This window comes from Methylobacterium sp. J-092, assembly GCF_022829325.1.
Taxonomy (GTDB): domain Bacteria; phylum Pseudomonadota; class Alphaproteobacteria; order Rhizobiales; family Beijerinckiaceae; genus Methylobacterium.
In genome coordinates this window covers 1-54,223 of record NZ_JAKSXU010000077.1, presented here as the reverse complement: position 1 = coordinate 54,223, position 54,223 = coordinate 1, and the positions used below count along the sequence as shown (strand labels likewise).

Sequence of the window (54,223 nt, the reverse complement as noted above, 5' to 3'; positions counted from 1 at the left end):
GAGGCCGAGTACGGCGAGCGCGGGTCGTAGCGGCTGCCTTCCGTGAAGAACCCGCCCGGCGGCAGCGAGCCGTAGACCTCGTCGGTCGAGACGTGGAGGAAGCGGAAGCGGCCCTGCGCGTCCGCCGCCAGCCCCTCGTGGTGGCCGCGCGCCGCGTGCAGCATCACCTGGGTGCCGATCCCGTTGGTCCGGATGAACGCGCCCGGATCGGTGATCGAGCGGTCGACGTGGCTTTCGGCCGCCAGGTGCATCACCGCGTCGGGCCGGAAGTCCGCGAACGCCGCGCGCACCGCGTCGGCGTCGCAGATATCGGCCTCGACCAGGCGGTGGCGGGGATCCTCGGCGAGGGGCGCCAGCGACACCGGGTTGGCCGCGTAGGTCAGCGCGTCCAGCGTCAGCACGTCGTGGCCGAGGTCGCGCACCAGGTGGAGCACGAGGGCGGAGCCGATGAAGCCGCAGCCGCCGGTCACCAGGATGCGCATGTCGGCCTCCGTCAGCTGCTCCGACGCTTCAGGTGAAATAGCCCGTCGGCAGCACCGATTTCATCTCAGGTAGCTTGCACTGAGATATGAGCTTGAAATGACGCCGCGCGATGCGCAAAGAACAACGATGCATCATGATCCGGCGTCTTTGATTCTTATGACAAAGATCATCTCAAGCGGTAGAATATGCTTGGGGGTCGATTTTCTAAGCAGGTATTTTCCCTTTTTCGCGATCGTTCGCACGACGTACTTTGACGGGTTGAGCGAAAGCGCTACGGCCAGGTTTTTCATGAACGGAAGCCAGTTTCCGCTGCTGTAGTGCAGGGTCGCTATTCTGTAGGCGACAGCGGATCTCTTCAATCTCCAATTGCGGCATTTTTTCCAGATCGATTGTGAGTGAAGCATTTCCCTATATTGTTCCAGGCTTATTTCCGTGTTGCCGTTCAGGCGCCTGATCATGTTGAAATCGATGAAATCTCCGTTTTCGAAGATCTCGTTGATCCGCGTCGTCATGATGCTGCTATGCCGGCGATGCATCAAGACAGGCTCGGGCGACACGGCGATCTTGAAGCCCGCGGTCGCCATTCGCCCCCACAAGTCTCGATCATCCAGAAGATAGTTCCGATAGCCGCCCAAGCCGAGAACGACATCGCGCCGATACATCGCAGTCGGATGGATGATATTGACGATGAGGCCCGGGTCTTTTCTTGCAAGCCCACGTTCCATATCAATGGTCGGGACGCTCTTTCCGATGATCTTGTTGTCGACATCGATCATGTATGCTGCCGAGCTCAGAACGCTGACGTCCGGGTTTTCTTCCATGAATCGGATTTGCGATTTCAGCCTGTCCGGAAGCATGATGTCGTCGTCGTCCATGCAGGCAATCAGATCGTATTTCGCAAGCGACAGCCCCAAATTCCTGGCGGCAGGACCGCCCCTGTTCGTCGGGTGACGCAACAAACGGATCCTCGCATCCTTCTTGGCGAGAGCCGCGAGGATCTCATGGGTCCCATCGGTCGACGCGTCATCGACGACGATCAGCTCGAAGTCCTCGTGGGATTGCGTCAACACGCTTCCGATGCACGCCTCTATGTACTTGGCGCGGTTATGGGTTGGCACTATGACTGTCACCGACATCGGTACCTCCGAGTCCGCATCTTCGAGCAGACGAAAGACAATCTAAAGAGAAATATAATCGCTCTATATTGCGTGACCATGAAATAAAGCAGATCAAGTTTTGCAATGGGTCGCGTCGATCTTCCGGCCTGACGGTAGGCTGAATCCTCGACGAGATGACAGATTTTCAGGAGAGGCCGCGTACGCCTTTCGATCTAGCCCGAAGGGAACGGTCGAGGAAACGGGTCGATCGAAGCGCTGCGATCCTGCGATCCGGCAAACCGCGTGCACCGATCCAGAGACCTCCCAAGGTCGTTTCCGGCCATGCTGGGTCGAAGTCTTTCAGGGTCTTTGGGAGGGCGGCGGTGGCGGTCTCGTCGTGCCCGTGCGGCACGCAGATGCGGCAGCGCACCACGCGGAGGCGTCGACCGGAGCCTCGGAGCCTGTCGGTGGCGGCCGCCGTCTGGTCGACGAGGACGAGGCCGTGCGGATCGAGATCGATACGGCCTCCGATCGGCCGCCCGGAAACGACCGGCAACCGTCGGTGGCACGGATGGTGCCTGGAATGCGAAATGCCAGCTTGGGGTTGCCTGATCCCGTGCATCGGCCCACGCTCCGCTCATCCGCCTCGAAACTCTGGTCCGTCCCGGGAAGTCCTGATGTCGCGTCTGTCGGCCGCCTGCCTGATCGCGGGCCTGCTCGTCTCCCTGCCGCTCTCGTCCACGGTCCTCTCGGCGCAGACCCTGCGCTACGGCATGATGGAGGACCCCGACGCCCTCGATCCGACGCTGGCGCGGACGTTCGCCAGCCGCATGGTCTTCGCCGCGCTCTGCGACAAGCTCGTCGACATCGGGCCCGACCTGAAGCCGGTGCCGCAGCTCGCCACGCAATGGGAGCTTTCGCCCGACGAGAAGACCCTGACCATGCACCTGCGGCCGGGGGTGAGGTTCCATGACGGCGAGCCGCTGAACGCGGCGGCGGCGAAGTTCTCGATCGAGCGGCACCTCAAGATGCCGGGCTCGCAGCGCCGCGGCGAGATCGCGCCGATCGACACCGTCGAGGTGGTCGACGACCTGACCTTCAAGATCAACCTGAATACGCCGTTCGCGCCGCTGATCGCCCAGTTCACGGATCGGGCCGGGATGATGGTCTCGCCCAAGGCCGCCGAGCGGCTCGGCGACAAGTTCTCGACGGCGCCGGTCTGCGCGGGCCCCTTCAGGTTCGTCGAGCGGGTGCCGCAGGACCGGATCGTGGTCGAGCGCTTTCCCGATTACTGGAACAAGGACCAGATCCAGATCCAGCGGATCGAGTTCCGCCCGATCCCCGATGCCACCGTGCGGCTGACCAACCTGCGCGCTGGCCAGCTCGACCTGCTGGAGCGCCTGGCGCCGACCGACGTCCCCCAGGTCAGCCGCGACGCCAAGCTCGCGCTCGGATCGGTCTACGAGCTCGGCTTCCAGGAGATCCTGCTGAACCCCGCCAAGGCCGGCTCGCCGCTTGCCGACCCGAAGGTGCGCCAGGCGCTCGACCTGTCGATCGACCGCAACGCCCTCAACCAGGTGGTGTTCAACGGCGAGTTCCTGCCCGGCAACCAGTGGGTCTCGCCCAAGCACCCGAGCTACGTGACCGAATACCCGGTGCCCAAGCGCGACGTCGCCAAGGCGAAGGCCCTGCTCGCCGAGGCCGGGCAGCCGAAACCCCAGATCACGCTCTCGGTCTACGCCAACAGCGAGGCGCCGCAGGTCGGGCAGGTGATCCAGGCGATGGCCAGGGAGGCCGGCTTCGACATCCGGATCCAGGCCGCCGACTTCACCACGCTGCTCGACATGGCCGACAAGGGCAACTTCGAGGCCTACCTGTATTCCTGGTCCGGGCGACCGGACCCCGACGGCAACACCTTCAGCTTCCTCGGCTGCAAGACGCCGCTGAACTACAGCCGCTACTGCAACGCCGAGGCCGACGCGGCGCTCCAGGCCGAGCGCGGCACCGTCGACCCACAGAAGCGGCAGGCCGCCTGGAAGCAGCTTGCCGACCGGGTCCTGAACGACCGCCCGGGCCTCTACCTGCTGCACCGCAAGCTGCTCTGGGCCTACACCAAGAAGCTCTCGGGCTTCGTCGCCTACCCGGACGGGCTGGCGCGCTTCACCGGGCTCAAGCTGAACTGATGCTGCGCTTCCTCGCCCGCCGCCTGGCGCTCGCGGTCCCGACGCTCGTCCTCGCCTCGATGATCATCTTCGCCCTGCAGCAATTGCTGCCGGGCGACACCGCGACCGCGCTCTCCGGCGAGGAGCGCGACCCGGAGGTGATCGCTTTCATCCGCGAGAAGTATCACCTCGATCGGGCGCTCCCCGTCCGCTACGGCTACTGGGCGGCGGGCGTCCTGACCGGCGACTTCGGCGAGTCGATCCGCCTGCAGAAGCCGGTCTCGGAACTCGTCCTCGAGAAGCTGCCGGTGACGCTCGAGCTCGCCTGCCTCGCCATGCTGGTGGCCCTGGCCATCGGCGTGCCGATGGGCATCGTCTCGGCCGCCCGCCGCGGCACCTGGGCCGACACCTTGGCCAACGGCGTCGCGCTCTGGGGCCTGTCGATCCCGAACTTCTGGCTCGGCATCCTGATGATCCTGCTGTTCTCGGTGCAGCTCGGATGGCTGCCGGCCTCCGGCTACGTCCCGCCCTCGGAGAGCCTGTGGGAGAACCTCAAGGCGATGGCGATGCCGGCCTTCGTGCTCGGCAACGCGATCAGCGCGGTGATGATGCGCCACACCCGGGCGGCGATGCTCGGCGTGCTCGGCTCCGACTACGTCCGCACGGCCCGCGCCAAGGGCGTCTCGCCGCTGCGCCTGGTGCTGCGCCACGCGCTGCCCAACGCCGCGATCCCGATCATCACGCTGGGCGCCCTCGAGTTCGGGCAGCTCCTGTCCGGCGCAGTGCTCACCGAGCAGATCTTCTCGGTGCCGGGCTTCGGCAAGCTGATGGTCGACGCGGTGTTCAACCGCGACTTCGCCACCGTGCAGGGCGTCGTGATCTGCACCGCCGCCACCTATGTCGGCCTCAACCTCGCGGCGGATGTGCTGGCGGCCGTGGTCAACCCGAAGCTGAGGCGGGCATGAGCGGGATGGATCGCGACGCCGCCGCGTTGTTGCCGCCCCCCTCCGTGGCGGGGGGACGAGCGGTGACCCTCCCGCGCGAGCCCGGCATGCTCGGCGCCTTCTGGCGCCGGCTGCGGGCGCGGCGGAGCGCCGTCGTCGGGCTCGCCATCGTCGTCGGGCTGGTGCTGATGGCGGCGTTCGCCGGATGGATCGCGCCCTACGACCCGACGGCGACCGATTGGGGCGCGGTGCGCGCCGCGCCGTCGCTGGCCCACCCGTTCGGCGGCGACGAGGTCGGGCGCGACGTGCTGGCCCGCATCGTCTACGGGGCGCGGGCCTCGCTCGGCGCCGGCCTCGTCTCGGTGGCGCTCGCGGTCTCGCTCGGCCTGCCGCTCGGGCTCGTCGCCGGCTATGCCGGCGGCTGGGTCGACGGCGCGATCATGCGGCTCACCGATGCGCTCCTGGCGATCCCGTTCCTGATCCTGGCGATCGCGCTCGCGGCCTTCCTCGGCCCGAGCCTGACCAACGCCATGGTGGCGATCGGCCTCTCGGCGACCTCGACCTTCGTCCGGCTCACCCGCGCGCAGGTCCAGGCGGTGGCGGCGGAGGAGTTCGTCGAGGCGGCGCGCTCGGTCGGCAACCCGCCCTGGCGGATCGCGCTGGTGCACATCCTGCCCAACATCGTGCCGGCGATCCTGGTCCAGGCGACGCTGACCATCGCCGCGGCGATCATCGCCGAGGCGAGCCTGTCCTTCCTCGGGCTCGGCCAGCAGCCGCCCGAGCCGTCCTGGGGCGCGATGCTCAACGTCGCCAAGAACTTCCTCGACCAGGCGCCGTGGATGGCGATCTGGCCCGGCCTGTCGATCTTCCTCGCCGTGCTCGGCTTCAACCTGCTCGGCGACGGGCTGCGCGACGCGCTGGATCCGCGGGCCCGCACATGAGCGACATGCCGCGTCTCGAAACGCCCCTGCTCGAGGTCCGCGACCTCGCCGTCGCCTTCGACACCGACGGCGGCGCGGTCCACGCCGTCAACGGCGTCTCGTACGCGCTCCGCGAGGGCGAGACGCTGGGCATCGTCGGCGAATCGGGCTCCGGCAAGAGCGTGCACGTGCTGGCCATGCTCGGCCTGATCCCGCGGCCGCCCGGCCGGATCACCGGCGGTCAGGTGCTGTTCCGGGGCCGCGACCTGCTCACCCTGCCCGAGAAGGCGCTCCGAAAAGTCCGCGGCGGCGAGATCGGGTTCGTGTTCCAGGACCCGATGAGCTCGCTCAACCCCGGCATGACCGTGGCGGCGCAGATCGTCGAGCCGCTGCGCATCCATCTCGGCCTCGACGCCCGCGCGGCGCGCCGGCGTGCGCGGGAGCTGCTCGACCTCGTCCGCATCCCGAACGCGGCCGGCCGCCTCGACCAGTACCCGCACGAGTTCTCCGGCGGCCAGCGCCAGCGCGTGATGATCGCCATCGGGATCGCCTGCCGCCCGAAGCTCCTCATCGCGGACGAGGCGACGACGGCGCTCGACGTCACGGTGCAGGCCGAGATCGTCGCCCTGGTGCAGGAGCTGAAGCGCGAGATCGGCATGGCGATCATCTGGATCACCCACGACCTCGGGGTGGTCGCCGGCATCAGCGACACGGTGCAGGTGATGTATGCCGGCCGCATCCTCGAGCGCGGGCCGGTGGACGACATCTTCGCCGACCCGCGCAGCGCCTACACCCTCGGCCTGCTGCGCTCGCTCCCCGACCTCACCCGCGGCCGGGCCGGGCGCGGGCGCCTGCGCCAGATCGAGGGCGCGCCGCCCGACATGCGCGCGCCCCCGCCCGGCGACCCGTTCGCGCCGCGCAACGCCTACGCCACCCCCCGCTGCCGCACCGAGGCGCCGCCGCTCGTCCAGGCCGCCGGCGCCGCGCCCGGCCACCTCGTCGCGGCCTGGTACGACCTTCCGGCGATCCTGGCGCGCGAAGCGGAGGAGGCACGGTGATGCGGGCCCCGGACTATCCGATCGTCTCGGTGCGCAACCTCTCGAAGCACTATCCCCTGCGCTCGTGGTGGGGCGGCAAGGCCTCGGTGTTCCGGGCGGTCGAGGACGTCAGCTTCGACATCCGCGCCGGCGAGACGCTGGGGCTCGTCGGCGAATCCGGCTCGGGCAAGTCGACCATCGGCCGTGCCGTGACGATGCTGAACCCGCCGACCGCGGGCACCGTCGCCTTCGAGGGCACGGACCTCGCCAAGCTCTCGCCGCGAGCGATGCGCGGCATGCGCGCCCGCATCCAGACCGTGTTCCAGGACCCCTACGCCGCGCTCAACCCGCGGATGAGCGTCGGCGACTACGTCTCCGAGGCGTTCAAGCTGCACCGGCCCGAGATGGGCCGGGCCGAGCGCCGCGCGGCGGTGGCCGGGCTGTTCGAGCGGGTCGGGCTGGAGCCGCGCTTCGCCGGGCGGTTCCCGCACCAGTTCTCCGGCGGCCAGCGCCAGCGCATCTGCATCGCCCGCGCCATCGCGCTCAAGCCGAGCTTCATCGTCGCCGACGAGCCGATCGCGGCGCTCGACGTCTCGATCCAGGCGCAGGTGGTCAACCTGCTGCAGGACCTGCAGGCCGAGCTGGGGCTGTCCTACCTGTTCATCTCCCACGACCTGCGCATGGTGCGCTATCTCTGCCACCGGGTCGCCGTGCTCTGGCGCGGCCGCATCGTCGAGCTGGCCGAGAGCGACGCGCTCTACGACGACCCGCGCCATCCCTACACGCGGCGCCTGCTCGGCGCCGTGCCGGTGCCCGACCCGGCCGCCGAGCGCGCCCGCCTCGCCGCGGAGCAGGCCCGGCCCGCCTCCCCCATCGCCGAGGGCGGCGACCTCGTCGAGGTCGCGCCCGGCCACTGGGTCGCCACGAGAAGCTGAGGATCGCCCATGAGGAACTTCGAGGGACCGGGCCGCTCGCCCGTCTACGCCGCCAACGCCGCGGTCGCGACCTCGCACCCGGCCTCGACGCTGGTGGCGATCGAGACCCTGCGCGCGGGCGGCAACGCCGTCGACGCGGCGATCGCCGCGGTGGCGGTGCAGTGCGTCGTCGACCCGCTGATGACCGGCATCGGCGGCGACTGCTTCGCCCTGTATGCGCCCAACGGCGCGTCGGTGCCGATCGCGATCGACGGCTCCGGCCGCAGCCCGGCGGCCGCCGACGACGCGTGGTACCGCGAGAACGGCGTCGCGATCGAGCCCGATTCCGCGCATGCGGTGACCGTGCCCGGCGCGGTGGCGGCGTGGCAGAGGCTCGTCGAGGACCACGGCACCCGCTCCCTCGGCGAGCTGCTGCAGCCGGCGATCCGGCTGGCCGAGGACGGCTTTCCCGTTCAGCCGCGGGTCGGGTGGGACTGGGCGCGCAGCATCGGCCGGGTCGCCGGCGATCCGCACGCGGCGGCGACCTACCTGATCGACGGCCGGGCGCCGGCGGTCGGCACCGTGGTGCGGCTCGAGAAGCTGGCCGCGACCCTCCGGCGGATCGCCGGCGAGGGCGCGCGCGGCTTCTACGAGGGGCCGGTGGCCGAGGATCTCGTGAGCCGCCTGCGCGAGCGCGGCGGCCTCCACACCCTGGAGGATTTCGCGAGCGCCGCGCCGGACGTCGTCACCCCGATCAGCACCCGCTACCGCGGCTACGACGTCTACGAATGCCCGCCCGCCGGGCAGGGTCTGGCGGCGCTGATGATGCTCAACGTGCTGAAGCCCTTCGACGTCGCCGGGCTCTCCGACCTCGACCGGGTCCACCTCTTCGCGGAGGCGTGCAAGCAGGGCTACCACCACCGCGACGCCCTGTTCGGCGATCCCGAGCTCCAGGCGATCCCGGTCGAGCACCTGCTCTCCGACGCCTGGCAGGCGGCCGCCCACGGGGCGATCGACATGGCCCGCGCGCAGGCGCCGGTGCTCTATCCCGAGATCCGCGCCGAGCTCGCGGCCCGCGCGCACAAGGACACGGTCTACCTCTGCGTGGTCGACCGGGACGGCAACGCGATCTCGCTGATCAACTCGATCTTCCAGGGCTTCGGCTCGGGCATCCTTGGGCCGTCGAGCGGCGTGCTGCTGCACAACCGCGGCCTGTCGTTCCGCACGGAGGCCGGCCACCCCAACACGATCGGCCCGTCCAAGCGCCCGATGCACACGATCATCCCCGGCATGCTGATGCGGGACGGCCGCGCGGTCGCGCCCTTCGGCGTGATGGGCGGGCACTACCAGGCGATGGGCCATGTCGAGCTGCTGACCGGCCTGATCGACCGCGGCCTCGACCCGCAGGAGGCGCTTGATGCGCCGCGCAGCTTCGCCTACGGCGGCACGCTCGAGGTCGAGGGCGGCCTTTCCGGCCTCGTCGGCGGCCTGAGGGACCGCGGCCACGACGCGGTCACCGCTCCCCTCCCCCTCGGCGGCGGGCAGGTGATCTGGATCGACCGCGAAGCCGGCATGCTGTCGGCCGGCTCGGACCCGCGCAAGGACGGCAGCGCGCTGGGATACTGAGTCCGGGCGCTTCAGGCGAAGTGCTTGGACAGCTTCAGCCCTTGCGCCTGATAGTTCGAGCCGGCGCCGGCGCCGTAGAGCATCAGCGGCACCGCCTCCATGCGCTCGTAGACGAGCCGGCCGACGATCTGGCCGTCCTCGAGCAGGAACGGCACGTCGCGGGAGCGGACCTCCAGCACCGCGCGCGCGCCGGTGCCGCCGGCGCCGGCATAGCCGAAGCCGGGATCGAAGAAGCCGGCGTAATGCACCCGGAACTCGCCGACGAGCGGGTCGAACGGCACCATCTCGGCGGCGTGGTCGGGCGGCACCTGCACCGATTCCTTCGAGGCCAGGATGTAGAACTGGCCGGGATCGAGGATCAGCGACCCGGACCCGTCGGCCGGCAGCGGCTCCCAGAACTCGGCCGCCGCGTGGCGCCCCGGCGCGTCGACGTCCACGAGGCCGGTATGGCGCTTGGCCCGGTAGCCGATCAGCCCGTCGAACCCGGCGAGATCGACCGAGACGGCGACGCCCCCCTGGAAGGACGGCGCCGCCGCGGTCACCAGCGGCGCGCGCGCGTGCAGCGCGACCAGCTCGTCGTCGCGCAGCCGCACGATGCCGCGTCGGAAGCGGATCTGCGACAGGCGCGAGCCGGTGCGGACCAGGACCGGGAAGGTGCGCGGCGAGATCTCGGCGTAGAGCGGCCCGCGATAGCCGGCCCCGACCTGGTCGAACGCTTCCGCCCGGTCGGTGATGACGCGGGTGAACACGTCGATCCGCCCGGTGGAGCTCTTGGGGTTGGCCGCCGCCGCGAGGTCCTCGGGCAGCGCCAGGGATTCCTGCAGCTCGGCGATGTAGACGCAGCCGGTCTCCAGGACCGCGCCGGGCCGCAGGTCGATCTCGTGGAACGCCAGCCGCTCGACGCAGGCCGAGACCGCCCGCGCCGCGCCCGGCAGGAAGCTGGTGCGCACGCGCCAAGCCCGCGCCCCGAGGCGCAGGTCGAGGCTCGCCGGCTGGATCTGGTCGGCGGCGAAGGCCGAGGCCGGCAGGATGCCGCCCGCCCGCGCCAGGGCGGCGATGCCCTCGCCCGACAGGATGCCGTCGCGCGGGGCGCCCTGCCCCGTGGCGGTGCCTGCCGCGACCGAAGGGCCGGTCTCGACCGAAGGGCTCGGCGTCGTGCTCATGTCTCTCGCGCGTCCCGTCCGGCCGTCACCATCGGCCGTTTTCGAGCAAAGCGCCTAACGTCGGCTTAAGGGGGGGCGGACCGAGGTCGCGCGCGCCTCCGCCGGGAGGGCGGCGGGCTCGTCGCCGGGCAGGGCGAGGACGATCCGGATCAGGGCGAGCCGGGCCAGGGCGCCGATCGCGACCAGGCCGGCGAGCGCGCTCGCCAGCACCGGGACCGCGCGCGGAAACACGAGCAGCGCGGCCGCGCCGGCGACGAGGCCGACCGTGCCGCCGACGCCGAGCACCAGCGAGGGCAGGCCGGCGAGCCGCGGATCGGGTCCCGCCCGGCCGGCGATGACGGCCGCCGCGATCCGCCCGGTCCCGTCGAGGATCAGCGCGGCCGCGAGCGCCGCCGCGGGCAGGAGGTTGGCGGCCGGATCGCGCCACGCGGAAAAACCCGCAAGGGCGAGCAGCGTCGCCCAGGCCGCCACGTGGGCGAGCGCCGCCGCCGAGAGCCGAACGTCCCCCCCGCGCCGAAGCGACCTCAGATGGCACACCCACGCTTCGACCATGCCGGCCCCGTTCCTGCCGCCCGCCGCGACGTACTCCGCCGCAATTGACGGGAATTCTTCCGGCAACTACCACGTTGAATGACGCATCGAAAAGCGGCTTCGAGCCGTCTAGACCCGAGCTAGACCGAACTCGAGCGCCGCTGAAGAGGGCAATTAGGGACGATGTACAAGGCCGAGACGCGCGGAATCAGCGTGACCGTCAATCCGCGCTTCGTCGAGGAGGAATCCTCGCCGGGAGAGAGCCGGTACTTCTTCGCCTACACCGTCGAGATCGTGAACAACGGCGCCGAGCAGGTGCAGCTCCGCTCCCGCCATTGGCGCATCATCGACGGGCGCGGCGAGTGCCAGGAGGTGCGCGGCGCCGGCGTCGTCGGCAAGCAGCCGGTGCTGGAGCCGGGCGAGTCGTTCTGCTACACCAGCGGCTGCCCGCTCACCACGCCGGACGGGCTGATGGCGGGGAGCTACACCATGGCCACGGTCGCGGGCGAGAGCTTCGAGGCCGAGATCCCGGCCTTCTCGCTCGACAGCCCGCATATCCGCCGCAGCCTGCACTGATTCGAGCCGGGCAGGCCGGCGGCCCGCCCAGGACACCAAGCGATGCCCGGTTCCGGCGAGCGGCTGACCCCGCTCGACATCCTCGCCCACCTCGTCGGCTTCGACACCGAAAGCTCGAAGCCGAATCTCGACCTGATCGACTGGGTCGCCGCCTATCTCGACGGCTGGGGCGTCCCCTACCTCCGCATCCCGAACGCGGCCGGCGACCGTGCCGCGCTCTTCGCCACGATCGGGCCGCAGGTCGACGGCGGCGTCGTGCTGTCGGGGCACACCGACGTCGTCCCGGTCGCGGGACAGGCCTGGACCGCCGACCCGTTCACCCTGCGCGTCGCCGACGGCCGGGCCTACGGCCGCGGCGCGGTCGACATGAAGGGGTTCTGCGCCACCGCCCTGGCGCTGGTGCCGGACTGCCTCGCGGCCGGCCTCAAGCGCCCGATCCACATCCTGCTCTCCTACGACGAGGAGACCACCTGCCTCGGCGTGATGGACGCGATCGCCCGCTTCGGCGTCGACCTGCCGCGGCCGGGCGCGGTGATCGTCGGCGAGCCGACCGACCTCGAGGTCGCCGATGCGCACAAGAGCATCGTCACCTTCCACACCACGGTGCACGGCCACGAGGCACATTCGGCCAAGCCGATGCTCGGGGCCAACGCCGTGATGGCGGCCTGCGACCTCGTCTCCGGGCTGAACGCCATCGCCGACCGGATGATCGCCCGGGGCGACGCGTCGGGCCGGTTCGATCCGCCCAGCACCACCGTGCATGTCGGCACGATCCACGGCGGCACCGCCCGCAACATCCTGCCCAAGGAATGCGCCTTCCACTGGGAGTTCCGCGGCCTGCCCGACCTCGACATGGCCGAGATCCCGCGCCTGTTCCAGGCCAAGGCCGAGGCGGTGACCCGCGAGCGCCTGAACCGCTACGGCGCGTTCGGCCGGATCGAGACCGTCGAGGAGATCGCGATCCCCGGCCTGCTGCCGGAGCCCGGCTCCGAGGCCGAGCGGCTGGCGCTGCGGCTGGCCAACCGCAACCGCACCGTGTCGATGCCCTACGCCACCGAGGCCGGGCGCTTCCAGCAGGCGGGCATCCCGACCGTGGTCTGCGGGCCGGGCTCGATCGACCAGGCCCACCAGCCGGACGAGTTCATCACGCTGGCCGCGCTCGGCCAGGGCGAGGCGTTCCTCCGCCGCTTGATCGAGGCCTGCGCCGCATGAACGAGACCGTCCCCGACAGGGTCAAGCTCCGCCCGCTGGAGCGCGAGGACCTGATGTTCGTGCATCAGCTCAACAACAACGACAGCATCATGCGCTACTGGTTCGAGGAGGCCTACGAGTCCTTCGCCGAGCTGGCGCAGCTCTACGAGCGCAACATCCACAACCAGACCGAGCGGCGCTTCATCATCGCGACGCTGAACGGGCATCCGGCCGGCCTCGTCGAGCTCGTGGAGATCAACCACCTGCACCGGCGCTGCGAGTTCCAGATCGCGATCCATCCGGGCTTCCAGGGCCGGGGCTTCGCCCGCCAGGCGACGCGGATCGCGATGGACTACGCCTTCAGCGTGCTCAACATCCACAAGCTCTACCTGCACGTGGACAAGGACAACGCCCGCGCCGTGCGGATCTACGAGAGCTGCGGCTTCCGCCCCGAGGGCATCCTGCGGGACGAGTTCTTCATGAACGGCCGCTACCGCGATGCCGTGCGGATGTGCCTGTTCCAGCCGGAATACCTCGCCGGCCGCCATGCCGTCGACATCGCCGAGCCGGTGCTCAAGAGCTGACCGGCGCGGCGGGTCGGGGAGGCGCCGTCGCCGGCCCCTCCCCGTTCGCACGACTGGACCGATCAATTGCGACCGGCGCCGCCCCCGTCGCGGCCGTTGCGGGTGGCGGCACCCGCGCCGCCGCGCTCGGGCGAGCCGCCGGTCATGCCGGCATCGCGCCCGCTCCTGACGCCACCGTTGGCGCCACCCCTGTCCTCGCTCTTGCCGCCGCCCATCGTCTCCGAAGCGTTGCGGATGCCGCCCCTGTCCGGGCCGCCGCGCGCATCCTGGCCCCGACGCAGGTCGGCGTTGCGCTCGGATCCCCGGTCGGCGCCCGTGTTGCGCTCGTCGGCGTTGCGCCGGTCGGCATTGCGGAAGCCGCGATCGTCGCGGGTCTCGGTCCGGGTGGAGCGGGTCCGCACGTCCGTGCGATCCTGCCCGCGGAAGCCGACGTCGACGCTGCCGCCGCGACGCTCGGTCGTGGTCACGCTGAGGCGACGGTACTCGGGCGATCCGTACAGCACCCGCTGCCCGCGGATGGTGACGTAGCGCTCGCGCGGACCGGTCTCGCGGACCGTGACGAGGCGACGGTATTCCGGCGATCCGTACAGCACGCGGTGGCCGCGGATGGTGACGTAGCGGACCCGCGGGCCGCCCCGGCGCTCGACCGTGACGAGGCGGCGATACTCCGGCGAGCCGTACACCACGCGCTGGCCGCCGACGACCACGAACCGGCCCTCGCGCCGGAAGCCGCCGCCGACCCGCTCAGACCGGAAGTCGGTGCGGGTCTCGCGCCGCTCGCTGCGCGCCTCGCGCCCCCTCCGCTCCGCCCGGTCGCGGCTCTCGTGCATCCCGTCACGGTTGCCGCCGCGGCCCTCGGCCCGATCCGCGCCGCGCCGGTCGTCGCGGCCGGCGGCCTGACGATCGGCTCCTCCACGATCGGCTCCTCCACGATCGGCGCCCTGGCGATCGGACCGCCCGGCCTGCAGGCCGCTCTCGCGGCCGCCGGTTCCGTTCCCCGCGGTCGTGTTCCGGGCCTCGCCCCGCGTGTCCGACATCCGGCCGCCGGACGACGCGCCCGATGCGCGGTCGCTGCCCGGCCGTCCGCCGGTCGCGTCCGTCGAACCTGTATTCGCGCGGCCCGGCCCGGCGCCGGCCGCGTTTCCGGCCGCGCCCTGGGCGTAGACCGACGTGCTGAGCAGCAGGGCTGCGAGCCCGATGGCGATCCTTTTCATGATGCTTCCTCCGACGTTCTTGGAAGCATCGAAACGCCGAAGGTTCGAAAACCGTTTCACACCTCGAAACTGATTTTTATGAACCGAAGTTCAGTCTATCGCTCGATCAAGCTTGGCCGTCGTCGCGTCGGCGCGGCGTTCTATTGCTTCGGCGTGCCGCCCACCTCCGCCTCGACCTCCGCCGGGTCGAGGTCGTAGCGGCGCGAGCAGAACTCGCAGGTGATGACGACGCGGCCGTCGTCGGCCACCATCTCGCGGCGCTCCTCGGGCGAGAACGAGCGGATCATGCCCATCACCCGCTCGCGCGAGCAGCGGCACTGCTCGTGCACCGCTTGCGCCTCGAACACCCGCACGCCGCGCTCGTGGAACAGCCGGTAGAGCAGCCGCTCGCTCGAGACCGCCGGGTCGACGAGCTCGTGGTCCTCGACCGTGCCGACCAGGGCGCGCGCCTCGACCCAGGCGTCGTCCTCTTGGGTGCCGTTCTCGTCGAGGTGGACGCGGCCCTCCGGGATGTCGCCCGGCGGCAGGTCGGCCAGGCGGGCCCGGTCGATCGACTGCGGCAGGAACTGGACCAGCAGCCCGCCGGCGCGCCAGCGGCTCTGCCCGTCCTCGAAGGCTTCGGCCACGGCGAGGCGCACCTGCGTCGGGATCTGCTCGGACTGGCGGAAATACTGGTGCGCCGCCTCCTCCAGGCTCTGTCCCTCCAGCGCGACGACGCCCTGGTAGCGGCTCGCCGCCGAGCCCTGGTCGATGGTCATGGCCAGGTGCCCCTGCCCGATCAACTCGGCGGCCTTGTGCGGACCGGTGCCCAGAGCCGCGATCGCCTCCGCCTCGAAGCGGGCGGTGGCGCGCAGGCGGTCGGGCGCCTCGAAGTCGACGACGATCATCCCGACCGGGCCGTCGGTCTTGGTCTGGAGCTGGAACCGGCCCTCGAACTTCAGGGACGAGCCGAGGAGCACGGTGAGCGCCGCCGCCTCGCCGAGCAGGCGCGCCACCGCATCCGGGTAGCCGTGCCGCCGCAGGATCGTGTCGACGGACGGCCCGAGCCGGACGACGCGCCCGCGCACGTCGAGCGCCTCGACGGAGAACGGCAGCACGCAGTCGTCGGCGCCGTCGTGACCGTTGCCTTCGTTGATCGGGGTGGTGTCGTGTCCGGCGGTCATGGTGCTCAATTCGATCCTGGAAGCAATTGGCCTGGAAACGTTCGGCTTGGAAGCGTTCGGGTCGTCATCGTCTGTCTGTCAGCGCGCCGATCGGCAGGAACAGGGTGCGCGAGTTGTCTGGGAACGCGAGGAATTCCGCCCGGCTGCGGTAGAATGTCAGCGCCTGGTCGTCGAGCGCGTGGATCAGGACGGCGCCGATGCCGATCACCTCGGCGGCATTGGCGATCCGGCGCAGTGCATCGGCCAGGAGGTCGGCACCGAGCCCACGCCCGGCCCAACGCCGATCCAAGGCCAGCCGACCCAGAATCGAGACCGGGATCGGCTCCGGCGCGTTGCGTCGAATCCGTCCCGGAGCATCCGCCCGGGCGACCGTTCCCGCGGAGATGCAGTAATAACCCACCACCGTGCCGTCCGCACAGATCACATAGGTCCGGGCGAACCGGCCCTCGCTGCGGCGTGCTTGCCGCTTCAGCCAATCGTCGAGCACCGGCTTGCCGCACGAGAACCCATCGAGGCCGTGCTCCGAACCCAGCGGAACCGGCGGGCCGATCATCGCTCCCAGGCCGGCTTCCTCTCCATGAGCGCGCTCAGCCTCGGTCTCGCAACCGGCGGCGCGTCGAGGGCCGCGACGAACGCGGCATGCCGCGCGTCGTCCAGGGCGAACAGGCGCTGATCGAGCAGCACGTCGATGGCGTGATGACGCGCGGTGTCGATCATGAACTCGGTCCGCGTCTTGCCGAGCACCGATGCGGCGTCATCGATCAGGTCCCGCGTCTCGGCCTCGACGCGCAGGTTGATCGTCGTCCCGCGCCGCACCGGGACGTTGCTCCGCCCATCGATGCTCACGGCGACAGCCTCTCACAACCGGGTCGGGATCGGTATCTCACGCCGTGAACGTATACACGATGTTCATACGGTCAAGGCCCGCGGACCTCACGGGTCCTGCGTCCGAACGGCCTCGGCGATCCGTCTGCTCAGAGCCCGTTCGCCCGCAGGCACCACGCCAAAATGCCCTTCTGGGCGTGGAGGCGGTTCTCCGCCTCGTCGAACACCACCGATTGCGGGCCGTCCATCACCTCGGCGGTGACCTCCTCGCCGCGATGGGCCGGCAGGCAGTGCATGAACACCGCGTCCTTGGCGGCGGCGCGCATCAGCTCGGCGTTCACCTGGTAGGGGTTGAGCAGGTTGTGGCGGTGGCTCTCGTCCTCGTCGCCCATCGAGACCCAGCAATCGGTCACGACCGCGTCGGCTCCCTCGACGGCGGCGAACGCGTCGGTGGTGACGTTGACGCGGGCGCCCTCGGCGCGCGCCCAGGCCATCAGCGCGGGCGGGGGCGCCAGCTCGGGCGGGCAGGCGACGTTGAGGGTGAAGTCGAAGCGCGCGGCCGCGTGCGCCCAGCTCGTCAGCACGTTGTTGGCGTCGCCCGACCACGCCACCGTGCGGCCCTTGATCGGCCCGCGATGCTCCTCGAAGGTCAGCACGTCGGCCATGATCTGGCACGGATGCGACAGCTTGGTCAGTGCGTTGATCACCGGCACCGTGGCGTTCTCGGCCAGCTCGAGCATCAGCGCGTGATCGAGGATGCGGATCATGATCGCGTCGACGAAGCGGGAGAGCACCTGCGCGGTGTCGCCGATGGTCTCGCCGCGGCCGAGCTGCATCTCGGAGCCGGTCAGCATCAGCGTCTCGCCGCCGAGCTCGCGCATCGCCACGTCGAACGAGACGCGGGTGCGGGTCGAGGGCCGGTCGAACACCATCGCGAGGTTCTTGCCGGCGAGCGGGCGCTCCACGGCGATCTCGCCCTTGCGGCGGCGCGCCTTGATCGCGGCGGCCGCGTCGAGCACCCGGCGCAGGTCGGCGCCGGAGAAGTCCGACAGGTCGAGGAAGTGGCGGGGCGCGCTCGCGCCGGCCGTCTGGCCGCTGCTCTGGCCGTTCGCTGGGGCAGTCATCTCAACACATCATGTCCGGGTTCGGTCGGCGGTTCCGCCTTCGGGAGCCGAGGAAGGATCACTCGGCGGCGCCGCGCATCGCGCCGTCGAACGCGGCGGCGGTGGCTTCGAGGCGCGCGACGGCCTCGGTCACGTCGGCCTCGGTGACGATCAGCGGCGGCAGCAGGCGCACCACGTTGTCGCCCGCCGGGATCACCAGCAGGTGCTCGGCCCGCGCGGCGGCCGCGAACGCGGTGTTGGGCACGCCGAGCTTGAGCCCGAGCATCAGGCCGTCGCCGCGGATCGCCGTGACGACGTGGGGATAGCGGTCGCGAAGGGCCCCGAGCTTCTGCGTCAGAACCCGCGCGACCTGCCGGACGTGATCGAGGAAACCGTCGGCCAGCACCACGTCGAGCACGGCGTTGCCGACCGCCATCGCGAGCGGGTTGCCACCGAAGGTGGTGCCGTGGCTGCCGGCGACCATGCCGCGGGCGGCCTCGTGCGTCGCCAGGCACACGCCCATCGGGAAGCCGCCGCCGATGCCCTTGGCCGCGCTCATGATGTCCGGGGCGATGCCCGACCACTCGTGGGCGAACAGCCGCCCGGTGCGGCCGACGCCGGTCTGGACCTCGTCCATGATCAGCATCAGGCCGTGCTCGTCGCAGAGCTCGCGCAGGCCCCGCAGGCATTGCGGCGGCACCGGCCGGACGCCGCCCTCCCCCTGGATCGGCTCGATCATCACGGCCGCCGTCTCGGGGCCGATCGCGGCGCGCAGCGCGGCATGGTCGCCGAAGGGCACCTGGTCGAACCCGTCGACCTTCGGGCCGAAGCCCTCGATGTACTTCTGCTGGCCGCCGGCGGCCAGCGTCGCCAGCGTGCGCCCGTGGAACGCGCCCTCGAAAGTGACGATGCGGTAGCGCTCGGGGTGGCCGCCCGCGGCATGGTACTTCCGCGCCATCTTGATCGCGGCCTCGTTGGCCTCGGCGCCCGAGTTGCAGAAGAAGGCGACGTCGGCGAAGCTCGCGTCGACGAGGCGCTGCCCGAAGCGCTCGCCGTCGGGAATCTCGAACAGGTTCGAGGTGTGCCAGAGCTTCTGCGCCTGGGTGGTCAGGGCCTCGACGAGGTGCGGGTGGGCGTGGCCCAGCGCGTTCACCGCGATGCCGGCGCCGAAATCGAGGTATCGCTCGCCCCCGCGCGCCACCAGCCATGCGCCCTCGCCACGCTCGAAGGCGATGGGGGCCCGGGCATAGGTCGGCAGAAGGGCGGATGTCACGATCCCGTCTCCGTGTCGGCGTGCCGGGCGACGACCCAGCGTTGAAGGCTGCGTGCAGGACGAGTGCCCTGCGTGCAAAAACGAAAGTGCCGCCTCGTCACCGGGGCGGCACGCGCGCGATTACTATGAAACGAGGCCGCGCTGTCAATGATGGGGCCGGCCTTCGTGCCGGACATGCCTGCAAAACAGGCGTCGTTTGCCGGCTTGCCTACGACATGCCTCGCACGGGCCGCTTGCGCGGCAGGTGCTGCCCGTGCTCCTGAACCCGCGCATCGCCAACGACGAACCAGAGGATTCGCCTCATGAGCACGGTCAAGGAACGCCTCGAGAGCCTCGGGCTCGCCCTGCCGAAGGCGGCGGCCCCGGTCGCGAACTACGTGCCGTTCGTGCGGACCGGCAACCTCGTGGTGATCTCGGGCCAGATCTGCTTCGGGGCGGACGGCAAGCTCGGGCCGGCGCATGTCGGCAAGCTCGGCGCCGAGGTCTCGGCGGAGGACGGCATCGCCGCGGCCAAGCTCTGCGCGCTCAACGTGCTGGCCCAGGTCGAGGCGGCGGTGGGCGACCTCGAGCGCGGGGTGGTGCAATGCGTCCGCCTCGGGGGCTTCATCAACTGCGTGCCGAGCTTCGCCGGTCTCGCCGGCATCATGAACGGCGCCTCCGACCTGATGGTCGCGGTGCTGGGCGACCGCGGCCGCCATGCCCGCTCCACGGTCGGCGTCGCCGAGCTGCCGCTGGACGCCGCCGTCGAGGTCGAGGCGATGTTCGAGGTGCGGTGATGGGCCGGCCCGCCGGGATCTCCTGGCTCGTCGCGCGGCCGATCGCCCATCGCGGCCTGCACGACCGCGCGGCGGGCCGCCCCGAGAATACGGTCGCCGCCGCCCGCGCGGCGATCGCCGGCGGCTACGCCATCGAGTGCGACGTGCAGATCAGCGCCGACGGCGAGGCGATGGTGTTCCACGATGCGGCGCTGGGGCGGCTGACGGGCGTCGCCGACCCCGTCGCCGCGATGCGGGGCGCCGACCTCGCTCGCCTGACGGTCGCGGGCACGGCGGAGACCATCCCGACGCTGCCGGCCTTCCTGTCGGAGATCGCCGGGCGGACGCCGCTCGTGGTCGAGATCAAGTCGTCCTATTCCGGCGACCTCACCCTGACCCGCCGGGTCGCGGACATCCTGTGCGAATACGCCGGGCCGGTGGCCGTGAAATCCTTCGACCCGCAGGTGGTCGCGGCGCTGCGCGGGCTGGTGCCCGAGACGATCCCGCGCGGCATCGTCGGCGAGACGAACCAGGACGACCCGGCCTATGCCGGCCTCACCGATTCGGCGCGGCGCCGGCTCTCGGACCTGCTGCACATCGCGGAGACGCGGCCCGGCTTCGTGTCCTGGCGGGTCGACGACCTGCCCTGCGCCGCGACGCATCTCGCCCGCGTGCTCGGCCATCTCCCGGTGATGGCCTGGACGGTGCGCAACCCGGACCAGCGCCGGCTCGCCGAGATGTATGCCGACCAGATGGTGTTCGAGGGGTTTTCGGCCTGATCCGTTCGGTCACGGCAGGGTTCGATCAGGGCAAGGCTCGATCAGGGCAAGGCTCGATCAGGGAAGGGGAAGCAGCCCATCGAGGAAGGCGGCGACCTCACGGCGGTTCCAGGATGCGCCGTTCGTCCAGAAGTCCAGCAGGGCGACGTGGTTGGGTCGCACCCACGCGATGACCTTCGGGGCCGCGGCCCGTGACACGATCGGCGGCAGGAAATCGTCACGGACGCTCGGATTCGGTCCGATCGAGACGATGAGGCACGGTAACGTCCGCCCTGCACGGTCGGGATACCACTTCACCTGGGGGCCGTGCGAGCCGAGGGCCGTCGACACGAAGATCGTGCCCGGCACATGCGGGTCCGCCTCGTCGAGGTTCGACATCTCGATCGGATGATCATCGATGAAATCATCCGGCGGCGTCCGCCTTCGGAAGGCGAGCGGGTGGCTGAGGCGCATTGGCTCGACTCTCAGGGGACCGTCGATTCCCATGCGGACCGTTGGAAGGTGGCGAGCGGCTTGGCAAGACCGGAAGACGGCGATGCCCCACGCTGCGACGGCAGGATGCACGCCTCCGCCTTGTCCCCCCTGTCCGGCGGGCTAGATTGTCGTGCATGGAAAAACCGGGTGCTCCGCACGAGCCTGCGACCTCCGAGACCGTGCTCAAGGTCCGCGCGCTCGCCGGCCTGAAGGAGATCGGGGCCGCGGCCTGGGACGCCTGCGCCACGTCGGCCGAGACGCTGGGCTCGGGCGACGAGACCCACAACCCCTTCGTCAGCCACGCCTTCCTCTCGGCGCTCGAGGATTCGGGCTGCGTCTCGCGCCGGACCGGGTGGCTGCCGTTGCACGTCTCGGTGGAGCGCGACGACACGCTGCTCGGGGTCGTGCCGTGCTACCTGAAATCCCACAGCCAGGGCGAATACATCTTCGACCACGGCTGGGCTGACGCCTTCGAGCGCGCCGGCGGGAGCTACTACCCGAAGCTGCAGGTGAGCGTGCCGTTCACCCCCGTCACCGGCCCGCGTTTCCTGATCGCGCCCGGCGCCGACCCGGAGACCGCGACGGCCGCCCTGGTCGCCGGCCTGCGGGCGCTGCGGTCCGAGACCAAGGCCTCCTCGATCCACGTCACCTTCATGCAGGAGCCGGAATGGGAGCGGGCGGGCGCCGCCGGCTTCCTCCAGCGCACCGACCAGCAGTTTCACTGGGAGAACGCCGGCTACGCGGGCTTCGACGACTTCCTCGCGGCGCTCGCCTCGCGCAAGCGCAAGAGCATCAAGCGCGAGCGGCGCGACGCGCTGTCGCCCGGCATCACGGTCGAGCACCTGACCGGGGCCGACCTCACCGAGGCGCATTGGGACGCGTTCTACGAATTCTACACCGACACCGGCGCGCGCAAATGGGGCCGGCCCTACCTCAACCGGCGCTTCTTCTCGCTCCTGTCCGAGCGGATGCCCGAGCGCGTGCTTCTCATCATGGCCAAGCGCGAGGGCCGCTACGTCGCCGGCGCGATCAACCTGATCGGCGACACGGCGCTCTACGGCCGGAACTGGGGCTGCATCGAGGAGCACCCGTTCCTGCATTTCGAGGTCTGCTACTATCAGGCGATCGACTTCGCGATCGCGCGCGGCCTGAAGCGGGTCGAGGCCGGGGCGCAGGGCGAGCACAAGCTCGCCCGCGGCTACCGGCCGGTGCTGATGCACTCCGCGCACGACATCGCCGACCCGTCGTTGCGCCGCGCGGTGGCCGACTACTTGCAGCGCGAGCGCGCCCATGTCGAAGCCATGGTCGACGAGCTCGACACCCTGACGCCGTTCCGACGGCCCAGCCCGGAAGAGTCCTGACGCCCATGAGCCCGATCGATCGCATCACGACCTACGCCGACGCGTTGACCGCGCTCCGCCGCGACCTGCACGCCCATCCCGAGATCGGGTTCGAGGAGGTGCGCACCTCGGGCATCGTCGCCGACCTGCTCGAGGGCTTCGGCATCGAGGTCCATCGCAACGTCGGCGGCACCGGCGTCGTCGGCATCCTGAAGGGCCGCAGCGACAACGGCCGCCGCATCGGCCTGCGCGCCGACATGGACGCGCTGCCGATCGCGGAGGAGACCAACCTCCCCTATCGCTCGACCATCCCCGGCAAGATGCACGCCTGCGGGCACGACGGCCACACCACCATGCTCGTCGGCGCCGCCCGGTACCTCGCCGAGACCCGCGACTTCGACGGCACGGCGGTGTTCGTGTTCCAGCCGGCGGAAGAGGGGCTGGGCGGCGCCCGCGCCATGCTCGCCGACGGGCTGTTCGAGCGCTTTCCCTGCGACGAGATCTACGGCCTGCACAACCAGCCGAGCGGCCCGCACGGCATGATCAAGCTGCGCCCCGGCCCGATCATGGCGGCGGCCGACTTCTTCGACATCCACGTGAAGGGTCGCGGCATCCACGCGGCGCAGCCGCACAGCGGCATCGACCCGATCGTCGTCGGCACGGCGCTGGCGCAGGCGCTGCAGTCGATCGTCTCGCGCAACGCCGACCCGCTCAAGTCGATCGTGCTGTCGATCACCCAGTTCAACGCCGGCTCGGCCTACAACGTCATCCCCGACACCGCGCACATGGCCGGCACGATCCGCACCTTCGACCGCGACCTGCGCAAGCTCAGCCACGACCGGATGCGGGAGCTCGCCAAGGGCTACGCTGCGGCCTACGGCGCCGAGATCACGGTCGACATCCAGGACAAGTTCTCGGTGCTGGAGAACGCACCCGACCAGACCCAGGCCGCGATCGACACCGCGACCGAGCTGTTCGGGCCCGAGCGGGTCGACCTCAATTCCAGCCCGAAGATGGGCAGCGAGGACTTCGCCGACATGGCGATGGCGGTGCCCGGCGCCTATGCCTGGATCGGCGCCTCGACCGGAGCCGGGCTGCACAACCCGGGCTACAATTTCGACGACACGATCATCCCGATCGGGTCCGCGTACCTGGCCCGCCTCGTCGAGCGGCGGACGGCGGCCCGATGACGCTGTTCGACTTCGCGCCGAAGGGCGCCGACGGCGCTCCGCATCCCCTCGCGCAGTACCGCGGCAAGGTCGTGCTCGTCGTCAACACCGCCTCGAAATGCGGGTTCACCCCGCAATACGAGGGGCTGGAGGCCTTGTGGAAGAAGCACCGCGCGGCCGGGCTCGTGGTGCTGGGGTTCCCCTGCAACCAGTTCGGCGCGCAGGAGCCGGGAAACGCCACCGAGATCGCCCAGTTCTGCAGCCTGACCTACGACGTGAGCTTCCCGCTGCTGGCGAAGGTCGAGGTCAACGGGGCGGGCGCCGACCCGGTCTACCGGCATCTCAAGAGCGAGAAGCCCGGCCTCCTCGGCACGGCCGGCATCAAGTGGAACTTCACGAAATTCCTCGTCGGCCGCGACGGCCGGGTGATCGGCCGCTATCTGCCGACCGCCAAGCCCGCGTCGCTCGAGCGCGACATCGCGGCCGCTCTCGCCGCCTGAGATGTCGGCGCGCCGCGAACGGTCTCGGCCGTTTGCGGCGGGCGTCAGCCGTCCCGGAAGGTTCTCTCGAAGGGTGGCGCGCGCTTTGCCGCCGTGTTCCCTTGATCGCCGGCATATGGCGCTCGATGGATCGTGAGGCGGCGGGGTCATGAGAGATTCGTCCACCGACGCGGGGCTCGACCGGATCGACCTGAAGATCCTGCGCCTGCTGCAGGCGGACGGGCGGATGGGCAACGCCGAGATCGCCAAGCGCGTGAGCACCAGCGCGGCGACCTGCCATCGTCGGACGCAGCGGCTGTTCGCGGAGGGCTACGTCAAGGCGGTCCGCGCCCAGGTGGCGCCGGACAAGGTCGGCCTCGGCGCGCTGGTGATCGTCGGCGTGGTGCTCGACCGCTCGACGCCGGAGAGCTTCGCGGCCTTCGAGGCGGCGGCCCGCGCCATGCCGACCGTGCTCGACTGCCACCTGGTGGCGGGCGATTTCGACTACTTCCTCAAGATCCGGGTGCGCGACATGGCGGATTTCAACCGCCTGCACAGCAGCACGCTGATCGCGCTGCCCGGCGTGCGCCAGACGCGGACGTTCTTCGTGATGAAGGAGGTCGTCGACAACGCGCCGCTGGCCCTGTGACGCGGAGCGCCGCATGCGGTCGGGCCGGGGCCTATGAGCGTGGGCCTCCCCTGCCCGCGACCGGGCCGGACCTCCGCTCGCCGGCGGGGTGCGGGGCGCCCGAGGTCAGGCGTCCGTTGCGGCGATGCGCCGTGCGGGGCGGCTGACGTACCGGGATCCGGCGAGCAGGAAACGCCAGGGCGTCTCGGCGCCGCGCGTGATGCCGATGCGTCGGTCGACGACGACGGGCACCGGCCGGCCCCGAGGCGCGAAGCGGAACGGCGGGCCCGCGAGGGAACGACCATCGAGCGCATCGGTGACGCCCAGCGCCTGGCACAGGCGGCCGGGCCCCGCGCACAACAGTCGCGGTTCCGCCGTGGCGCGGCGCGCCTGCATCGCCGCGATGCCCTGCGTGGGCTCGATGGCGCGCAGCAGCACCGCGCTGCCGGGCTCGCACACGAGGTTGAGGCACCAGTGCAGGCCGTAGGAGCGATAGACGTAGGCGTGGCCGGGCGGCCCGAACATGCTGGCATTGCGCTTCGTCGGCCCCCGGAAGCTGTGGGACGCCGGATCGGCGCGGTCGTAGGCCTCGGTCTCGACGACGAGGCCGCCGACCGCCTCGACGAAGAGTCGCGCGCCGATCAGATCCTGCGCGACGGCGGCCGCGGGGCGGTCGAAGAAAGCCTCGAGCATCGACGCGCAATCCTCTGGGGAGCCGCGACGCGCCCGCTGTCGCGGGACACCCCGGCGTCTCGCTCGTCGTCGCCGAGCCGCGATCCGGACCCGACCCCGCCGATCGAGGGGATCCGCGGAGGACCCGCACGCGGCCGTTCATGGTCTGCCGCCTCCGGCCGGTCCCGGCCGGGGGCGCGCGGTCAGGCCGCCGACATCGGCATCCCGGATTCCGGGTGGAACGAGGTGAAGCGATCCTGCGCGTCGAGCGGCACGTCCAGGGTGCAGCGAAGCCCCGAGCGGTCGAACTCGAGCTGCACCGTCCCGCCGAGCTCATGGCCGATGCCGCCGTTGATCAGCCGCGTGCCGTAGCCGCGCCGCTGCGGCGCGACGACCGGCGGGCCGCCGCTCTCGCGCCAGTCCAGCACGAGCCGGCGCGTGCCGCCCTCCGCGGTCGCGGTCCGCCACGCGATGTCGACGCGTCCGGTCCCGCCGGACAGGGCGCCGTACTTGGCGGCGTTCGTGGTCAGCTCGTGCAGCGCCATGCCGAGCGCCAGCACGTAGCGCGGCGGAAGGTCGACCTCGGGGCCGTCGAGCCGGAAGCGGTCGGCCTGGCCCTCGCTGAACGGCGCCAGCTCGTTCTCCAGCACCGTCCGGAGCGGGGCGCCCGCCCAGTCGTCGCGCGAGAGCAGGTCGTGGGTCTTCGACAGGGCGATGATGCGCCCCTCCAGCCGCTCGCCGGTCTCGTCGGTGCGGCGCGACTGGCGGGCGAGCGACTGCACCGTGGTGAGGGTGTTGCGGACCCGGTGGTTGAGCTCGTGCAGCATCATCGTCTGCCGTTCCTGCAGGAGATGGCTGCGCGCGATCTCCGAGCGCAGCTCACCCTCGTGCTTCTGCAGCGAGATCGCCATGGCGTCGAACGCCTCGCCGAGCTGCCCGAACTCGGACGGGCCGGACAGGCTCGACCGCGCGCCGAGGTCCCCGAGCCGCCAGGCGGACGCGGCCTGCAGCAGGCGGCGCACCGGACGGCGGATGAAGGCGCGCCCCGCCAGCAGCGCCGCGATGAGGGCGCCGAGGGCGCCGAGGACGATGAGGATGACGCCGCGCTGCGTCGCCGCGTCGATGTCGGCGAAGGCGGCCGCGGGCGAAAGGCCGACCGCGACGGTCACGCCTTCGAGGTCGTCCGGCGTGACGGCCGCGATTCCGGTGATCCGCATCGTCCCGCGCAGGCCCGCCAGGTCGATCACCTTGCCGCGGTTCTCCGAGAGCGCCGACCAGAACGGCTGCGGCAGCGGCTTGCCGACCCATGCGGCGTGGTCGGGCAGGCGGAGCAGGATGACGCCGTCCCGATCCGCGACGATCAGCGCGGCGTCGGGAGGCAGCCCGGCCCGGGCCTGGTGTCCGGCGAGGTGGTCCAGGTCGATGCTGGCCACCACGACGCCGGTCGGCCGGCCGCCGGCTCCCGGGATGGCCTGGGCGAACTGCCAGGTCGGCTTGCGGGTGATCCGCCCCGTCACGAAGCCGCCGACCGCGAAGCCGCCCGTGCGCATCGCGTCCCGGAAGTAGCCGCGGTCGGCCAGGGTGTAGGCGCCGCGCGGGGAGCCGAGGGTGTTGCAGACGATGGTGCCGTCGGCATCCGCCACCCCGAAGAAGAACGCGCCCGGGACCTTCCCGAGCAGGGTCCTGAGATAGGCCGTGCAGGTGTCGGGGTCCTTGCCCTGGATCTCCGGGACCTCGGCCAGGATGCCGAGAACCTGCCGGGTGCCGCGCCCGAACTGGCCGAGGTCGGCGGCGACGCTGCGGGCGGCGCGCATCGCCTCGTCGCGCACGGCCTCGCCCCGCGCGGCGCGCAACGCGAACTCGTTGTAGCCCTGGATCGCGAGGGCGGGCACGAGCGCGAGCGTGACGAGGCCGACGATGCGTTTGGTCAGCGACATGACGGGATCGGCCGAGCGCTCGGGCTGCGCGCGATGGGCATCGCGGCGCGGTGACCGCACAGATAGGCCGGCCGGCCGCCGCGCCAAGGCGCGATGCACGCGCGGGCCGCGCCCGCCCGCACCTCAGGCCGCGGCGGCATCGGGGATCTCCTGCATCGACGCGAGGGGGGCCTCCAGCCGGCAGACGAGGCCCGTCCGCGCGTAGGTGAGCGTGACCTCGCCGCCGACCTCGGCGGCGAAGCTGCGCTCGATCAGGCGCGATCCGAAGCCGCGGCGCGCCGGCTGGGCCAGGATCGGCGGGCCGCCCTGCTCGGACCAGACCAGGGAGAACCGCGGGGCGTCGCCGGCATGGGCCACGTGCCAGCGCAGGTCGACGACGCCCGCGTCGTTCGAGAGCGCGCCGTACTTGGCGGCGTTGGTGGCGAGCTCGTGCAGGGACAGGGCGAGCGACAGGGCGGGCTTGGCCGCCAGGAGCACGTTGGGCCCGCTGGTGCGCAGGCGCGCGGCCATCGCCCCGAGATGCACGTTCAGAGCCCCGTCCACGACGTCCCCGATCGGGGCGGCCGTCCAGCTCGCGGCGGTCAGGATGTCGTGCGCGCGGCCGAGCGAGATCAGCCGGGCGGCGAACGCCTCCCGCATCTCGTTGACGTCGGTCGAGCCGCGCAGGGTCTGGCTGGCGATGGCCTGCACCAGGGCGAGGGTGTTCTTGACCCGGTGCTGCAGCTCGCCGGTCAGCAGGCGCTGGTGCTCCTCGGCCTTCCGGCGCTCGGAGATGTCGAGCATGGCGCCGATCATCCGAACCGCCCGGCCGGTCGCGTCGCGGATGACGTAACCCCGGTCGAGGACGTAGGCGTAGGAGCCGTCCGCGCGCAGGAAGCGATACTCGTCGGTCCAGGCCGTGCCGGTGCCGTCGATGATCGCGTGGATGGCGGCGTCGACGCGCCCGCGGTCCTCGGGATGGATCTGCCCGATCCACCAATCCCCCGTCGGGTCGACGGCGTCCGGGGCGTGGCCGTAGGCGGCCTGGAGCGCCTCGTTCCACAGCACGTGATTGCTGGCGAGGTCCCAATCCCAGATCGCGTCGTTGGTGGCGCGCGATGCCAGCCGATAGCGCTCCTCGGTCTCGCGCAGGACCTGCTCGGCCCGCCGCGCGACGGTGATGTCGCGCGCCGTCCCGATGAGCCGCAGGGGCCGCCCGTCCTCGAACAGGGTCTGCCCCTTGGCGGACACCCAGCGCTCGATGCCGTCCTCCGGCGCCACGGTGCGGTAGGTGATGTCGTAGGTCCCGTCGCCCGCCGGATCGATCGCGGCGCCGACCGCCGCGTCCGCCGCGGCGCGGTCGTCCGGGTGCAGGCGGGCGAGGTAGACGTCGAGGTTCACCGCGGCATCGGGACCGAGGCCGAAGAAGGAGCGCGTGCGGGCATCCCACTTCAGGACGTCGGCGACGAGGTCGTAGTCGAAGATCCCGGTTCCCGTCGCCTCGACGGCGAGGCGCAGCTGCTCGCGCGCGCGGCGCAGGTCCTCCTCCACCTGGCGGCGGTCGTGGATGTCGCTGGTGCTGCCGAGCCAGCCCACGACCGATCCGGCGCCGTCCCGCATCGGCTCGGCCCGGATCAGGAACCAGCGATAGGCGCCGTCGGCCCGACGCAGCCGCGCCTCCGTGTCGTAGACGGTCTCGCGGGTGCGCGCCGCCTCCCACGTCTCCAACAGCCCCGGCCGGTCGTCGGGATGGATCGCTTCGGCCCACCCGAGCGGCAGCGCGTGCTCCGCCGTCTGCCCGGTATAGGCGTACCAGCGGTCGTTCAGGTAGCTGAGGCTGCCGTCGGGATTGCCGAACCAGATCACGGTCGGCGCGAGCTGGGTCAGGGTCTGGAAGCGCGCCTCGGCGACCTTGCGCTCGTGGATGTCGAGCGAGGTGCCGATCCAGCTGCGCACGGTCCCGTCCGCATCGCGGATCGGGCGTGCGCGGGACAGGAACCAGCGGTACATCCCGTCGGCCCGCCGCAGCAGGAACTCCACCTCGTAGTCCCGGCCGTCGCGGGAGGCGGCGAGCCAGGCGCGACGGGTCGCGTCGCGGTGGTCGGGGTGGATCACGCCCATCCAGCTCGTCTCCCCGGTCTCGTTGGCGGGCAGTCCGGTATAGGCGTACCAGTAGGCGTTGCAGTAGGTGACGTTGCCGTCGATGTCGCCGAACCAGACCACCTGAGGGCTGACCTCGACGAGGGAGCGGTAGCGCAGCTCGCTCGCCTCCAGCGCCGCACCGGCGTCGCGTTCCCGGGTCCGGTCGCGCAGGATCTTGAGGAAGCCGACGGTTCGCCCGTCGTCCGACCGGAGGGGCATCATCTTGCCCGAGGCCCAGAACCGGCTGCCGTCCTTGCGCACGTGCCAGCGCTCGTCGGGCGCGCTGCCGTTCTTTTCCGCGAGCCGCATCTCGATCTCCGGCCGCCCGCTCGCGCGATCGTCCGGCGTGAAGAACGCATCCACCGCCCGGCCCAGCATCTCGGCTTGGGTCCAGCCGAGGGTGCGCTCGGCGCCCGTGTTCCAGCGGGTCACGCGGCCCGCCGCGTCGGTCGCGACGATGGCGTAGTCCGTGGCGCCGTCGACGATGCGCTCGTGCAGGAGGCGCTGCTCCTCCTGCGCCCGCAGCGACCGGCGCAGCTCCATCTGCGCCATGGTCTGGCGCGCGAGGCGGGCGAGGCCCTTGCGCTGGCGCTCGGTCAGCTGGTGCGGCTTGGTATCGAGGACGCAGACCGTGCCGATGGGATGGCCGTCGGCGGTCTTGAGCAGGGCGCCGGCGTAGAAGCGCAGGCCCGGGTCCCCGACGACGAGCGGGTTGTCCTCGAAGCGCGGGTCGTGGCGCGCGTCGGGGACGTAGAGGAAGTCCTCCTGCAGGATCGCCTGCCGGCAGAACGAGCTCTCCAGCGGCGTTTCGCGGACGCCGAGCCCGACCTCGGCCTTGAAGAACTGGCGCCCGTCGCCGATCAGGTTGACGACCCCGATCGGCACCTCGCACAGCTCGGCGGCCGCTTCCGCGATCTCGTCGAAATCCTGCTCGCGCGGCGTATCGAGCATGCGATAGCGATCGAGGGCGCCGAGACGCGCGGCCTCCGTCTCGCGGGCGGGGGGACGATTCATGTCACCGATTTTATCTGGAACGGTCTGGTCGGTCTCTCAGAGTCGGTGCGCGGCGGCGGAAATATGACCGCTCGCCTGTCGTTCCGACCGGTGGGCGATCGCCGAGCGCCGCCGCTCGACGCTCCGAACTCGCACGCCCGCTCGGCCGCGTCGCACGGTCTTTTCGGTAAATCCGCCCCGAAAGCCGACGCGCCGGTCGGGGCGGCCGCCCACCCGGCCTGAGACGGCCCGGCATCTCGATACGGGACAGCCGGGCATGGTCCGATCCTACGCGCGCTTAAATCCGATCGCGGTATCCCGCATCCGGGCCGCGTCGCGTTTCGGCCCAGGCTGGTGAGATCCGGGGTTCCCCCGCCCCGTGAGCGGATCGGGGCGGGGCCGAACCGAGGGCGGCCGGCGTTCCAGGGCCGAGGCGGCCCGGTCGAGGACGCGGCATCTCGCCCGGTCGGGCAACTTCCGCGAGTCGCCCCACGTTTGAGGGCATGACCCAGCAACCTCCGCTTCGGTTCGACCCCTCCTTCGAGACCGTCCCGGCGGACGAGGACGAGATCCAGCGGGGCCTGACCGAGGCCATGCTCTCGATCCAGCGGAAGACGCATGCCGACACCGGCTACGCCCACCGGGCCGTCCACGCCAAGGCGCACGGCTACCTGAAGGCACGGTTCGAGGTCCTGCCCGGCCTTCCGCCGGCCCTCGCCCAGGGCCTGTTCGCGGCGCTGGCCAGCTACGAGGCGATCCTGCGGTTCAGCACCACGCCGGGCGACATCCTCGACGACCGGGTCTCCACCCCGCGGGGGGCCGCCCTCAAGGTCCTGGGCGTTCCCGGCCCGCGCCTGCCGGGCAGCGAGGGCGAGACCACCCAGAACTACGTGCTCGGCAACTCGCCCGCGTTCCAGATCGGCACCGCCGAGGGCTTCCTGCGGCAGCTCAGGCCGCTGGCCGCGACCACCGGGCGTGCCGAGCCCCTCAAGCGGGCGGTATCGGCCGTGACGCGCACCGCGGAGGCCGCGCTCGAGATGGTCGGGGGCAAGTCCGCCACGCTGACCACCCTGGCCGGCCAGGCGAAGACCCATCTTCTGGGCGACAGCTTCTTCTCCCAGGCCGCGCTCCTGCATGGCGCGTATTTCGGCAAGGTGGCGCTTTCGCCGGTCTCCTCCGACCTCGTCGCCCTGTCGGAGCGGCCCCTCGACCTCGCCGGCCGTCCCGACGGGATCCGCGAGGCCGTCCGGGACTTCTTCCGCACCTGCCCGGCCGTCTGGGAGCTGCGGGTGCAGCTGGCGACGGACATCGAGGCGATGCCGGTCGAGGACGCCGCGGCGATGTGGTCCGAGGACGAGAGCCCCTATCGCCCCGTCGCCCGCATCACCGCCGCGCCGCAGGACACGTGGTCGGACGCGATGCGCGCCGCCGTCGAGGACCGCCTGGCCTTCAATCCGTGGACCGGCCTGGCCGCGCACCGGCCGCTCGGCTCGATCATGCGAGCCCGGCGCCCGGCCTACGCCGCCGCCCGCGAATACCGGTCCCGCGGCAACCGGGTCGAGATCGCCGAGCCGACGGCCTTTCCCGTCGCCTGAGGCCTCGTCCTCCGCCGGCCGGTCACGCCAACGGCACGGAACGCCGGCTCAGGCGGCGAGCGCCCCGGGATGATCCGCCGCGATTCACCGCCCGCGCCCGCCGCCCTTGGCGGCATACAGCGCGCGGTCGGCCCGGTTCAGGACCTCCTGCGGATCGGCCCCGACCTCCGGCGCATGGGCGATGCCGACGGAGATCCCGATCTCCGCGCTGCCGCCGGACAGCCGGTAGGGGCGGCCGACCTCCGCGACGATCCGAGACGCCAGGGCGCGCGCCCGTTCGGGCGTCGCGTCGACCTCCAGCAGCACGGCGAATTCGTCGCCGCCGAGACGATAGGCGCTCGCTTGCCCTTCGATGGCCTGGCGAAGGCGGTCGGCGACCCGAGCCAAGAGCGTATCGCCGGCGGCGTGGCCCATCGTGTCGTTCACGGACTTGAAGCGATCGAGGTCGAGGTAGAGCACCGCGCAGGGCTCGCCCGTGCCGCCCGGCCGGCGGCAGGCGCGATCGAGCTGCGTGCCGAAGCTGGCGCGGTTCGGCAGGCCGGTCAGGCCGTCATGCGCCGCGGTCCAGGCGACGGCGCGCCGTGCCAGGATCTTGTCGATGACGGTGCCCTCCAGGTGCAGGCAGGCTTCGGCGTAGGCCACCAGCATCAGGATCAGGAACCAGCCTCCGAACCAGCAGCCGAATTCCGGCCGCCGGGTCAGGGCGACGATGCAGGCGATCAGCATGATGTGGGCGGTCGTCACCGGGATCCACGGGATCACGGAGGAGCGGGTCGCCGCGCCGACGCAGAAGCTGAGGATGATGCCGAAGAACAGGATGAAGAAGTCCAGGCGGTCGATCGCTGCGGCGCGCAGCGCGAGCAGGGCGAGGCAGATCCCGGTGCCGACCATCATCGCGCCGAAGGTCCGGCCGCAGGCCCGCGCGACGCGAAACGTCATGTCCTGCGTCCGCGTGCGCTTGAACCGCCGGATCGAGGCGACGCGGCAGAGGGTGGCGGCGGATGCGAGCGCGCCCAGCGCCGCCTCGACGAGGCCGCCGGTCGCGAGCGCGAAGGCGAGGCTGGCCGCCGACACGGTGATCGCGAGGATCGCCACCTGCGGCAGGGACGAGTACAGCAGGAAGACGAGCTCGGTCTGCACGTCGTCGGGCAGGTCCTGGCGGCTCGTGAGTCTGCGTGTCATGCCTTACTATCGCGGGCAAGGTCTTTCGAAATGGTAGCCGCGATTTGACAGTCGCGAGGCGTCAAGCGAGCCTACAGAGGCCTGATTTGTCGGATGTGCGATAGATCAGGCGACCATCAAGCCGGCGCCGGCCCGTGGGGCGCGTCGTCGTCGGCGGCGTCCCGGCGGTCCCTCAGGCGCCGGGGCCGTCGGCTGCCAGGCGGCGCGCGATCGCCTCGAACATCCCGGTATCCTCGCCCACCATGGCGCCCATCGCGGCCATGCGCTGGACCACGGTCGCGGTGATCTCCTCCTCGATCGTGCCCTCGGCATAGGCGTAGTGGATCGTCGCCGCCTGCCCGTCCCGGTGGCAGCGTCCCTCGATCTGGGCGAGTTGGATCGCGCTGTGGCGCATGTCGTGGATCACCAGGGCCCGCGTGCGCTCGCCGCCCGGCAGCTCGTCCTGATGGAGCGAGATCGACTCCGTCACGGTGAACACGACGACGTCGAGCCGACCGGTCTGGAAGGCCCGGCGCACCGCCTCGTTCGCCTCGGCATCCTGCCGCCCGTCGATGGTGCCGACCTGCCAGCCGCGCTGCTCCAGGGCCGCCTGCAGAGCCGCACCGGTCTCGAGGAACGCCACGGAGATCGCGACCTGCTCGCCCGCGCCGAGGAGAAGCTCGGCGAAGTCGCACGTTCCCGCCACGCGCAGCAGGCTCGCCTTCTGCCGGAAGCGCAGATCCGCCGCCCACCCGGCCGGGCGCCGGTGGCTGCCGCCGAGCAACCCGAATTCCTGGCGGAACGCGCGCCACGTCGCCTGGTACAGGCGGCGGGCCTCCGCCGTCAGGGCCGTCGGCGCCAGGGCGCGCTGAACCTCCGGCCAGCCGGCGATGTCGCCCGGGCGCCGCCGCAGCCCGATCGCGCGCGGGCCGGTGTAGAGCAGGTCGGCCATGACGGCGCAGTCGCGCGCATTGCTGGTCCACGACCAGTTCACCCAACGGCCCTTGGCCCGGCCGATCCCGAGGCGCTGCATCAGCGTCCGGAACTCGGCGAGGGTCGCGGTCGGCGCGTCGGCCGCCTCGCCGAGGAGGCGTCCGAGATAGGAGAGCTCGTGGGGCGCCTGCCCGGCCGTCGCGCTCACGTAGCCGGTGAACACCGCCGCGTCGGCCAGGTGGCGGCACACCAGGCTCTGCTGGCTGTAGGGATTGCGCAGCCGGTGGCTCTCGTCGAACACGACGAGGGGCCAGGTCCGGCGCAGGCTTCCGTTCTTGGCCAGCGCGTTGTTCCTGGCGCGCGCCGACCGGCGGGTGCTCGTGGGCGGCGGCGCCATCAGGGACTTGGTGCGCTCGTAGTTCACGAGGGTCACCGCCTTCTCCGGCAATCCCGAACCGGCGATCGTGCGACGCCATTGCGGCATCGCGCCCTTCGGGCAGACGATCAGCACCTCGCCCTCGGGCATCCGCGCGAGCGCGCTCCAGATCGAGAGCGTCTTGCCCAGGCCCGTCGCGTCGCCGAGCAGGAAGCCCGGACGGCCGGCGGCCCGCGCGGCCAGGATCGCGTCGGCGGCCGCGGCCTGATGCGGGCGCGGGACCAGCGTCGCCTGGAAGCGGGGCGCCGGCGCGCCAGCGAGGGCGATGCCGTCGGGGTGCTTATCCACCCTGTCGTGACCGCGCGACGCTGTTCGCACCGGAACCCGTTTGCCTTCGACGGATTTCAGAACATATCATGAACGAGATTCGACCCGGTCGCTCAGGGAGTTGCACTGCCATGGCACGCTACCGTTTCCATTGCACGAACGGCCTGGAATGCGTCGTCGACACGGTCGGCAAGGACATCCGCTTGCCGGACAGGCTGCCCGCCAATGCGCGCGGTGTCGCCGAAGCCCTGATGGTCACGCTCGACGGGCAGACGGATTGGGCGGAGTGGCAGGTGAGCGTGCACGATCTGAAGGGACGCAAGGTGCTGGCGCTTCCCTTCCGGCCGCCCGGCGACCACCTCCGGCAGGACATCTGAGCTTACGGCGTCGCCTCTCGCGCAAGCGGCCTTCGTCGCCCCGGGCGATGGATGCCACCGCGCATGGCGCCGTCGCATGGCGGCGCGAGGCGCGACGAGATCCCGAACGGAGTGACGCCATGACGAGCCTTCCCCAGCTTCCGCCCGAGGCGTTCCGCAAGCGGGACCAGGCGCCGGACGCCCTGTTCTACGCCCAGCCCCGGTTCGTCACCCACATCGACGACGCGGCGATCGCGGCCGTGACGGACCTCTACCGCGCCCTGCTCCCGGCCGGCGGCCGCCTCCTCGACCTGATGTCGAGCTGGGTCAGCCACCTGCCTCCGGAGATCGCCTACGCCGCCGTGATCGGGCACGGCCTCAACGGGCGCGAGCTCGCGGCCAATCCCCGCCTGACGGCCTCGTTCGTGCAGGACCTCAACGGCGACCCGGCCCTGCCGCTGGAGGCGGGCAGCATCGACGCCGTCCTCGTCTGCGTCGGGGTGCAGTACCTGCAGGATCCGGTCGCCGTGCTGCGCGAGGCCGCGCGGGTGCTGCGCCCGGACGCGCCCGTGATCATCACCTTCTCGAATCGCTGCTTTTCGACCAAGGCCGTGGCGATCTGGCAGGCGCTCGGCGGCGACGATCAGGCGCGGCTGATCGATCTTCATCTCCGCCAGGCCGGCTTCCCGACCGTCGAGACCCGTGTCGTCCTGCCGGAGGGGGGCCCGGGCGATCCGCTGCGCGCCGTGATCGGCCGGACCGCTCCGTAGAGCGCGGCGCGAGGATCGGGCTTCGGTCCCGCCCGCACGCTTCGGTGGCCCGTGCCGGGAGCGGTCGCGACGCCTTCAGACCTTGCGTCGACCGAAGGCTCGCAGGACGGCGGGAACGCCGCCGGCCGACAGGCTCGGAGCGCGTGCGCGCCGCCGATCCGCCGGATCGCAGAAATGCTGATGGCGGGCCTCAACCCGTTGTCGCGGCAGCGTTATCGCGGCCGGACCTCACCTGACGATCGACCACCAGGAAAGCCTGGTGGAGCTGAGCGGGATCGAACCGCTGACCTCCGCAGTGCGATTGCGGCGCTCTCCCATCTGAGCTACAGCCCCGTCCAAGGCGCCGGCCTTTTAGGCTTGCGCCGATCGAACTGTCAATTCCCGATTCCCGCTGCCGTCGCGTCGCCGTTCCGGCGTCCCGCGCGGGCGCACGAGGACACGTGTTTCGCGCATGAATTCCTTGATCTGGCTCTTCGACACCGTCGTCCAGCTCTTCATCTACGTCCTCATCGCCAGCGCGATCCTCAGCTGGCTCGTCGCCTTCAACGTGGTGAACGTGCGCAACCCGATCGTCTCGCAGATCGGCGAGGTGCTCTACCGGATCACCGAGCCGGTGCTGCGCCCGATCCGCAACCTGTTGCCGAACCTCGGCGGCGTCGACATCTCGCCGATCATCCTGATCCTGCTGCTGCTGTTCGTGAGCCGCCTGCTGCACGAGTTCGTGCCGGCCGACCCCTACGTCTACGCCCGCTGACGGCCGGTCCCGCGATCCTCAGAATCGTGGGACCCGCACGCCGGCGGCCGACCCGCCGCACACCGTCCTCGAAACCGTCGCGCCCGGACGCGGAGATCCCCGAGCCCCATGAAGACCAATCCCGGCCGCTTCTTCGAGGATTACCGCCTCGGCGAGACCATCCGCCACGCCACGCCCCGCACGGTGACCACCGGCGACGTCGCGCTCTACACCGCCCTCTACGGCCCGCGCTTCGCGGTGCAGTCGTCGGACGCGTTCGCGCAAGGCATCGGCTACCCGCGCAGCCCGCTCGACGACCTGCTCACCTTCCACGTGGTGTTCGGCAAGACCGTGCCGGACATCTCGCTCAACGCGCTGGCCAACCTCGGCTACGCCGAGGGCGGGTTCCGCCGTCCGGTCTATCCGGGCGAGACCCTGTCCACCGTCTCCGAGGTGATCGGCCTCAAGGAGAGCTCGAACCGTCAGACCGGCGTCGTCTACGTGCGCTCGACCGGCTCGGACGCCAAGGGCGAGACCGTGCTGAGCTATTGCCGCTGGGTGCTGGTGCGCAAGCGCGACCCGCAAGCCGCGATCGCCGAGGAGCACGTGCCGAGCTTCGCCAAGGTGGTCGACCCGGCCGACCTCGCAGGCGCCCTGCCACCGCTCGACGTCTCGGCCTACGATCTCGACCTCGCCGGCAGCCCGCATCGGTTCTCCGATTACGCGGTCGGCGAGAAGATCGACCACGTCGACGGCATGACCGTCGAGGAGGCCGAGCACCAGATCGCGACGCGCCTCTACCAGAACACGGCCAAGGTGCATTTCGACGCGCTGAGCGGCAAGGAGACCCGCTTCGGCCGGCGCCTGATCTACGGCGGCCACGTGATCTCGCTGGCCCGCGCCCTGAGCTTCAACGGGCTCGCCAACGCCTTCGCCATCGCGGGCATCAACGCTGGCCGGCACGTGGCGCCGCTGTTTGCCGGGGACACGGTCTACGCCTGGAGCGAGGTGCTCGACACGGCCGAGACCGGTCGCGGCGACGTCGGCCTGCTGCGGCTGCGCACGGTCGCCACCAAGAACCAGCCCTGCGCCGCGCATCCCGGCCGCGAGGGCGACGGCTACCACCCGAGCGTCATCCTCGACCTCGACTATTGGGCCTTCATGCCGAAGTGACGGCCCGCCCCGGGCGCGTCCCGCACCGGCTTCAGGCGCTGCGGGAGAAGGCTTTGGCGGGAACGGGCTCGGCGAGGCGACGTCCCAGGAGATCGCCCGGCACCGGCCGGCCGTAGCGGTACCCTTGCGCGTAGCGGCAGCCCATGCCCATCAGCGCCGCCTCCTGCTCGGGCGTCTCGATCCCCTCGGCGATGACGATCAGGTCGAGGCTGCGGCCGATGTCGAGCACCGCCTTCACGATGGTCGCGTCGTGGGCGTCGTGGAGCACGTCGCGGACGAAGCCGCGGTCGATCTTCAGCTTGGTGAGCGGGAAGCTCTTGAGGGTGGAGAGCGAGGCGTAGCCGGTGCCGAAATCGTCGAGCGCGATGCCGACGCCGAGGGCCCGCAGGCGCCGCAGCGGCTCCAGCGTGGCGGGTGCGTCGGCCAGCGCGATCATCTCCGTCACCTCCAGCTCCAGGATCTCCGGCGGCAGCCGGTGCCGCGCCAGGGCCTGGATCACCACCTCGGCCAGGGTGCCGGCGCGGATCTGCGCGTCGAACAGGTTCACCGCCACGCCGATCCGCGGCAGGCCGGCCTTGCGCCACGCGGCCGCCTGGCGGCAGGCCTCGTCGAGGCACCACTGGCCGAAGCGGGTTGCCAGGGTGCTCGCCTCGATCGCCGGCAGGAACTCGGCCGGCGCGAGCAGCCCGCGGGTCGGGTGGTTCCAGCGGATCAGGGCCTCGACGCCGCGCAGGCGCCCGGTCGCGAGCTCGATCTGCGGCTGGTAGTGCAGGGCGACCTCGCCGGCGGCGAGGCCGTCGAGGAGCGCATCCTGCAGGTCGCGCCGGGCCTTGGCCGCATCCCGCATCGCGGGGGTGAAGGCGCGGTAGCCGCGCGGGCCCATGTGGCGGGCGCGCTCGAGGGCGAGGTCGGCCGCCGCCATCAGTTCGGCCGCGTCGGCCCCGTCGCGCGGCGCCTGCGCGGCGCCGATCCGCGCGCCGACATGCAGGACGTGGTGGCCGACGGTGACGGGCTCGGCGAGCGCGGCGAACAGGGCTTCGGCGCAGGCTTCGGTGCCGGCCTCGAGATCCGCCTCGCCGGGCGGCTCGGTCGCGGCCAGCAGCACGGCGAGCTCGTCCTCGCCGAGGCGGGCCAGGAGCGCCCCCGGCGGCAGGCGTCCGGCCAGCCGCACCACCAGCGCCTCCAGCAAGGCCGCCCCGATGCCCGAGCCGAACCCGTCGGTCACCGCCCGCAGGCCGTCGACCCCGAGGGTCAGCAGCCCGACCGGTCGGCGTGCGGCGAGGCGCGCATCGATCTCTCCGGACAGGCGGACCCGGTTCGGCAGGCCGGTGCCGGGGTCCTCGTGGGCGAGCCGGAGCAGGCGCGCGTTGCGGCGGCGGCGCTCCGAGATGTCGCGCATCACCGCGCCGACGCCCATCGCGGCGCCCTCCCCCCAGGCGCAGAGCGACAGCTCGATCGGCACCTCGCTGCCGTCGGCGCGCAGAGCCGTCACCTCGACGGAACGGCCGGCGAGCTTGGGCGGGCCGCCGGCGGTGAGCGCGCCCATGCCGGCGACGTGGTGCCCGCGCAGGCGCAGCGGCACGATCGAGGCCACGTCGCGCCCGGCCAGGGCACCGGCGGGGTAGCCGAGCAGCGTCTCGCAGGCGGGGTTGGCGAAGGTGATCCGGCCGGTCGCGTCGGTGGTGATCAGCGCCGAGCTCGTGGCGGCGACGAACCCTTCCGCGTCCCGCTGCGCCATCGTCCGCCGCCCCTGCGCCAGCACCGCGACGGCGAGGTCGGACAGCCGCGCCAGCCGCCGGCGCGTGCGGTCGGCCAGGGGCGGCCGCGGCGCCGGGTCGGCGACGCACAGCACGCCGAGGCAGGTGCCGTCGCGGTCGATCAGCGGCGCGCCGGCGAAGAAGCGGATCGCGCCGCGGCCGGCGGAGCCGGCATGGAACTGCGGATCGATCGCCGCGTCGGGGACGACGAGGACGTCGCCCCGGGCGATCGCACGGTCGCGGAAGGGCGCGAGCGCGTTCGCTTCCTCCGCTCGCGGCCCGATCGGCGCCCCGGCGCCGAGGATGGCGGCGATCGGCGCCTCGAGAAGGTCCGCGGCCAGGTCGATCAGGCCCTGCAGCGACGCCTCGACCGACGCCGTCCGCGCGTCGCGCATCGCCGCTGAGCCTGCTCGATCATCCGCCATGCGAAACCGTCCCGGACGCCCGATCGGGCGCGGACGGCAGAATTTCACGGCAAACGCTGTCAAAGACTTAAAATTACAATTTTGAATTGTAATTTTGTCGATCGAGGCGACGGCTGCCCAGGCGAAGCCCTTCGTAACGGCGGGACGAAGACCGGCGCCCCATCCCGCCGCCATCAACCATCAGTTGCGAACGATCACCTTGGTGCCGACGCGGACGCGATCGTAGAGGTCGACCACGTCCTTGTTGGTCATCCGGATGCAGCCGGAAGAGACGGCGGCGCCCATGGTCTCGGGCTCGTTGGAGCCGTGGATGCGATAGAGCGACGAGCCGAGATACATCGCCCGGGCCCCGAGCGGGTTGTCCTGGCCGCCGGCCATGAAGCGGGGCAGATCCGGGCGGCGGGCGAGCATCTGCGACGGCGGCCGCCACGACGGCCATTCCTTCTTCATCGTGACGCTCTTCTCGCCCGACCACGAGAAGCCCTCGCGCCCGACGCCCACGCCGTAGCGCACCGCTTCGCCGCCGCCGAGCACGTAGAAGAGCCGGCGCTGGCTCGTCGAGACGACGATGGTGCCGGGCTTCTCCTTGCCCTTCCAGGCGATGGTCTCGCGCGGGATCGCCTGGGTGCGGAAGATGTTCATGAAGTCGGCGATCGGCCCGGCATCGAACGGGTTCGCGTGCGCCGCGCCGGCGCCGAGCGCGAGCCCGGCAGCGAGGCAGAGTGTGGCGATGCGGCGTGTCATGCAGGTCCTCCGGTGGTTCGTTCGGTCCGCTGCCGGATAGGCGGGCATTGCGGCAAGCGGCGGACGTCGGATGCGTTGGGGGCCCGGAACGCGCCGCCTGTGGGATCGCCGCAACACTTCCTGCGGGCGGATCGCGGCCTGCCGACCCGGAAAGCCCTCCACCCGGCCGGAGGCGGAGGGCGATTGGTTCCCGGATTTCTCGCAGACCCTCTCGACAAGATGTCGCAGCCGGTTGTGCCGCGATGGGGCAGAGCCTTTATGGGAGCTGTGACATGCCCCTCCGAAATCGCTGCGCCGGCCCGCGTGGCCGCTCGTGCCACGATGCTGCGGGTGCTCGTCGCTCTCGTGGTCGGCGTGCTGCTGCTCGTCGTCGGTCTCCCTCGGGAGGCCGGTGCCACCGTCTCGGGCAGCGGCTCGACGCTGACGGCTCCCCGGTCGGTCCTGGCCGACGCCGCCGACGCTTCGGTCGACATGGTCGCGCCGCACGCGGTCGAGGCCGACGATTGGGCCGGACGCTCGGCCTCCGCCGATCCGCTGCCGCACCTCCTCCGATGCCTGTCCGGATCCGCCTTCGTTCCACGCGGCCGCGCCGTCGTGCGCGCCCGGGCTTCCGCACCGCCCGACCGCCCGCCCCGGCTCGCCTGAAGGGCCGACGGCGCGGACTTTCCGCCCGTCGTCGCGGGATCGCCAAGATGTCCTGCGAAAGCGGGGGTCTCGCGCTGTCCTCGCGGTTGCCCCGACCCCTCGAGCGGGCGACCGTTGCCGAACGATCCGGCACCACGCGCCACCGACACACACCGGACGGCCGAGCCTCGCCTCGGCCTTCCCCGAGATGCGTTTCGCAGGAGCGACCCGACCTTGACCTTCTCCCTGTCCGCCCGCCGGATGCGCCCTGCCTCGCTCGGTTTCGGGGTGTTTCTCGTCGCGCTCTCCGCCTGCAACCAGAAGCAGGCCTCGGCCCCGGTCCCGCCTCCGCCGCCGGAGGTCAGCATCGTCACGGTGGCGCCCCAGGCGATCCCCTACGTCCGCGACCTGCCCGGCCGCGTCGCGCCGATGCGGATCGCCGAGGTGCGGTCCCGCGTCTCCGGCCTCGTGGTGAAGCGGCTGTTCGAGCAGGGCAGCCAGGTCAAGGAGGGCGACGTCCTCTACAAGATCGACCCGGCACCGTATCAGGTCGATCTGATGAGCGCCGAGGCCGCGCTGGCGCGTCAGGAGGCGGCCCTGGTCCTCGCCAACCAGCAGGCCGAGCGCCTCGAGACGCTGCTCACCCGCCAGTCGGCGAGCCAGGCCCAGTACGACACCGCCTTCGCCGGCAAGAAGCAGGCGGAGGCCGAGGTCGCCGGCGCCCGGGCGACCCGCGACCGGGCCAAGCTCAACCTCGACTGGACGGATGTGCGCGCGCCGATCTCGGGCCGCATCGGCCGGGCGCTGCTCACCGAGGGCACCCTGATCGAATCCGGCACCACCGGCGTGCTCGCCACGATCCAGCAGCTCGACCCGATCTACGTCGACATCACCCAGTCGGTCGGCGAGCTGAACAAGCTCCGGCGCGATCTGGCCAGCGGCGAGCTCTCGCGGCTGGAGCGCGATTCCGCCAACGTCCACCTGATCATGGACGACGGCGCCCTCTACCCGATGGCGGGCCGGCTCCTGTTCTCGGACGTCACCGCCGACCCGAGCACCGGCCAGGTGACGCTGCGCGTGCAGATCCCCAACCCGCACGACGAGCTGTTCCCCGGCATGTACGTGCGCGCCCGGATCAAGCAGGGCATCGATTCCGATGCGATCGCGGTGCCGCAGCAGGCGATCCAGCGCACCAACGACGGCAAGGCCGAGGTCTGGGTCGTCAAGGCGGACGACAAGGTCATGCTCCAGCCGGTCGAGGTCGGCCCGGTGGTCGGCACCAACTGGCTGATCCGCGACGGCCTCAAGGCCGGCGAGCGGGTGGTGATCGAGGGCTTCCAGAAGATCGTCGCCGGCCAGCAGGTGAAGCCGGTGGACAAGACGCCGCCGCACGAGACCGCCGAGGCCATGCCGCACGACGTCGACGAGGTCGCCGAAGCCGAGGCCAAGGTCGCAGAAGCCAAGATGGCCGAGGCCAAGGCCGCCGAGGCCCGGGCTGCCGAAGCCAAGGCGAGCGCAGCGAAGGCCGGCGCGATCAAGGCTTCGGACGGCAAGACTTCGGACGGCAAGGCCGAGGCCGCCGCCAAGACGCGCTGAGCAAGTTGCGCTGATCACGACGCGCCGACGACCGACCACCCGACAGGCTGATCCGGAACATCCATGGCACGCTTCTTCATCGACCGGCCGGTCTTCGCCTGGGTCGTCGCGCTGTTCATCATCCTCGGCGGCGCGCTCGCGCTGCCGCTGCTGCCGGTGGCGCAGTATCCGGTGATCGCGCCGCCGGCGATCGCCCTGTCGACCGCCTATCCCGGCGCCTCGGTGGAGAGCCTCTACACCGGCACGACCCGGCTGATCGAGGACGAGCTGAACGGCGCGGCCAACATCATGAGCTTCGAGTCGACGAGCGACTCGTTCGGTGCGGTCAACATCACCGCGACCTTCCAGCCCGGCACCGACCCGGCGCTGGCCTCGGTCGAGGTGCAGAACCGCCTCAAGCGCGTCGAGGCGCGCCTCCCGGCCGAAGTCCGCCAGCAGGGCATCCTGGTCGAGGAGGCGTCGGCCGCCACCCTCAACATCATCACCCTGGTCTCGACCGACGGGAAGATGGACGAGATCGGGCTCGGCGACTTCCTCATCCGCAACGTCATCAACGAGATCCGCCGCATTCCCGGGGTCGGGCGCGCGACGCTGTACTCCACCGAGCGCAGCCTTCGCATCTGGGTCGACCCGGACAAGCTGCGCGGGCTCTCGCTCACCGCCGAGAACGTGACGGACGCGATCCGCAACCAGAACATCCAGGTGGCGTCCGGCGCCGTCGGCGCGCAGCCGAGCCCGTACAGCCAGGCGATCACCGCGCCGATCATCGTCAAGGGCCAGCTCGCCTCGGTCGACGACTTCGGCGCGATCGTGCTGCGCGCCAACTCGGACGGCTCGAACGTGCGCCTGCGCGACGTCGCGCGGATCGAGCTCGGCGGCGACGCCTACCAGTTCTCGACCCGCCTCAACGGCGGCCAGGCCGCGGGCATCTCGGTGACGCTGGCGCCCGACGGCAACGCCCTGGAGACGGCGGGCGCCATCCGCAAGAAGATGGAGGAGCTGTCGCAGTTCTTTCCGCCGGGCCTGAAGTGGGACATCCCCTACGACATCACCCCCGCGGTGAAGGCCTCGATCGAGAAGGTGCTGCACACCCTCGTCGAGGCGGTGGTGCTCGTCTTCGTGGTGATGTTCCTGTTCCTGCAGAACATCCGCTACACCCTGATCCCGACCATCGTCGTGCCGATCGCCCTGATGGGCACCTGCAGCACGATGCTGCTCGCGGGCTTCTCCATCAACGTGCTGACGATGTTCGGCATGGTGCTGGCCATCGGCATCCTCGTCGACGACGCCATCGTCGTGGTCGAGAACGTCGAGCGCATCATGACCGAGGAGGGCCTGTCGCCGAAGGACGCGACCAAGAAGGCGATGGACCAGATCACCGGGGCGATCATCGGCATCACCCTGGTGCTGATCGCGGTGTTCATCCCGATGGCGTTCTTTCCCGGCTCGGTCGGCATCATCTACCGCCAGTTCTCGATCGCGATGGTGACCTCGATCGCCTTCTCGGCGGTGCTCGCGCTCTCGCTCACCCCCGCCCTGTGCGCGACACTGCTGAAGCCGGTCGCGAAGGGCCATGGCCATTCCAAGGGCGGCGTGTTCGGCTGGTTCAACCGCATCGTCGACCGCGAGACCAAGCGCTACGGCCGCGGCACCGCGTGGTTCATCAAGAAGTCCGGCCGGGTGATGATCGTCTACCTCGCGCTCGTCGCCGGCGTCGCCTTCGCCTTCGCGCGGCTGCCCGAGGGCTTCCTGCCGCTGGAGGACCAGGGCTTCTTCACCGTCGACATCCAGACCCCGCCCGGCGCCTCGTTCAACCGGACGCAGGCCGCCGTGCGCAAGGTCGAGGAGCATCTGCTGGCCCAGCCCGGCGTCGCCACGGTGACGATGCTGAACGGCTTCTCGTTCTCCGGCCAGGGCTCGAACACCAGCCAGGCCTTCGTGACGCTGAAGCCCTGGGGCGAGCGCGACGCGGCGAACGCGGCCTCGGCGCTCGTGGCCGGAACCAACAAGGCGCTCTCCGGCTATCGCGACGCGATCGTCGACGCGCAGGAGCCGCCGCCGGTGGACAACCTCGGCAACGCCGCCGGCTTCTCGTTCCGCCTCCAGGACCGCGCGCAGAAGGGCTACTCGGCGCTGCTCGCCGCGCAGGAACAGCTCCTGAAGCTCGCCATGCAGAGCCCGGTGCTGCAGAAGATGAAGATCGAGGGCCTGCCGCCGGCGCCCGAGGCCGAGCTCGTCATCGACCGCGAAAAGGCCGCCGCGCTCGGGGTGAAGTTCGAGGACATCAACGCGACGATCCAGGTCAACCTCGGCTCGGTCTACACCAACGACTTCCCGAACCGGGGCAAGATGCAGCGCGTGATCGTCCAGTCGGAGGATCTCCAGCGGATGCAGGCGACCGACATCCTGAACTACGGGGTGAAGAACGCCTCCGGCACGATGGTGCCGATGTCCTCCTTCGCCGACCTGAAATGGAGCGTCGGGCCGCAGCAGATCGTCGGCTTCAACGGCTACCAGTCGGTCCGCATCACCGGCGAGCCCAACGCCGGCTACACGTCGGGCGACGCGATCGCCGAGATGGAGCGGCTGATGGGCCAGCTGCCCAAGGGCTTCGGCTACACCTGGACCGGCCAGTCGCTGCAGGAGAAGCAGGCCGGCTCCCAGGCCTCGCTGCTGCTCGCGCTCTCGGTGCTGATCGTGTTCCTGTGCTTGGCCGCGCTCTACGAGAGCTGGGCGATCCCGGTCTCGGTGCTGCTGGTCATCCCGCTCGGCGTCATCGGCTCGGTGGCGGCGGTCTACCTGCGCGGCCTGCCCAACGACGTCTACTTCAAGATCGGGCTGATCACGATCATCGGCCTGTCGGCCAAGAACGCGATCCTGATCGTGGAGTTCGCCAAGGACTTGTGGAAGCCGGGCACCTCGATCGTCGACGCGACGATCGAGGCGGCGACGCTGCGGTTCCGCCCGATCGTGATGACTTCGCTCGCCTTCATCTTCGGCGTGGTGCCGCTCGCCATCGCCAGCGGCGCCGCCTCGAAGAGCCAGCAGGCGATCGGCACCGGCGTGATGGGCGGCATGATCTCGGCGACCATCCTGGCGGTGTTCTTCGTGCCGGTATTCTTCGTGGTCGTGATGCGGCTCTTCCGCCGCAAGGACGTGCTCGCCGGCGAGAAGGCCGATGCCGCGACCCCGGCGGTGCGGGCGCCGGGCGGGCACGGCGTGCCGGCGGAGTAGCGCCGGACGGCATTCGGGCGCAGGCCCGATCGCCGTGCACTGGTAGCCGCGGGTACGTTGTTGATCGCGTGCCGCGCGGCACCGGGCGAGGACAATCCTCGTGGACGCTGTCGTAAGATCTCGGTAAGAATTGTGCCGAGGCAGGCAGCGTCGTCCGCGCTGCCGCCGCCATCCGCCAGGGAGTGCGCGATGTCGATCGGAGCCGGTGGAATCCTCAGGGCGACCCTGATGCTGAGCCTAGCGCTCGGCACGACGGCCGCCTCCGCGCAGACCGCCCCCAACGGCGCCTGGACCGATCCGCCGGCGCGCAGCACCACGCCCGCCGCGCCGCCGGCCGCGGCAATCCCCGCCGCTCCGGTGACGGAGCCGACAGCGAGCGCGGGCCGATCGGCGGACGAACGAGCCGCGTCGAGCCGGTCGGAGACCGCGAGCAAGGCCACGGCACCGGCGTCCTCGCCGACCCGCCAGGCGGCAGTGCCGGTGCGCAAGCGGGTGCGCGAGGTCCGGCGCACGCATCCGCAGGTGATCGCCGCGACACCACGTGCTCGGATCGCGACCCCGCGCGTCGTCGAGCGTCGCGAGGCGGCGCGGCCGGTAATGCGCCGGGTCGCCGCGCGGGCCTACACCCCCCGGACGTTTTCAGCGCCGCCCTACCCGTACGCTCCGCTGCCGGTCGGGCGGGTGGTGGGCCCGGGCGATGGCGAGCGCAACCCGATCTTCGCCGAGGGCGACGACCGGATGCGCCGCATCGCGGCGGCGCAGGCCGCCGGCTACCTCGTCGTGCGTTCCCGCTCGGTGCAGTATCCGGATGGGCGGATGGTGCGCGGCTACCGGCCCTACGACGACGATGAAGGGCTGGACTAGCGTGCGGGCGCCCTCGTTCGATCACGAGGGCGCCGACGATCCGCGTACGGCCGCGCTGCGCTCGCGCAGTCCTCGATGCCGGCCGCTGGGCTCAGCGGATGCGGCCGGGGCGGGTCGGCTCGAACACGATGCGGCGGTGGAAGGCGCACCAACTCTTCCCCTCGGCGACCGGAGCGCCGCAGCACATCGCGCGATCGTTCGGCTCGCCGATGATGAACTTGCACACGAAGGCGCCCGACTGCGCGAACGGCACGCGCAACTCGGCGGACGGCTCGGTGATGGTCTCTGCTTCGCCGATCTGGGACATGCGGACGAGTTGGTTCATCGCACTAAAGCTCGCGGAATCTCATGCTGGCGCCGACGGCCGCCCGGCAGGGGGATGGTGAGAGAACGCCGCACCGTATCGAGCGATCCCGCAACGCACGATGCTCCGTGCCGTCGAGACGTTCGGTCCATACGGGTCCGGCGAAAATGCCGGCGCGACAGTGTCATGGTGTTGTTATAACTGGTCTTGTTCTCCGCGGAAACAAGACCGCCCCGCGCATCTTGCAACCGCGCACAGCCTTCAGGGTCTGACGCGGACCTAAGCCGGCGGCACCGGCGCGACACGATGTCTTGCCCTGCAGCATGGAGCATCGGCACGGGATCCGCGACGGTTGCGGCGGATCGGCGACGCCCGGGCCGGCTTCCAACGAAGCCCGCCCTCGCGACCGCGCACCGTTCGGCGGGGCGTGCATCCGTCTCCACCCTGTGATTGAGTGGCGCCGACATCGCCCGCAACGACTTCCCGGACGCATCATGGCCGACACCGCGCTCGTCTCGACCGAATGGCTGCACCAGCGCCTGGATGCGCCCGACATCGTGGTGCTCGACGCCTCCTGGTACCTGCCCGCCGCCGGGCGCGACCCGGAGGAAGAGTATCGCGCCGCCCACATCCCGGGCGCGGTCCGCTTCGACATCGACGCGATGAGCGACACCGAATCCGGCCTGCCGCACATGATGCCGCGCCCGGAGGTGTTCGCCTCGCGGATGCGGGCGCTCGGCATCGGCGACGGGCTGCACATCGTCGTCTACGACGGGCTCGGCCTGTTCTCGGCGCCGCGCGTGTGGTGGATGCTGCGCACCTTCGGCGTCCGCGACGTCTGCGTGCTCGACGGCGGCCTGCCGGCCTGGGTCGCGGCCGGCTACCCGACCGAGGACGGCGAGCCGCGGGTCCGCGACCGGCGCCATTTCACCGCCCGGCTCGACCACGGCGCCGTCGCCGACGCGGCCGACGTCGCCCGCGCGCTGGCCGGCGGCACCGCCCAGGTGGTCGATGCCCGCTCCGCGCCGCGCTTCCGCGGCGAGGAGCCGGAGCCCCGCCCCGGCGTCCGCCCCGGCCACATGCCCGGCGCCCGGAACCTGCACTACGCCGCGCTGCTGACCGACGGGCACCTCAAGGCGCCGGACGCGCTCCGCGCGGTCTTCGCCGAGAACGGCGTCGACCCCGACCGGCCGATCGTCACCACCTGCGGCTCAGGCGTCACCGCGGCGATCGTCGCCTTGGCGCTGGACCGCCTCGGCCGTCCGGCCCGCGCGCTCTACGACGGGTCGTGGTCCGAGTGGGGGGGCGATCCGAGCCGCCCGGTCGCCACGGGGCCGGCCTGAGGGGCACCCGTAGCGGCGTCATCCGCGCGTCATCGAGCGCGGGGCATTTTTGCAACGTCGCGATCGGGAATGCGCAGGCCGGCAGGGCCGGGATTGCCGCAGTTATAGCCAATGCTATACCTCGCATCGGAACGTGCGGGGGATCAGGGCGATGCGGCATCGGGGCGAGGCGGACAGCGCCGGATCGATGGGCGTCGCCGGTCGCCGCGCGGCCTGGCTGATCGGTGCCTGCCTCCTTCCGGCGCAGGCCTTCGGCGCCGATCTCGCGGTCGCGCGCGCGCCGGCGCCCGCCTTCGTCGACTGGTCGGGGGGCTATCTCGGGATCGAGGGCAGTGCCGGCGGCTCCTTCGGCGCCCTCGGCTTCGAACCGACCACGATCGGCGGACGCCCCGTGCCGCCGTTCAAGACCGGGGATGCCACCGGCCGCGCCGACCGCAGCCGCGAGGCGACCACCGCCGTCGGCGGCGTGTTCGGCGGCTGGAACTGGCAGGCCGGCCCGTGGCTCTACGGCCTGGAGGCGGACATCGCCGGCGCCAACCTCAAGCGCCCGGTCGCCTCGACCGCCGCCGGCTTCGGCTACGAGGGGTTCGACCCGGTCTTCGACGTCATCCGCGCCAAGACCGACCTCTACGGCGCCCTGCGCGCCCGCCTCGGCTTCGCCTTCGAGCGCGCGCTGATCTACGCGACCTTCGGCCTCGCCGGCGCCGAGACGCGGTTCCTCGCCACCTATCCGGACCGCGCCGGCGGCCCTGCCGCGACGGCCAGGACCGACCGGGGAACCCTCGGGTTCACCCTCGGGGCCGGCGTCCAGTACGCGATCACCGAGCACCTCGCCCTCGGCCTCGACTACCGCTACATCGATCTCGGCAGCACCGGGCGGTTCGACCTCGGCGCGGTGCCCGGCCTCGGCCCGGTGTCGACGCAGGCGCACGTCACCTCCAACCAGATGCTGGCGCGGCTGTCCTGGTATCCGGCGGGGCTGCGGCTGCCGCCCGAGCCCGACGAGGCGGCCCCGCACGACCCCGACAACGGCGACACCGGCCGGTTCTCGCTCCACGGCCAGACCACCTTCATCAACCAGGGCGTGACCGGGTTCCGCTCGCCCTATCTCGGCCCGAACAGCCTGGTGCCGCACCAGGCCCAGGCGACCACGACGGCGACCGCCTTCGTTGGCTTCAAGCTGTGGGAGGGCACCGAGCTCTACTACAACCCGGAATTCAGCCAGGGCTTCGGCCTGTCGCGGACCCTGGGCGTCGCCGGCTTCGTCAACGGCGAGGCGCAGAAGGCCGGCGCTCCGTTCCCGAAGCTGCGCTCGAACCGCTACTTCGTGCGCCAGACCTTCGGCCTCGGCGGCGAGACCGAGGATGTGCCCGACGGCCCGAACCAGGTCGCCACGCGCCGCGACGTCGAGCGGATCACGGTGGTCGCCGGCAAGTTCGCGCTCGGCGACTTCTTCGACGGCAACGTCTACGCCCACGATCCGCGCGTCGACTTCATGAACTGGTCGCTCTGGGCGGCCTCGGCCTGGGACTTCCCGGCCAACCTCCCCGGCTTCACGCAAGGCGTCTACGTCGAGTACAACCGCGCCGAGTTCGCGGTGCGCGCCGCCTACACGCAGGTGCCCAAGGAACCGTCGAGCGACGTGCTCGACCCGCGGGTGTTCGACCGCCAGGGCGCCAACATCGAGTTCGAGGGGCGCTACGTCCTGCCCGCGCTGGAGCAGCCGGGCCGGGTGCGGATCGGCTTCTTCTCGAACCAGGGCAACACCGCGCGCTATCGGCAGGTCGTCGCGCTGACGCAGTCGGGCGTCTTCGACGACGTCAATGACGCGGTTGCCGCCACCCGCCGCCCGCGGCGCAAGACCGGCGGCTACGTCAACCTCGAGCAGGCGGTCACGGCCGATCTCGGCGTCTTCGCCCGCGTCAGCCTGTCGGACGGGCGCAACGAGAGCCTGTCCTTCACCGACGTCGACCGGAGCGCGTCGGGCGGCGTCTCGCTCAAGGGGACCGCCTGGGGCCGGGCAGGCGACACGGTCGGCCTCGGCGCCACGGTGAACGGCCTCACCGAGGCGCACCAGGCCTACTTCGCCACCGGCGGCCTCGGCCTGCTGATCGGCGACGGGCGCCTGAACTACGCTCCCGAGCGGGCGCTCGAGGCCTACTACGCCATCGGCCTGACCAAGACCGTGACCCTGACCTTCGACTATCAGCGGGTGATCAACCCCGCCTACAACCGCGACCGGGGCCCGGCGGACTTCTTCGCCACCCGGCTGCACGCGGATTTCTGATCGCTATTCCGCCTCGTCCACGGTCGCCCCGAACACCGCCTCGAACCCGGCCCGCAGCTGCATGTCGACCTCCGGCATCGCGACGATGCGGCCGAGGTCGGCCAGGCTGGTCACGCCGTGGCCGCGGATGCCGCAGGGGACGATGCCGGAAAAGTCCGCGAGGTCGGGCTCGACGTTGAGGCTGATCCCGTGGAAGCTGACCCAGCGCCGCACGCGGATGCCGATCGCCGCGATCTTGTCCTCGACGGCGTCTCCGTTCTCCTGGCCCTTCTCCGGCCGCCGCACCCACACGCCGACGCGGTCCTCGCGGCGTTCGGCCCGGACGTTGAAGGCCTCGAGCGTCGCGATGATCCAGGCTTCCAGGCAGGCGACGTAGGCGCGCAGGTCCGTGCGGCGGCGGTTGAGGTCGAGCATCACGTAGGCGACCCGCTGGCCGGGGCCGTGATAGGTGTACTGCCCGCCCCGCCCGGTCCGGTACACCGGCAGCCGCGCCGGCGCGACGAGGTCGGCCTCGCGGGCCGAGGTGCCGGCGGTGTAGAGCGCCGGGTGCTCCAGCAGCCAGACGCATTCCGGCGCCAGCCCGCGCGCGATCGCCTCGGCGCGGGCCTCCATCCACGCGACGGCTTCCTCGTACGCGACCGGCGCGTCGCTGATCCGCCAGCCCACCGGCGGAGAGCCCGCCCGCGGCAGGAAGGTGTCGGGCGCGATCGCGAGACGGTGCGCGGCGTTTACCAAGGCTTCACCCTTCGTCGGGAATGCTCTCCTTCCACCGGTCCGTGCCGGTGGCAAGGCGCATGGGGGCGGTGGACGCGTGGCGGTTCTGGAAGACCTCAAGGTCGATCTCACGGTGGTGCTCGGGCGCTCCCGCATGCCGTTGCACATGCTGCTGCGCATGGGACGCGGCGCGGTGATCGAGCTGGAGGCGACCGAGACCGACCTGGTCGAGATCCTCGCCAACGACCATCCCGTGGCCCGCGGCCAGATCGTGGTGACCGGCAACCGCATCTCGATCGAGGTGACGGAGCTGATCCGCAAGGCGGATTCGGTGCGCACGCCGGGCGTCACCATCGGCGACGGCGCCGTGCCGTTCCTGGAAAGCCGCCTGGAGCCGGCATCATAACTTCGGCCGCGGCACCGAATTGCCGCGCTGCGGCGCTTGTCGGATCGGGATCGATCTGGTATCCGCTGCGCCGCTCACCCGAGACGCCGGCCGCCGCAGTGGACCCGGATCTCGGAGAAGCGAACGGGACCCGACGGGTGCCGATGCGGCCATGGCGGAATTGGTAGACGCGCTAGCTTGAGGTGCTAGTCCTGCAAGGGGTGGAGGTTCGAGTCCTCTTGGCCGCACCAACTTGTTATTGTTGGTGTTTTCCCCGAAGCGTCCCAGATGCTGGCAGCGAGCCGGCCGGTCTTTTGCAAAATCTTTGGCAGCCGTTGATCACTTAGCGTTCCTGCGGTGAGCATCGAGCTTCACGATCGCGCTCTGCGCCAGCGCCTTCGTTCGCGATAGGTAGACCTCCAGGATCTTGTTCACCGAGGCCAGCGTGTGGCCCGTGATCGTCGCGACTTCCTGCGGCGTGCATCCAGCTTCCGAGAGCATCGTAACGGCCGTCCCGCGCAGGTCATGGAAGTGGAGGTCGTCGCTGATGCCGGCCTTCTCGAACGTGGCTTTCCACGCGTGATGGAAGGCGCTCTTCGACCAGGCGACGCCGTCGGCTTTCGTGAGCATCGTCGTCGCTCGACGCGGCGCGGTGTCGAGGGCGTCCCGGAGGGCGATCGTCGCCGGGATCCAGACCTTCCGACCGCCCTTCCCTTGGCGCATCGTGATTGCGTGCCCGTCGTAGGCCGACCACGGCAGGCGCAGAAGGTCACCCTGGCGCTGACCGGTGTGGAGCGCGAGCAGCAGGGCAAGCTCGATCTCGGGCCCGGCGGCGGCCTCGAACGCCGTGACGTGCTCGGGCAGCCAGATGAGCTCCGCGCGGCTGTTGCCGTAGGCCCGCTCGAAGGTGGCGATCGGATTGTGGGTGAGGTGCCCGCGGTCGTAGCCCCACGAGAACACGCGGGCGAGCGCCGCGAGCTTGTTGTCGGCCGCCCGCGGCTGCGTCTCCGCCAGGCTGTCGTGCCAGCGCAGGAAGAGCGGCCGGCTCCTCGGGTTCTCGACGTGCTTGAGCGGGGTCGTCCCCCACTTCGCCTCGGCGGCCTTCAGATTGAGCGCGCCGATCACGCGGGTGGATTCGGCAAGCTTCTTCCACTGGAGCGAGTCGCAGTACTGCCGGATCAGCCACGACACGGTGCCGGCGCCGCGCTCTTGAGATGACGCCCTCCCCGCCTCCTCGAACGAGGCCTGGAACTCCGCGGTGCCGGGCTCGCCCTGCAGGCGTCGGCCGGTCGCGCGGTGGTAGTAATAGGTCACCGTCGACCCATCGGCAGCCGGGTATCGGACGGTGTTGATGCCCTTCAGCTTAACCCGCATGGCTCGCCGCCCACTCCTCGAAGGATGAGTCGGCAGCTTCGAGAAGTCCGGACCGGCGATCAAGGGCGCGATCGATCGCCTTGCGATCCCAGCGCGCGGTGCCCGGGATCGCCTTCGGCACGATGCTCCGCCGCACCCAGTCGTCGAACGCGGCGAGGGAATCGCACCCGCAATACTCGGCGGCCTGCTCACGGGTGAGGCCGCGCGGTAGCATGCCAAGAGGTAGCGTCGTCATCGCCCTCCCCTGTCAGCGTCGATGTCGTGTCTCGCCCTACCCATCAGCGTCCTCCCGTCCCCGAGCGGGCGGAGGGGAGGGGTCGGCTTGGTCCTCCGCGGCGATGAGGGCGGTCAGGAGAGCGGCGCAGATCGCGAGGGGAGGCGTATCACCATCTCCGAAGCTGAAGTCTGTGCGATCCTCGACACGGTAGACGGATGCGTTTGGGCGCCCCATAGGCCCGATCTTGGCGCGGTTGAGGTCGCCGTAGTCGGTCATCACGTGCCAGACCGCGCCGGGTAATGTGCGCTCAACCAACGCTACCGCGGCGTCGATGCTGCCGGTGTAGGCGTTCCACAGCGGCATCGTATCGGTCCCGCCATGCAGCACTTTGCCCATCGCGAACCCGAGAACCATATGGATTTCACGGTCTAGATCGCGATCCGGTCCCTCGGCGACCTCTACCCGCGCCAGCAGCTCGCGCATCACCCCCACGTCAGGCCTGGCCATCGGTCGTTCCTTACTTGTTAGGGCCTTGCCGGATGAGGCTGGCGGTTGGTCTGAGGCGCCCATCTCAGTTCATCCCCGCGCGACGGACATTCACGAGGTCATTGGGGTTGCAGGGATCGTTTGATACCCAGCAACCGTCCCGCATGTAGAACCAGCTTTTCCAGCGATCGGGTTTATTCGGGTGTTCGACCTCTGCGCGCAGCGGGTAGATATAGCCGCCGCTTTGATGCGTTTCATTCGTACTGATCAAGCGCGCGGCCCGGCCATCTCG

Annotated in this window: 51 protein-coding genes and 2 tRNA genes; 28 read left to right on the top strand and 25 right to left on the bottom strand. The window is 71.0% G+C overall.

Features of this window, described 5'->3' with window-relative positions; all coding sequences use genetic code 11:
* Both MKK60_RS09210 and MKK60_RS09205 read right to left on the bottom strand, forming a co-directional pair.
* Window positions 1-482: dTDP-glucose 4,6-dehydratase (locus tag MKK60_RS09210; protein ID WP_243985223.1), on the bottom strand; the 482-nt coding region annotated here is incomplete at its 3' end.
* Between the two features lie 132 nt (window positions 483-614).
* Window positions 615-1,619: a glycosyltransferase family 2 protein gene (locus tag MKK60_RS09205; RefSeq protein ID WP_243985221.1), complete on the bottom strand. Its 1,005-nt coding sequence runs from the start codon at window positions 1,617-1,619 to the stop codon at window positions 615-617.
* A gap of 638 nt (window positions 1,620-2,257) precedes the next feature.
* Here MKK60_RS09205 and MKK60_RS09200 point away from each other — a divergent pair.
* The 6 genes from MKK60_RS09200 to MKK60_RS09175 all read left to right on the top strand — a co-directional run bounded on the left by MKK60_RS09200 (window position 2,258) and on the right by MKK60_RS09175 (window position 9,183).
* The gene (locus tag MKK60_RS09200; protein ID WP_243985219.1) at window positions 2,258-3,763 is read left to right on the top strand and encodes an ABC transporter substrate-binding protein; all 1,506 of its coding nucleotides are present in this window, start codon (window positions 2,258-2,260) and stop codon (window positions 3,761-3,763) included.
* Window positions 3,763-4,707, top strand: a complete 945-nt coding sequence (locus tag MKK60_RS09195; protein WP_243985217.1) for an ABC transporter permease — start codon at window positions 3,763-3,765, stop codon at window positions 4,705-4,707. The genes MKK60_RS09200 and MKK60_RS09195 overlap by 1 nt, the downstream gene beginning before the upstream one ends.
* A gap of 86 nt (window positions 4,708-4,793) precedes the next feature.
* Complete coding sequence (locus tag MKK60_RS09190; protein WP_243950113.1) at window positions 4,794-5,627, top strand: ABC transporter permease; 834 nt, start codon at window positions 4,794-4,796, stop codon at window positions 5,625-5,627.
* A 5-nt stretch (window positions 5,628-5,632) separates the two neighbouring features.
* Window positions 5,633-6,664 (top strand): ABC transporter ATP-binding protein, encoded by a 1,032-nt coding sequence (locus MKK60_RS09185; RefSeq protein WP_147858752.1) that lies wholly within the window; start codon window positions 5,633-5,635, stop codon window positions 6,662-6,664.
* Entirely contained in the window at window positions 6,664-7,578 is a 915-nt protein-coding gene (locus MKK60_RS09180) for an ABC transporter ATP-binding protein (RefSeq protein ID WP_243935039.1), read from the top strand. Before MKK60_RS09185 ends, MKK60_RS09180 begins: the two co-directional genes overlap by 1 nt.
* 9 nt (window positions 7,579-7,587) lie before the next feature.
* Window positions 7,588-9,183: a gamma-glutamyltransferase family protein gene (locus MKK60_RS09175; protein ID WP_243985215.1), complete on the top strand. Its 1,596-nt coding sequence runs from the start codon at window positions 7,588-7,590 to the stop codon at window positions 9,181-9,183.
* Window positions 9,184-9,194: 11 nt separating this feature from the next.
* Here MKK60_RS09175 and MKK60_RS09170 read toward each other — a convergent pair whose 3' ends face one another.
* Both MKK60_RS09170 and MKK60_RS09165 read right to left on the bottom strand, forming a co-directional pair.
* Window positions 9,195-10,346 (bottom strand): 2'-deoxycytidine 5'-triphosphate deaminase, encoded by a 1,152-nt coding sequence (locus tag MKK60_RS09170; RefSeq protein ID WP_243935043.1) that lies wholly within the window; start codon window positions 10,344-10,346, stop codon window positions 9,195-9,197.
* Between the two features lie 54 nt (window positions 10,347-10,400).
* A complete protein-coding gene (locus MKK60_RS09165; RefSeq protein ID WP_243935045.1) occupies window positions 10,401-10,898 on the bottom strand; it encodes a hypothetical protein in 498 nt (165 codons plus the stop codon).
* A gap of 162 nt (window positions 10,899-11,060) precedes the next feature.
* On the opposite strand from MKK60_RS09165, the gene apaG reads away from it, so the two are divergent.
* From apaG to speG, 3 genes are read left to right on the top strand one after another with little or no spacing between them, the layout of a single operon-like run.
* Window positions 11,061-11,453 carry a Co2+/Mg2+ efflux protein ApaG gene (gene apaG / locus MKK60_RS09160; RefSeq protein ID WP_147729503.1) on the top strand — a complete coding sequence of 131 codons (393 nt, stop codon included), beginning with the start codon at window positions 11,061-11,063 and terminating at the stop codon, window positions 11,451-11,453.
* Between the two features lie 42 nt (window positions 11,454-11,495).
* The gene (argE, locus tag MKK60_RS09155) at window positions 11,496-12,665 is read left to right on the top strand and encodes an acetylornithine deacetylase (RefSeq protein ID WP_243985213.1); all 1,170 of its coding nucleotides are present in this window, start codon (window positions 11,496-11,498) and stop codon (window positions 12,663-12,665) included.
* Window positions 12,662-13,228, top strand: a complete 567-nt coding sequence (gene speG / locus MKK60_RS09150; protein ID WP_147844564.1) for a spermidine N1-acetyltransferase — start codon at window positions 12,662-12,664, stop codon at window positions 13,226-13,228. The genes argE and speG overlap by 4 nt, the downstream gene beginning before the upstream one ends.
* Before the next feature lie 62 nt (window positions 13,229-13,290).
* On the opposite strand, the gene MKK60_RS09145 is transcribed toward speG, so the two are convergent.
* From MKK60_RS09145 to MKK60_RS09120, 6 genes are all read right to left on the bottom strand, one after another.
* Window positions 13,291-14,442, bottom strand: coding sequence for a hypothetical protein (locus tag MKK60_RS09145; RefSeq protein ID WP_243985211.1), 1,152 nt, complete (start codon window positions 14,440-14,442; stop codon window positions 13,291-13,293).
* A gap of 140 nt (window positions 14,443-14,582) precedes the next feature.
* Window positions 14,583-15,605, bottom strand: a complete 1,023-nt coding sequence (locus MKK60_RS09140) for an Hsp33 family molecular chaperone (RefSeq protein ID WP_147727009.1) — start codon at window positions 15,603-15,605, stop codon at window positions 14,583-14,585.
* 64 nt (window positions 15,606-15,669) lie between these two features.
* Entirely contained in the window at window positions 15,670-16,158 is a 489-nt protein-coding gene (locus MKK60_RS09135) for a GNAT family N-acetyltransferase (RefSeq protein WP_243985209.1), read from the bottom strand.
* Window positions 16,155-16,451 (bottom strand): DUF1778 domain-containing protein, encoded by a 297-nt coding sequence (locus tag MKK60_RS09130; RefSeq protein WP_243985207.1) that lies wholly within the window; start codon window positions 16,449-16,451, stop codon window positions 16,155-16,157. The genes MKK60_RS09135 and MKK60_RS09130 overlap by 4 nt, the downstream gene beginning before the upstream one ends.
* Window positions 16,452-16,579: 128 nt before the next feature.
* On the bottom strand, window positions 16,580-17,554 hold the full coding sequence (gene argF / locus MKK60_RS09125; protein WP_243985205.1) for an ornithine carbamoyltransferase: 975 nt from the start codon (window positions 17,552-17,554) through the stop codon (window positions 16,580-16,582).
* 58 nt (window positions 17,555-17,612) lie between these two features.
* Window positions 17,613-18,806 carry an aspartate aminotransferase family protein gene (locus MKK60_RS09120; protein WP_147842066.1) on the bottom strand — a complete coding sequence of 398 codons (1,194 nt, stop codon included), beginning with the start codon at window positions 18,804-18,806 and terminating at the stop codon, window positions 17,613-17,615.
* A gap of 302 nt (window positions 18,807-19,108) precedes the next feature.
* Here MKK60_RS09120 and MKK60_RS09115 point away from each other — a divergent pair, with 302 nt between their 5' ends.
* Both MKK60_RS09115 and MKK60_RS09110 read left to right on the top strand, forming a co-directional pair.
* Window positions 19,109-19,582: a RidA family protein gene (locus MKK60_RS09115; RefSeq protein ID WP_147858746.1), complete on the top strand. Its 474-nt coding sequence runs from the start codon at window positions 19,109-19,111 to the stop codon at window positions 19,580-19,582.
* A complete protein-coding gene (locus tag MKK60_RS09110; protein ID WP_243985202.1) occupies window positions 19,582-20,340 on the top strand; it encodes a glycerophosphodiester phosphodiesterase family protein in 759 nt (252 codons plus the stop codon). The genes MKK60_RS09115 and MKK60_RS09110 overlap by 1 nt, the downstream gene beginning before the upstream one ends.
* Before the next feature lie 57 nt (window positions 20,341-20,397).
* Here MKK60_RS09110 and MKK60_RS09105 read toward each other — a convergent pair whose 3' ends face one another.
* Window positions 20,398-20,826 (bottom strand): hypothetical protein, encoded by a 429-nt coding sequence (locus MKK60_RS09105; protein WP_243985200.1) that lies wholly within the window; start codon window positions 20,824-20,826, stop codon window positions 20,398-20,400.
* A 122-nt stretch (window positions 20,827-20,948) separates the two neighbouring features.
* Between MKK60_RS09105 and MKK60_RS09100 the strand changes: the two genes are divergently transcribed.
* The 4 genes from MKK60_RS09100 to MKK60_RS09085 all read left to right on the top strand — a co-directional run bounded on the left by MKK60_RS09100 (window position 20,949) and on the right by MKK60_RS09085 (window position 24,451).
* Window positions 20,949-22,175, top strand: a complete 1,227-nt coding sequence (locus MKK60_RS09100; protein WP_243936067.1) for a GNAT family N-acetyltransferase — start codon at window positions 20,949-20,951, stop codon at window positions 22,173-22,175.
* A 5-nt stretch (window positions 22,176-22,180) separates the two neighbouring features.
* Window positions 22,181-23,344, top strand: a complete 1,164-nt coding sequence (locus tag MKK60_RS09095; protein ID WP_147727000.1) for a M20 aminoacylase family protein — start codon at window positions 22,181-22,183, stop codon at window positions 23,342-23,344.
* Entirely contained in the window at window positions 23,341-23,823 is a 483-nt protein-coding gene (locus MKK60_RS09090; protein ID WP_243985198.1) for a glutathione peroxidase, read from the top strand. Before MKK60_RS09095 ends, MKK60_RS09090 begins: the two co-directional genes overlap by 4 nt.
* A 148-nt stretch (window positions 23,824-23,971) precedes the next feature.
* Window positions 23,972-24,451: an Lrp/AsnC family transcriptional regulator gene (locus MKK60_RS09085; protein WP_147842072.1), complete on the top strand. Its 480-nt coding sequence runs from the start codon at window positions 23,972-23,974 to the stop codon at window positions 24,449-24,451.
* A gap of 105 nt (window positions 24,452-24,556) precedes the next feature.
* Here the strand turns inward: MKK60_RS09085 and MKK60_RS09080 are convergent, their stop codons facing one another.
* The 3 genes from MKK60_RS09080 to MKK60_RS09070 form a co-directional block, all read right to left on the bottom strand.
* Window positions 24,557-25,123: a DNA-3-methyladenine glycosylase gene (locus MKK60_RS09080; protein WP_147858745.1), complete on the bottom strand. Its 567-nt coding sequence runs from the start codon at window positions 25,121-25,123 to the stop codon at window positions 24,557-24,559.
* 182 nt (window positions 25,124-25,305) lie between these two features.
* On the bottom strand, window positions 25,306-27,039 hold the full coding sequence (locus MKK60_RS09075; protein ID WP_243985196.1) for a sensor histidine kinase: 1,734 nt from the start codon (window positions 27,037-27,039) through the stop codon (window positions 25,306-25,308).
* 123 nt (window positions 27,040-27,162) lie between these two features.
* Window positions 27,163-30,174 (bottom strand): PAS domain S-box protein, encoded by a 3,012-nt coding sequence (locus tag MKK60_RS09070; RefSeq protein ID WP_243985194.1) that lies wholly within the window; start codon window positions 30,172-30,174, stop codon window positions 27,163-27,165.
* Window positions 30,175-30,656: 482 nt separating this feature from the next.
* On the opposite strand from MKK60_RS09070, the gene MKK60_RS09065 reads away from it, so the two are divergent.
* Entirely contained in the window at window positions 30,657-31,748 is a 1,092-nt protein-coding gene (locus MKK60_RS09065; protein ID WP_243985192.1) for a catalase family protein, read from the top strand.
* A gap of 84 nt (window positions 31,749-31,832) precedes the next feature.
* Here MKK60_RS09065 and MKK60_RS09060 read toward each other — a convergent pair whose 3' ends face one another.
* Both MKK60_RS09060 and MKK60_RS09055 read right to left on the bottom strand, forming a co-directional pair.
* Window positions 31,833-32,930: a GGDEF domain-containing protein gene (locus MKK60_RS09060; RefSeq protein ID WP_243985190.1), complete on the bottom strand. Its 1,098-nt coding sequence runs from the start codon at window positions 32,928-32,930 to the stop codon at window positions 31,833-31,835.
* A 172-nt stretch (window positions 32,931-33,102) separates the two neighbouring features.
* Complete coding sequence (locus MKK60_RS09055) at window positions 33,103-34,566, bottom strand: SNF2-related protein (RefSeq protein WP_243985188.1); 1,464 nt, start codon at window positions 34,564-34,566, stop codon at window positions 33,103-33,105.
* Between the two features lie 110 nt (window positions 34,567-34,676).
* Between MKK60_RS09055 and MKK60_RS09050 the strand changes: the two genes are divergently transcribed.
* Together MKK60_RS09050 and MKK60_RS09045 are read left to right on the top strand one after the other, a co-directional pair.
* A complete protein-coding gene (locus MKK60_RS09050; protein WP_243985186.1) occupies window positions 34,677-34,922 on the top strand; it encodes a DUF6894 family protein in 246 nt (81 codons plus the stop codon).
* A gap of 119 nt (window positions 34,923-35,041) precedes the next feature.
* Entirely contained in the window at window positions 35,042-35,671 is a 630-nt protein-coding gene (locus tag MKK60_RS09045) for a class I SAM-dependent methyltransferase (RefSeq protein WP_243985184.1), read from the top strand.
* 257 nt (window positions 35,672-35,928) lie between these two features.
* Here the strand turns inward: MKK60_RS09045 and MKK60_RS09040 are convergent.
* Window positions 35,929-36,004 (bottom strand) — tRNA-Ala (locus MKK60_RS09040).
* Between the two features lie 118 nt (window positions 36,005-36,122).
* On the opposite strand from MKK60_RS09040, the gene MKK60_RS09035 reads away from it, so the two are divergent.
* Entirely contained in the window at window positions 36,123-36,425 is a 303-nt protein-coding gene (locus MKK60_RS09035) for a YggT family protein (RefSeq protein ID WP_147751992.1), read from the top strand.
* Window positions 36,426-36,533: 108 nt separating this feature from the next.
* Complete coding sequence (locus MKK60_RS09030; RefSeq protein WP_243985182.1) at window positions 36,534-37,577, top strand: MaoC family dehydratase; 1,044 nt, start codon at window positions 36,534-36,536, stop codon at window positions 37,575-37,577.
* A 31-nt stretch (window positions 37,578-37,608) separates the two neighbouring features.
* On the opposite strand, the gene MKK60_RS09025 is transcribed toward MKK60_RS09030, so the two are convergent.
* Together MKK60_RS09025 and MKK60_RS09020 are read right to left on the bottom strand one after the other, a co-directional pair.
* Window positions 37,609-39,759 carry a putative bifunctional diguanylate cyclase/phosphodiesterase gene (locus tag MKK60_RS09025; RefSeq protein ID WP_243985180.1) on the bottom strand — a complete coding sequence of 717 codons (2,151 nt, stop codon included), beginning with the start codon at window positions 39,757-39,759 and terminating at the stop codon, window positions 37,609-37,611.
* Window positions 39,760-39,939: 180 nt separating this feature from the next.
* The gene (locus MKK60_RS09020; protein WP_147843950.1) at window positions 39,940-40,503 is read right to left on the bottom strand and encodes a L,D-transpeptidase; all 564 of its coding nucleotides are present in this window, start codon (window positions 40,501-40,503) and stop codon (window positions 39,940-39,942) included.
* 330 nt (window positions 40,504-40,833) lie between these two features.
* Between MKK60_RS09020 and MKK60_RS09015 the strand changes: the two genes are divergently transcribed.
* The 4 genes from MKK60_RS09015 (at window position 40,834) to MKK60_RS09000 (ending at window position 46,821) form a co-directional block, all read left to right on the top strand.
* The gene (locus tag MKK60_RS09015; RefSeq protein WP_243985178.1) at window positions 40,834-41,148 is read left to right on the top strand and encodes a hypothetical protein; all 315 of its coding nucleotides are present in this window, start codon (window positions 40,834-40,836) and stop codon (window positions 41,146-41,148) included.
* Window positions 41,149-41,388: 240 nt separating this feature from the next.
* The gene (locus tag MKK60_RS09010) at window positions 41,389-42,723 is read left to right on the top strand and encodes an efflux RND transporter periplasmic adaptor subunit (protein ID WP_243936179.1); all 1,335 of its coding nucleotides are present in this window, start codon (window positions 41,389-41,391) and stop codon (window positions 42,721-42,723) included.
* Between the two features lie 63 nt (window positions 42,724-42,786).
* Window positions 42,787-45,957 (top strand): multidrug efflux RND transporter permease subunit, encoded by a 3,171-nt coding sequence (locus tag MKK60_RS09005; protein WP_243985176.1) that lies wholly within the window; start codon window positions 42,787-42,789, stop codon window positions 45,955-45,957.
* A gap of 189 nt (window positions 45,958-46,146) precedes the next feature.
* Window positions 46,147-46,821 carry a hypothetical protein gene (locus tag MKK60_RS09000; protein ID WP_243985174.1) on the top strand — a complete coding sequence of 225 codons (675 nt, stop codon included), beginning with the start codon at window positions 46,147-46,149 and terminating at the stop codon, window positions 46,819-46,821.
* A 91-nt stretch (window positions 46,822-46,912) separates the two neighbouring features.
* Here MKK60_RS09000 and MKK60_RS08995 read toward each other — a convergent pair whose 3' ends face one another.
* On the bottom strand, window positions 46,913-47,146 hold the full coding sequence (locus MKK60_RS08995) for a hypothetical protein (RefSeq protein ID WP_147729797.1): 234 nt from the start codon (window positions 47,144-47,146) through the stop codon (window positions 46,913-46,915).
* A gap of 473 nt (window positions 47,147-47,619) precedes the next feature.
* Here MKK60_RS08995 and sseA point away from each other — a divergent pair, with 473 nt between their 5' ends.
* The gene (gene sseA / locus MKK60_RS08990; protein ID WP_243985172.1) at window positions 47,620-48,468 is read left to right on the top strand and encodes a 3-mercaptopyruvate sulfurtransferase; all 849 of its coding nucleotides are present in this window, start codon (window positions 47,620-47,622) and stop codon (window positions 48,466-48,468) included.
* A 187-nt stretch (window positions 48,469-48,655) separates the two neighbouring features.
* Complete coding sequence (locus MKK60_RS08985) at window positions 48,656-50,755, top strand: carbohydrate porin (protein WP_147842163.1); 2,100 nt, start codon at window positions 48,656-48,658, stop codon at window positions 50,753-50,755.
* A 3-nt stretch (window positions 50,756-50,758) separates the two neighbouring features.
* Here MKK60_RS08985 and lipB read toward each other — a convergent pair whose 3' ends face one another.
* On the bottom strand, window positions 50,759-51,490 hold the full coding sequence (gene lipB / locus MKK60_RS08980; RefSeq protein WP_147842152.1) for a lipoyl(octanoyl) transferase LipB: 732 nt from the start codon (window positions 51,488-51,490) through the stop codon (window positions 50,759-50,761).
* Window positions 51,491-51,566: 76 nt separating this feature from the next.
* Between lipB and MKK60_RS08975 the strand changes: the two genes are divergently transcribed.
* Both MKK60_RS08975 and MKK60_RS08970 read left to right on the top strand, forming a co-directional pair.
* Window positions 51,567-51,875 (top strand): FliM/FliN family flagellar motor switch protein, encoded by a 309-nt coding sequence (locus MKK60_RS08975; RefSeq protein WP_147728794.1) that lies wholly within the window; start codon window positions 51,567-51,569, stop codon window positions 51,873-51,875.
* A gap of 145 nt (window positions 51,876-52,020) precedes the next feature.
* A tRNA-Leu gene (locus MKK60_RS08970) sits at window positions 52,021-52,105 on the top strand.
* A gap of 88 nt (window positions 52,106-52,193) precedes the next feature.
* Here MKK60_RS08970 and MKK60_RS08965 read toward each other — a convergent pair.
* The 4 genes from MKK60_RS08965 to MKK60_RS08950 all read right to left on the bottom strand — a co-directional run.
* Entirely contained in the window at window positions 52,194-53,228 is a 1,035-nt protein-coding gene (locus MKK60_RS08965; protein WP_243985170.1) for a tyrosine-type recombinase/integrase, read from the bottom strand.
* On the bottom strand, window positions 53,218-53,463 hold the full coding sequence (locus MKK60_RS08960) for a hypothetical protein (RefSeq protein WP_243935112.1): 246 nt from the start codon (window positions 53,461-53,463) through the stop codon (window positions 53,218-53,220). Before MKK60_RS08960 ends, MKK60_RS08965 begins: the two co-directional genes overlap by 11 nt.
* A gap of 36 nt (window positions 53,464-53,499) precedes the next feature.
* On the bottom strand, window positions 53,500-53,952 hold the full coding sequence (locus MKK60_RS08955; RefSeq protein WP_243985168.1) for a hypothetical protein: 453 nt from the start codon (window positions 53,950-53,952) through the stop codon (window positions 53,500-53,502).
* Window positions 53,953-54,016: 64 nt separating this feature from the next.
* On the bottom strand, window positions 54,017-54,223 hold a 207-nt coding region (locus tag MKK60_RS08950), incomplete at its 5' end, for a hypothetical protein (RefSeq protein WP_243985166.1).

Excerpts from the sequence above, each read along its gene's own strand:
- MKK60_RS09030 (WP_243985182.1), top strand. The coding sequence starts at position 36,534 with ATGAAGACCAATCCCGGCCGCTTCTTCGAGGATTACCGCCTCGGCGAG.
- argF (WP_243985205.1), bottom strand. The coding sequence starts at position 17,554 with ATGACTGCCCCAGCGAACGGCCAGAGCAGCGGCCAGACGGCCGGCGCG.
- MKK60_RS09115 (WP_147858746.1), top strand. The coding sequence starts at position 19,109 with ATGAGCACGGTCAAGGAACGCCTCGAGAGCCTCGGGCTCGCCCTGCCG.
- MKK60_RS09045 (WP_243985184.1), top strand. The coding sequence starts at position 35,042 with ATGACGAGCCTTCCCCAGCTTCCGCCCGAGGCGTTCCGCAAGCGGGAC.
- MKK60_RS08995 (WP_147729797.1), bottom strand. The coding sequence starts at position 47,146 with ATGAACCAACTCGTCCGCATGTCCCAGATCGGCGAAGCAGAGACCATC.
- MKK60_RS09010 (WP_243936179.1), top strand. The coding sequence starts at position 41,389 with ATGCGCCCTGCCTCGCTCGGTTTCGGGGTGTTTCTCGTCGCGCTCTCC.
- MKK60_RS09075 (WP_243985196.1), bottom strand. The coding sequence starts at position 27,039 with ATGTCGCTGACCAAACGCATCGTCGGCCTCGTCACGCTCGCGCTCGTG.
- apaG (WP_147729503.1), top strand. The coding sequence starts at position 11,061 with ATGTACAAGGCCGAGACGCGCGGAATCAGCGTGACCGTCAATCCGCGC.
- argE (WP_243985213.1), top strand. The coding sequence starts at position 11,496 with ATGCCCGGTTCCGGCGAGCGGCTGACCCCGCTCGACATCCTCGCCCAC.
- MKK60_RS09090 (WP_243985198.1), top strand. The coding sequence starts at position 23,341 with ATGACGCTGTTCGACTTCGCGCCGAAGGGCGCCGACGGCGCTCCGCAT.
- MKK60_RS08985 (WP_147842163.1), top strand. The coding sequence starts at position 48,656 with ATGGGCGTCGCCGGTCGCCGCGCGGCCTGGCTGATCGGTGCCTGCCTC.
- MKK60_RS09060 (WP_243985190.1), bottom strand. The coding sequence starts at position 32,930 with ATGACACGCAGACTCACGAGCCGCCAGGACCTGCCCGACGACGTGCAG.
- MKK60_RS09035 (WP_147751992.1), top strand. The coding sequence starts at position 36,123 with ATGAATTCCTTGATCTGGCTCTTCGACACCGTCGTCCAGCTCTTCATC.
- MKK60_RS09170 (WP_243935043.1), bottom strand. The coding sequence starts at position 10,346 with ATGAGCACGACGCCGAGCCCTTCGGTCGAGACCGGCCCTTCGGTCGCG.
- MKK60_RS08960 (WP_243935112.1), bottom strand. The coding sequence starts at position 53,463 with ATGACGACGCTACCTCTTGGCATGCTACCGCGCGGCCTCACCCGTGAG.
- speG (WP_147844564.1), top strand. The coding sequence starts at position 12,662 with ATGAACGAGACCGTCCCCGACAGGGTCAAGCTCCGCCCGCTGGAGCGC.
- MKK60_RS09110 (WP_243985202.1), top strand. The coding sequence starts at position 19,582 with ATGGGCCGGCCCGCCGGGATCTCCTGGCTCGTCGCGCGGCCGATCGCC.
- MKK60_RS09100 (WP_243936067.1), top strand. The coding sequence starts at position 20,949 with ATGGAAAAACCGGGTGCTCCGCACGAGCCTGCGACCTCCGAGACCGTG.
- MKK60_RS09205 (WP_243985221.1), bottom strand. The coding sequence starts at position 1,619 with ATGTCGGTGACAGTCATAGTGCCAACCCATAACCGCGCCAAGTACATA.
- MKK60_RS09145 (WP_243985211.1), bottom strand. The coding sequence starts at position 14,442 with ATGAAAAGGATCGCCATCGGGCTCGCAGCCCTGCTGCTCAGCACGTCG.
- MKK60_RS08965 (WP_243985170.1), bottom strand. The coding sequence starts at position 53,228 with ATGCGGGTTAAGCTGAAGGGCATCAACACCGTCCGATACCCGGCTGCC.
- MKK60_RS09135 (WP_243985209.1), bottom strand. The coding sequence starts at position 16,158 with ATGATCGGCCCGCCGGTTCCGCTGGGTTCGGAGCACGGCCTCGATGGG.
- MKK60_RS09050 (WP_243985186.1), top strand. The coding sequence starts at position 34,677 with ATGGCACGCTACCGTTTCCATTGCACGAACGGCCTGGAATGCGTCGTC.
- MKK60_RS09065 (WP_243985192.1), top strand. The coding sequence starts at position 30,657 with ATGACCCAGCAACCTCCGCTTCGGTTCGACCCCTCCTTCGAGACCGTC.
- MKK60_RS09025 (WP_243985180.1), bottom strand. The coding sequence starts at position 39,759 with ATGGCGGATGATCGAGCAGGCTCAGCGGCGATGCGCGACGCGCGGACG.
- MKK60_RS09020 (WP_147843950.1), bottom strand. The coding sequence starts at position 40,503 with ATGACACGCCGCATCGCCACACTCTGCCTCGCTGCCGGGCTCGCGCTC.
- MKK60_RS09175 (WP_243985215.1), top strand. The coding sequence starts at position 7,588 with ATGAGGAACTTCGAGGGACCGGGCCGCTCGCCCGTCTACGCCGCCAAC.
- MKK60_RS09105 (WP_243985200.1), bottom strand. The coding sequence starts at position 20,826 with ATGGGAATCGACGGTCCCCTGAGAGTCGAGCCAATGCGCCTCAGCCAC.
- sseA (WP_243985172.1), top strand. The coding sequence starts at position 47,620 with ATGGCCGACACCGCGCTCGTCTCGACCGAATGGCTGCACCAGCGCCTG.
- MKK60_RS09095 (WP_147727000.1), top strand. The coding sequence starts at position 22,181 with ATGAGCCCGATCGATCGCATCACGACCTACGCCGACGCGTTGACCGCG.
- MKK60_RS09185 (WP_147858752.1), top strand. The coding sequence starts at position 5,633 with ATGCCGCGTCTCGAAACGCCCCTGCTCGAGGTCCGCGACCTCGCCGTC.
- MKK60_RS09190 (WP_243950113.1), top strand. The coding sequence starts at position 4,794 with ATGCTCGGCGCCTTCTGGCGCCGGCTGCGGGCGCGGCGGAGCGCCGTC.
- MKK60_RS09000 (WP_243985174.1), top strand. The coding sequence starts at position 46,147 with ATGTCGATCGGAGCCGGTGGAATCCTCAGGGCGACCCTGATGCTGAGC.
- MKK60_RS09070 (WP_243985194.1), bottom strand. The coding sequence starts at position 30,174 with ATGAATCGTCCCCCCGCCCGCGAGACGGAGGCCGCGCGTCTCGGCGCC.
- MKK60_RS09080 (WP_147858745.1), bottom strand. The coding sequence starts at position 25,123 with ATGCTCGAGGCTTTCTTCGACCGCCCCGCGGCCGCCGTCGCGCAGGAT.
- MKK60_RS09165 (WP_243935045.1), bottom strand. The coding sequence starts at position 10,898 with ATGGTCGAAGCGTGGGTGTGCCATCTGAGGTCGCTTCGGCGCGGGGGG.
- MKK60_RS09200 (WP_243985219.1), top strand. The coding sequence starts at position 2,258 with ATGTCGCGTCTGTCGGCCGCCTGCCTGATCGCGGGCCTGCTCGTCTCC.
- MKK60_RS09005 (WP_243985176.1), top strand. The coding sequence starts at position 42,787 with ATGGCACGCTTCTTCATCGACCGGCCGGTCTTCGCCTGGGTCGTCGCG.
- MKK60_RS08955 (WP_243985168.1), bottom strand. The coding sequence starts at position 53,952 with ATGGCCAGGCCTGACGTGGGGGTGATGCGCGAGCTGCTGGCGCGGGTA.
- MKK60_RS09180 (WP_243935039.1), top strand. The coding sequence starts at position 6,664 with ATGCGGGCCCCGGACTATCCGATCGTCTCGGTGCGCAACCTCTCGAAG.
- MKK60_RS09140 (WP_147727009.1), bottom strand. The coding sequence starts at position 15,605 with ATGACCGCCGGACACGACACCACCCCGATCAACGAAGGCAACGGTCAC.
- MKK60_RS09195 (WP_243985217.1), top strand. The coding sequence starts at position 3,763 with ATGCTGCGCTTCCTCGCCCGCCGCCTGGCGCTCGCGGTCCCGACGCTC.
- MKK60_RS09085 (WP_147842072.1), top strand. The coding sequence starts at position 23,972 with ATGAGAGATTCGTCCACCGACGCGGGGCTCGACCGGATCGACCTGAAG.